The sequence below is a fragment of the Chryseobacterium turcicum genome (genome assembly GCF_021010565.1).
In the GTDB taxonomy this organism is placed as follows: Bacteria; Bacteroidota; Bacteroidia; order Flavobacteriales; family Weeksellaceae; genus Chryseobacterium; species Chryseobacterium turcicum.
The window spans coordinates 173,015-230,685 of record NZ_JAJNAY010000002.1; the positions used below are offsets into that span (position 1 = coordinate 173,015).

Genomic DNA, 57,671 nt, shown 5'->3' on the forward strand with positions numbered 1-57,671 from the left:
GATTTTATCAGTCAAACTATTGATAAAATTCTGAAGCGGTTTCTCAACCATCATTTTGATAAAAGGATTAAATTTTCCTTCAAAAAGCATCTGTACTTCAGTTTGAGTTTCGTTCAAAGGTTTTAAAGTTGCTGTAAGCGTAAAGTCTAAACTTGAGCTAGCCGATTTCAAAACAGCTTTCTCGTGAGTAACTTCATCTATTTTAAGAGCGATTTCAGGCATTCCCTGAAGTCCGAATTTGAAGCCATCTTCTCGTGTTTCAAACTTTTGAAGACCATCTGGCATAAATTCTTTATAATTTTCAGGAGATTTAAGCAACTCAGATAAATCTTTAGATGATTTATTGACAATAATTTTTCGTCCTTCTAAATTCATTTTTTTATTTTTGTATTTAAATTATTACAAATGTATAAAGTTTTTGTGAACGAAAAAAAATTATTGATATCTAAGAACCCGGAAAACTTAGAGAAAGTCTTAAATTACGAAAGTTTCACAACTTTAGAAATTGCCCTCGACCTTTTGCAGAATACATCGACTTCTGAGCTTAATGTATATGGTGAACAAATTGATGAGATTTGGAAAGAATTTAAAAAACTTTTCAGAATCATTGAAGCAGCTGGAGGAATTGTAAATAAGCCAAATGGAGATATACTTTTCATCAGAAGATTAGGAAAATGGGACCTTCCTAAAGGCAAAATGGAAAAAGGTGAATCTCGTGAAGAATCTGCGATAAGAGAAATTGAGGAAGAAACAAATCTTCAGAATGTAGAACTTAAAGACTTTATCAACACCACGTATCATATCTATATCGAAAGAAATGGTGACCGTGTTTTGAAACATACCCATTGGTTTGAGATGTTTTTTGACGGTGAAGATACTTCAAAACCCCAACTGGAAGAAGGAATTACTGAAGTTGCCTGGAAAAACACCACCCAGATTGAGAATGAGGTTTTTCCAAACACTTTTCAGAATATAAAATTGATTATTAATGAATTTTGGGATACAAAATCTAAATAAAATCGATTGCTTTTTCTAAAGAAATTCCTCGTGAGGCTTTAAGAAGAATATTTTCTGACTGAATTTTGTTGTCTTTTAAATATTGAATGAATTCATCTGTACTTTCAAAAGCCGCAGAATTTTTGTTGACGTTTTTAAATTGTTTTCCGACCGTGATAATTTCGTTAAAACCTAAGTTTTGAGCTAATCTAAGAATATCCTGATGCTCTTTTTTACTTTCATCGCCCAACTCAAGCATGTCGCCAATAACGATTGTTTTTGAGCCTTCAAAAGTGATGAAATTATGCAATGAAGCAGACATCGAACTTGGATTAGCATTGTAGGTATCTAAAACCAAAGTAATTGTACCCTTTTTCACAACCTGTGACCTCATATTAGTGGGAGTATATGATTCTAGGGCCGATTGTATTTCATCGAAATTCAACCCAAAATGAAGCCCAAAACTTGCTGCCGCACATAGATTGGTAAAATTATATTCTCCTGTAAGCTTTGATAAGGCTTTTTGATTTTGATACTGTACACCCACAAAATTATTTTCAGAAAAAGCTTCAAAATAATAGTCAGAGTTTACTTTTCCAAACGTTATTTTTGATTGATAATCCTGTGTTTTTTCTAATTGAATTAAATCATTTTCGTTAACTAAAATAGTTTGACTGGCATTGATAAGATAATTATACAACTCAGATTTACCTTTTATAACGCCTTCAAAACCTCCAAAACCTTCTAAGTGAGCTTTACCGAAGTTGGTGATGTATCCAAAGTTTGGTCTCGCAATACTACACAATAATTCTATTTCTTTCTGATGATTGGCTCCCATTTCGATAACAGCCATTTCGTGTTCTGGTTTAATCGAAAGTAGAGTTAACGGAACACCAATATGATTATTTAAATTTCCGAAAGTATACTGTACATTATATTTTTTTGATAACACAGCATGAATAAGCTCTTTGGTGGTCGTTTTACCATTGCTTCCGGTAAGACCAATAATAGGGATATTTAATTGATTTCTATGATGTACAGACAATTCCTGCAAAAACTTTAAAGTAGAAGAAACATAAAAAATATTTTTTTCTATATTTTCAAATTCTTTATTTTCAATAATAACAGCTAGAGCACCTTGATTAATCGCTTTTTCAGCTAAAGTTGCGGCATCAAAATTATCTCCCGAAAACGCAAAGAAAATATCATTCTTATCTATTTTTCGGCTATCAATCGTTACTTTTTCTGCCTTTAAAAAGATTGGGTAAAACTGTTCTGTATTCATGTGAAAATATATATTTTTTTCGAAAGTCGTATGCACCATAAAATCGATTTGTATTTTACGATTTTTAAGCTATACGATTTCAAGGTTCAAAAATAAAAAAACCTCCTGAAAGTACAGGAGGTTTTTTATAAGTATTTTGATAAATATTATCTTCTTGTTCTAGCTTTTTCGCTTTCTCTAGCATCTTGAGCAACACGGAAACCGATCCAACCATAACCAGCTGACTGATTTTTGTATCTTCTCTGTCCCGGATCCAACCAATATGCTGAATCTTGCCAAGAACCACCTTTTACAACTCTAATATCGTTAGTAATAGCTGTAGTTCTGTCTTTGGTGTCTTTTTGCAGAATAACTCTACCGTTAGTATCTACTACAAATTTCTTAGCAGGAGCATTATACATGTTATATGATGAAGCAGAATCGCTTGCGTTTCTATAATCTAATGAAGACTGTTTGTCACCATCCATATAGTTTCTGTAATCTGCAAGAGTTTCTCTTTCGAACTGACCAGGTAAGTTTTTGTAAACTAATCTTCCGTCTGCCAAAGTATCATATTTCATATTACCTTCTTCTACCATTTTGTAAGTTCCGTCACCGTTTCTTACGATAGCTTGAGGCATATTTCCTCTATAATAATTGAAGTCACTACCCGATTCGTCGATGATTGGTCTGTAAACATCTGCAGTCCATTCAGAAACGTTTCCAAACATACCATAGATACCGATATTGTTTGAAGGGAATTGTCTTACATCTGCCGTTTGAGCAGCACCGTCATTTTTCCAACCAGCAGGACCGGAGTAATCACCTCTTCCTTGCTTGAAGTTTTCAAGGATCATTCCTCTATTTTTACCTTTGGTACCTCTAAGAAGGTCTACCTGAGGTTTTTTCTCTAAGTAATTGTTGTACTCTCTGTTTTTTTCCATACCCAAAGCAGCAAATTCCCACTCTACTTCAGAAGGAAGTCTGAATTTGGTAACCATCGCTGCATTTGGAGCTCCGTTTGCAGCTTGAATTCTTTGGTTGGTCGTTTTCATACCAGTCCTTTGATTCAATCTTTGTTGGTTGATGTAACCTTGCATTTCAGGATCATTCGATTTGAATTTATCCATATTGAAAGCGGTTCCACCTTGGTTATTAGATTCGTTGATGTACAAATCTTTTGCAATAACACCTGCTTGCATCAAAGCTTTTTCGTTTGCTCTGTCTGTCAACCATTCGCAATATCTGTTTGCTTGAGTCCAAGAAACTCCTACTACTGGATAATAATCATAGTTTTGATCTCTGAAATAAGTTTCATTTAAATCATTTCTAGATAATTTATTATCCCATAACAAAGTATCCGGTAAAGCACCGTTGTAAATTTCTTTATAACTAGGATCACTTGGTGGGAATACATACTTCAACCATGTAAGGTATTCGCGGTATTCGTAGTTAGTAATCTCAGTTTCACCGATAAAGAACGAACTTACCTGCATTCTGCGAGGCGAGTTATTCCAATCGTGCATTACATCATCTTTCACTAATCCCATTGTAAAAGTTCCCCCTTCGACATATACCATTCCCGGCCAACCTTTTTGCTTCTGTTGCTTTCCTGCAAAGAACCAACCCTGTTTTTCGTTTGGTTTCCAACCTGTCTTGCTGACAAATTTTTTAGTACCCCCGCCTCCGGAAGTTCCTGAACCACCACAGCTGGTTAATGCAAGTGTAGAACTCAATGCTATTAATGAAAACAACTTTAGTTTTTTCATAGTCGATATAAATATTATTCAAAGTACAAAGAAAAAATAAATTATTCAATAAATCAAATAAAGATTTGATTTTTTTGAAATATCTTAACAAATTAATTTTATAGTATCACATATTAATTATAAAATTTTCATTTATTTTGTAATTTAGAAATTTCAAATATAAACATGAGACTTAAAATCACTCTTTTACTTATATTAACCTCTTTATCAACAGCTTGGGGTCAACGAGTAACCATTAATTGGGCTGGAGCCAAAATTCAAGATTATGGTGAAGCTAAACTTAATCTTCCTAGCTTTACAAATGAAGGCTTTTCTTATAGTCAAGATAATATTTTCATCATCAACAGCCAAAAAGCAGGAGAAAGACAACTTCAGGTTTCAAATTTTGTTTGGGAAGCCGTTTCTAAGAAAGATTTATACGAGTTAGATCCTAATTTCATTCACGAAAGTGACCGATCAGATATTGATTATTACTATCTTGAAGGTGAGCGTCATGCAAGTGTACGCGTTGGTTTATTTAAAAAAACAAAAGGTAAAATTGAAAGATTATCTTCATTTAGTATATCTGAAAGCAATGCACCTATGCCAATGAATGCAAGTAAAGTGGGTACAAGCCAAAATCCTCTATCAAGCGGAGCGTTTTATAAAATTAAAGTTGATAAATCTGGAGTTTTTAAAATAACGGCTCAGTTTTTAAGAGATAATGGTATGAATCCATCCAATATCAATCCTAAAAACTTCAGAATTTATGGAAATGGCGGAGTCATGCTTCCTGAGTTTAACCAAGACGTGAAGTATAGTGCTTTGCAAGAAAATGCAATTCAGGTGGTGGGAGAAGATGATAATGTATGGAATGATGGCGACTATGCTCTTTTTTATGCTCAAGGTCCCAATGGATACAATCTCTATAATGTAGCAAATGGAAATGGCGTTAAAAGAACAGATACCAGACAGGATACCAGTGAAAATCTAAAAAACATTTATGAAGATTTTTCTTACTATTACATCAATTTTGATAAAGGTGCAGGAAAAAGAGTTATGCCTGTTGATGTAAATTTACCTACATCCCAATTAATCACTAGATTTGACAATTATCAGGTGATCAATAATGACCAAAGAAACTTACTAAAGGTAGGTAGAACTTGGGTAGAAGATCAAGGGTTTTCTACAGATAAGGCAGTTACTTTTAATTTAGGTTCATCTGTTCAGGCAGGTGATGTCGTAAAATATCGAACTCAAGTTATTGGTTGGAGAGCACAACAAAATAGTATTTCTTTTAATATTAACAGCCAGAATCCTTTTCCTGCATCCATAGATCAAAATCCGCCGAATTACTCATATGATTTTTATCCAATAATTTATTCAGGAAGCACTACTGCTATTTCTGGCAACCAAATTACTGTCAATTACGCTCCCAATATTGCAATCAACCCCAATGGTGCTTTTTACCTTGACTATGCAGAAGTACAATATAAAGACGATTTGAAATTCAATGGCTCTCAGATAAATTTTAGAGATTTCTCTTTGGCTACCGGTACAAATACCAATTACGGCTTTAGTATTTCGAATGTAGGAAATCTGGAGCAGGTTTGGGACGTGACAGATATCACCAATGCTAACAGGCGAGTAAATAAAGCTGCCGGAAGTGGACTTTTCAATTTCGGCTACACAACTTCTGATCTTAATTTCAATAATGAATTTGTAGCTTTCAGAGCTGATGCTACTTTTTCTCCTCAATTCGTAGGAAGAATTGCCAACCAAAATCTTTCTGCATTGCAAAATGTAGACTATTTGATTATCACAACTCCTCAAATGATGGCACAAGCTCAACGAATTGCTAATTATCATCAGACGAAAAGCAATTTTAATGTTCAGATTGTCGACACCGATAAAATCTACAATGAGTTTGGAAGCGGAAGTAAAGACCTTACCGCAATAAGAGATTTTGTAACCAAGCTAAACACACCCTTAGGAAGTCTAAAATACGTGTTTATATTGGGAGATGCGTCTTATGATTATAAAAACAGAGTTCCAAATAATTCAAATATTGTTTCTAGCTATCAAAGTGAAGCTTCCAGAGAATTTGAAACTTCTTTCGTTACAGATGATTATATTGTAATGACTAAACCACAGACTTCTAAAGAAATAGCATACAGTCTTCCAGATTTACCAATAGGCCGTATACCTGCAGGCAATCCTACGGAAGCCGCCAATATGGTTGATAAAACTTTAGCCTACTACAATTCACTCCCAGGACAGTCTTCCCCTTTCGGAGAATGGAGAATGAAACTCGATTTTATAGTGGATGATAACGGTGAAGGAGGCGGCGCCTTTCACAATGTAATGAATAATACCTTAGTCAACACATTTGAAATCCCATCAGTCAACACATTAAAAGAGTATAACGTAAGAAAATTGTATTTAGATGCTTTTCAGGCACAAAGTACAGCAGGAGGTCAAAGGTATCCTCAGGTAAACCAGGCAATTTCTAATGATATTGGTAATAGTCTTTATTTGTTTTATTTCGGACATGGAGGTATCAACGGGTGGGCTCAAGAAAGAGTTTTAACCACAGATGAAATCAACAACTCAAATAATTTTACAAATGTTTATAGTAGATTCCCATTTGTATCAACAATTACTTGTGAATTTACCCTTTGGGATGAACCTTCTACTTTTTCGGCAGGAGAACAGTTTATTAAACTAAAACAAGGAGGTCCAGCGGCAATGATTACCTCTAGTAGAGCAGTTGGGGTAGACTATGGAAGAGCGTTCACGGATCTCTACACGAAAGAAATGTTTAAAATGATTAATGATGATTTTAACACAATTGGAAATGCCCACTTGAATGCAAAAAAATTAACATCTGCAAATACCAACCATGTAAAAGTAAACTTATTGGGAGATCCTGCGATGAAACTGAGCAGACCGCAGAGACTATTGGTCATAGATAATATAGAAACTCCCGTTCCTGGATTAATAAGAGGTTTAGATTTTGTGAAAGTGAAAGGTCATATTAATAATGCAAACGGAACGGTAAATACTACTTTTAACGGAAGAGTTGTAATTAATATTTTTGATAAAAAATTAAACAAAACGACTCTAAACAATGATAACGCTGGAAATTTAAACCCAGTTTTAAGCTATAAAGAAGAAGGAAGTGCTATTGTAAAAGCCTCAGGAACTGCAGTAAATGGAGTTTTCACGGTAGAGTTTTATGTACCGAAAGATATTAATTATGATGAAGGAGACGGTAGAATCTTAGGATATGCAGATAACAAATCGATTGACGTGTTTAATAATCAAACGGTAAGAGTAGGAAACATTAACCCTAACGGGGTTAACGATAATGAGCCACCAAAAATAAAGCTCTACATGAACAATACCAATTTTGCCAATGGAGGTATTACCAATCAAAGCCCTATGCTTTTGGCGTGCTTGAATGACGATACAGGTATAAACTCTACAGGGTCTGGAGTTGGTCACGATATCACAGTATATCTTGATGGGCAAATTATCAATACGGTTGTTTTAAATGATTTCTTTTCTTCAGGTGAAGGAAACGGATGTATTAATCCAGCTTTAGCAGACTACCAGAAAGGAAATGTAACCTATCCTTTTAGAAATTTAGCAATAGGGCAACATCAATTAACATTTAAAGTTTGGGATATCAACAATAATTCGACAACTGAAACGTTAAACTTTGAAGTTAAAGACGAGGCCGATCAACACTTAATTATCAACAGACCATTAAACTGGCCAAACCCTTTTACCAACAAAACATACGTTCAGTTTGAGCATAATTGTGATGATATTTTAGATGTAAACGTTCAAATTTATACGATTACAGGAAAAATGGTAAGAACTTTAACAAATGTTGTAGTCGCAGAACCCTTCCTACAGGGCTTTAGAACGCCACGTCAAGCAATTGAATGGGACGGAAAAGACGATTTTGGGGACACAGTAGCAAAAGGTACGTATATTTTTAAGATATTTGCAAAAAGCCAAAATCAAGAAAAATGCAAAGGAAGTGCTACAGCTGTAGAAAAAATGGTACTTTTGAAGTAAATAAATAATTAATCAAGAATATCAATAAAAAACTGATAATATATAAAAGACAACATATGAATTTAACTACTAAACTGCTTTTAGGGATTGGTTTGAGTGCTGGGTTTCTAGGCTATGCACAGGACCTGAGTCAGGTAAGACCTGTATTAACTGGAGCTCCTTTCCTTAGAATCGCACCAGATGCAAGATCAGGAGGTATGGGAGATCAGGGGGTGGTAACTTCTCCTGATGCGTTCTCTCAGTTCTGGAATGCGGCAAAATATCCTTTTAGCAGAACAAGTTCTTCTGTAGGTTTAAACTACACTCCATATATGGGAAAATTAACCAACGATGTATTTTTATTGTACGGTGCTTTCCATAAATTTTTAGGTCAGGAAGAAAGATCTACTATTTCTGCAAGTATCTATTACTTCAACATGGGGGAAGTAGAACTTACCGAACTTGGTGTAGATAATACAGTAACGTCTAATGGGGTTTCAAAACCAAACGAAATGTCGATTGACGTTGCCTATGCTTTGAAATTATCAGATTCGTACTCTATGGCGGTTACAGGTAGATTTATTCGTTCAGATTTATCTGGAGGATTCAACACTGATACTACCCTTAAGCCTGCAAACTCATTTGCAGTAGACGTTTCAGGTTACTATACATCTCCAAAGTTTTCTAGCTTCGGAAATATGGACGGTAAAATAAATGGAGGTTTCTCAGTAACAAACTTAGGTCCAAAATTAGACTATACTGGGGATGAGGCTTCTAGATCTTATCTTCCAACAATGGCTAGATTAGGTGTTGGTTACGACATGTATCTTGATGAAATGAACAGAGTAGGTCTTTCTGTAGAAGGATCTAAAATCTTGGTTCCGGGATCAGAATTTGTAGGAACAGACCCTAACACGAGACAGCCAATGTACCAAGTTCCAAACGTTGGGGTAATGGCAGGTATCGGTAAATCTTTCAAAAATACCAATTCAATTATGTATAGTGGTGCATTAGAATATTCTTATGACAATGCATTTGCAGTAAGAGGAGGTTATTTCCACGAAAGTGAAGAGCAAGGAGCAAGACAGTTTGCAACGGCAGGTATTGGTTTAAAATACCGTTCTTTTGGTCTTGATGTATCTTACTTAATCAATATGTCTAAAATTAATACAGCATTAGATAACACTATTCGTTTCGGTTTAACTTGGAACATTGGTGATGAAACTTCAAATGTAGATAATTAAAAAACTTAATATAAAAGTTTTGAAAAGTCTCATTTTTATGAGACTTTTTTTATTGAAAAATTTTCAATCTTTTTTTATCACTTCATTTTAATGAAAAATTAATTAAAAATTCACAAATCACCTTCAAAGTAAAATTGACAATTCACATTTAACCCCTATTTTTGTAGTATGAACTATTCTTCGGAGCTCAAAAAAATCGTAACCAGCCAATATGTATATTCTTCCATAAGAATTACACTGGCGACGGTAATTCCTTGTTTAGTTCTCTCCTATTTTGGCTTGCTCAAAGATTACTTTCTTTTTCCTTTAGGAACAAGCTTTGTTGCGCTTACCGACCAACCGGGCCCATTTATCAGACGTAGAAATTCATTAGCGTTTGCGATTTTCTGCTTTGTAGTCGTTGCATTAATAGCCAGCTTGGTGAAAGGAATTATTCCACTTGTACTTCTCGAAGTCATTGTTTTCGGGATGTTTTTCTCATTAATCGGAGTTTACGGACAAAGACTGGCGGCAGTGGGTTCTTTAGCATTAGTTGTTTTAGCTATTTTTATCGACGGTCATTTAACGGGAGCCAATATTCTGAAAAGTTTACTAATTTTTGCTGCGGGATGCATTTGGTTTTTATTGATTTTCCTTATCGTCACTACGATTCAGCCGTATAAACTGGCTAGTCAGATGATTGGTGAAAATTATCTTCAACTTGCAGAATTTCTTAAAATTAAAGCTAATTATTATCAGAAAAACCCTGATTTTGACAAGCTAAGTTTACAAGTTATTGCAAAACAAATCGGAATTAAAAATCTTCAGGAAGAAACCCGTGAAACCGTTTTTAAAACAAGAACCATCGTTAATGAATCCACCACTTTAAGCAGATTATTAATGCTGATGTTTTTGAATTCTATGGACCTTCATGAAAAACTGATGACCTCAGAAAGCGACTATAAAAAGCTTCAGGAAAGTTTTGAAGACACCGAAATTTTAGTCAAAATACACGATTACCTTAATATTCTCTCAGATGAAATCGCCAACATCGGAATTGCTCTACAAAGCAGTACCCGCGCAAGACCGATTTTCAACTTAGAAGCAAGCTTTCATGAGCTTAATGTGCATTATTTCGAGTTGAGAAATAAAGAGATGACTCCCGAGAACTTGGAAAATTTCATGATTTTACGCCAAATTATGATGCGTATCAATGAAATCACCAAAGAAATCAGTGAGATTTATAAAGTGTTTTCACAAAATGTAAGGTTGGCAAAAAGTCTTTCTACAGGTTTAGATTTAAAGAAATTTATGCCTAAAGAAGAGAAAATTAATTTTAAAGTTTTAAAAAGTAATATTTCGCTTACCTCATCGCATTTCAGGCATGCTATAAGAATTACCATTGCATTGTTGTTGGGATACTTAGTTTCTTTACTTCCATTTATAGAAATCGGCCACACGTATTGGATTTTAATTACCATCGTTGCCATTTTAAAACCGGCCTACTCTATCACCAAACAAAGAAATTTTCTGCGTTTTTGTGGAACCGTTGTCGGTGCAGTGATTGCTTATGGTTTACTGTATTTTATTCATATCAATGCTGTACTTTTCGGGATTCTTTTGTTGAGCATGATTTTATGTTTCAGTTTATTGAAAGGCAGATATTTTTGGGCAGTTTTGTTTATGACGATTTATGTTTTTATGAGTTTTAATTTTTTAAATCCTGGAAATGTAAATGTTATTTTTAAAGACAGAATTGTAGATACTTTTATTGCAGGAATTATTGCATTTCTCGTTTCATATATCGTACTTCCGGTTTGGGAACATACGCAGAATTTAGATTTAATGAAAAAATCTGCAGAATCTAATCTCACGTATTTTCACAGCGTGATGTCTAAATTTTTGAACGAAAATTTCGATATAGAAGACTATAAAGTAAAACGTAAAAACGCCATCATTTCATTAGCCAATCTTTCGGATAATTTCCAAAGAATGATTTCTGACCCTAAAAATCAGCAGAAAAAACTCGAAGTCGTGCATCAGTTTGTGGCAACTTCACATTTAATAACTGCTTACACCGCTTCATTGTCGCAATACGCCAAAAGCAATCAGCAATACCCAGAAATAGATTCTGAAAGCTGGAGTAAAAAAATAGAATCTGAAATGAATCAGGTATCAGCAATTCTTAATGGAGAAAAAATTCCAGAAGCCTTAAGAATGGACAGCCGTCTTGAGCCCGAAGATTCTTCGATTGAAGATATGCTTCACAAAAGAAAAACTGAACTTCTAGAAAAAGAGCATTTAGATACCAGAGACCCTAATAAAATCTCACATTTAACCGAGCTAAAAAACATTCATGATATTTTAGAACTTATTTATGATGTTGCCAAAGAACAACGTAAAGTAATCGAAAAGTACAGAAACGAAGAAAACACTACTCTTCCACAATCGTAAAGCAGTATTCGTCAAAAAATTCTACTCTTGCTTTAAGTTCGTCTGAAATCTGGTCATCATGCACTCTGCATTTTATAGAATGAAGATGTTTTAGTTCAAAAGGTCGTACTTCGTAATGTTTTTTCAGCGACCAGTGTTTAGAATGATGAATTTTATACATACTTTCTTTCACACTCCAAATAATTGTATAAAAAACAACTTCGGTATCAAAAGGGATAAAACCTCTTTCATCTTCGTATGTGAATTTGTCGATTACCCTTAAAATTTTAGGATTAAATTTTTCAATATCAATTCCTATTTTATTTTTTGAAATGGCAATCGCTGCAAAAGGATAAGAATGCGTGATAGAAATTTCGGCATCTTTCGGAGACAAAAACGGCTCTCTTTCTTTATAAAGAATTTTAGAATTAGGCTTTATACTTTTTAAAAGTTTTCTGACCATTAAAACCTCCAGCAATTTTTTAGGATGATAATCTTTTACTTTTTCAGCATTTTCAGGCTCTAAAAGTTCGTCAATATTGAGTTCGTCATTCTCGTCATATTTCCAAACAAGAATGGTTGCAGTATCATCAGAAAAATCTCGGTAAAGAGGCATGGGTTTGTTTATTGGGTAAAATTAGTGAAAAAATTTTGGTTGGAAGATCGAAGTTGGATGATGGAAGTTTTTACGACTAGCTGCTTTTTTATTTTTTTAACGCAAAGGATTATTAATTGTTACGCTAAATCTAAGGAGCAAAGAATAATCAATAAAATTGATTTTATGAGGCGCTCTTTTATTTTCAAGCTTCATAAGCGACATGTCGCAACCCTTTGCTCCTTTAAATAATACAGTCAGCAAAATAAATCTCTGCGTTTGATAAGAATTTTCACAAGATTTTCACACAGTTTGTCATGCTGGAAACATCTAGGCAATTTTTAAACAAACAATGTTGAGATGCTTCCAGCATGACAAATTGACCGCAGGAATTCAGATTAAAATTAAAATTTCAAACAAAAAATTCACTTAAATCCTAAGACTTAAGTGAATTTCAATATTACTTAAAAACCAGAACAACAAAGCGCAAAGTATTAAACTTCCCACTTCCATCATCCAGCTTCCATTTAAATCAAATTATTTAGACTGGTGATTCACCTCATTTCTGTGCTCCATAATTTCAAGATTTTCATCTACAAAATAAGCACTTCCGAAACCATTCACATAAGAACCTTTCACAGGGTGAAGACCAATTAAGATAAAATCTTTCATCTCAGCAATTACTTCTACTACTTTTCCGTGAGTTTCTTTTAACTGAGAAACAACAGTGTTCCAAGTTTCAGAATCTCTTTCAACCTGAGAAGTAGAAGCCTCAATCGTTAATCTTTCTCTTGCATAAATTTGTTTTGTAGCAGATTCATCTTCGATAAACATGATAGACGTTTTTCTTCCATCAGCAAGATTTTTAGTATGCTTTGCCATGAAAGATACCAAAATATAAAATGTATTTTCTACTTGCACAAAAGGAGCATAGCTAGAATTTGGTGTTCCTTCAGCATCTACAGTTGCCAAAATGATGCTTTTTGTTCTTTCTACTAATTCTTTTACTTTAGGCGCAAGAGGTTTTGCCTGTCTTTGAGATTCTTCCTGAGTATTTGTATGATTCATAATAAAGATTTATTTCCTGCAAAAATACACAATTTAGAATGAATAAAAATAGATTTTACAGTATGTATTATTTCATGCTAATCAGCAAGATGCTTGTTTTTGTATCTAAATTATATGTTGTAATTTTGCATCATATAATTAGAAATTAAATTATTCATTAGATATGAGTACAACAACACAATACGTTCCTTATAAAGTTAAGGATATTTCTCTTGCAGAATGGGGAAGAAAAGAAATTACTTTGGCTGAAGCAGAAATGCCAGGTTTGATGTCTATCCGTGAAGAGTACGGACCATCTCAACCATTGAAAGGAGCTAGAATCGCAGGATGTCTTCACATGACGATTCAAACTGCAGTTTTAATCGAAACTTTGGTTGCTCTTGGTGCTGATGTTACTTGGTCTTCTTGTAATATTTTCTCTACACAAGACCACGCTGCTGCTGCTATTGCTGCTGCTGGAATCCCAGTTTATGCTTGGAAAGGTCTTAACGAAGAAGATTTCGACTGGTGTATCGAGCAGACTTTATTCTTTGGTGAAGATAGAAAACCATTAAACATGATTTTGGATGATGGCGGAGATTTAACAAACATGGTTTTTGATAAATACCCAGAATTCACAAAAGATATCAAAGGACTTTCTGAAGAAACTACTACAGGTGTTCACAGATTGTACGAAAGAATGAAAAACGGAACTTTGGTAATGCCTGCGATCAACGTAAATGATTCAGTAACTAAATCAAAATTCGATAACAAATACGGTTGTAAAGAATCTGCAGTAGATGCTGTAAGAAGAGCGACAGACCTTATGTTGGCTGGAAAAAGAGTGGTAGTTTGCGGATACGGAGACGTAGGTAAAGGTACTGCTGCATCTTTCAGAGGAGCGGGTTCTATCGTTACGGTTACAGAAATCGACCCAATTTGTGCTTTACAAGCTGCAATGGACGGTTTCGAAGTAAAAAGATTAGATACTGTAGTGGATAACGCAGATATCGTAATCACAACTACTGGTAACTTCAACATCGTAAGAGGAGAGCATTTCCTTAAAATGAAAGATAAAGCGATTGTTTGTAACATCGGTCACTTCGATAACGAAATCGATATGGCTTGGTTGAACACTAACTACGGTCACACAAAATCTGAAGTGAAGCCTCAGGTTGATATCTATACTATCGAAGGTAAAGAAGTAATTATTCTTGCTGAAGGTCGTTTGGTAAACTTGGGTTGTGCTACAGGTCATCCATCTTTTGTAATGTCTAACTCTTTCTCTAACCAGACTTTGGCTCAAATCGAACTTTGGACTAATTCTGCAGCTTACGGAAACGAAGTATATATGTTACCTAAGCATTTAGATGAAAAAGTAGCAGCTCTTCACCTTAAGAAATTAAGCGTTGAATTGGAAGTTCTTTCTACTGAACAAGCTGATTACATCGGCGTTGACGTGAAAGGACCTTTCAAACCTGAGTATTACAGATACTAAGCATTAGCAATTAGCAATTAGCAATTAGCAATTAGCAAAAATAGAACGCTCTGGGAACTTTTTCCGGAGCGTTTTTTATTAATAATTTTTCAAACACTCAAACACATTCTACTCCTACCCTCAAACACACATACTCTCAAACTCTCAAACTCTATTTCAGGAGCTATTTCCCGCTATCCGCTATATCTTTTTTGTGGGCCATTGCTTATCCAAAACAAAAAAGGATGTCGCTTTTATCGGGGCTACTATTTTACGACTGATTTTAATAATTTTAAACTCCAATGAAATAATCGTTATCATTAATTTAAAAAATAATATATTTGAATTAATAATAAACAAAAATAACATTTAATGAAAAAACAAGGAGTTTCAAATGCATTCGTAGCGGCATCGTGGATTGCTTTAGGAGCAGGAATGATTGGCTTTATTGTCGGTTTGGTAAGAGCAGAAATGCTGCTTAACGAAAAAGGCTACTACTTTACCATCCTACTCTACGGTTTATTTGCCGTAATTTCTTTACAAAAAGCAGTTCGTGACCGATTAGAAAATATCAAAGTGACCGATATCTATTATGGAATTTGTTGGTTTGCTACAATATCATCTATTGTTCTGTTGACTATAGGATTATTCAATGCGACCATTTTACCGAGTGAAAAAGGATTTTATGCTTTTGCATTTTTGCTGGCTTTATTTGGCGCAATCGCCGTTCAGAAGAATACTAGAGACAACATGACTCAGGAATAAATAATTTAAACTCATCAAATTTGGTGAGTTTTTTTATTTTGCATATCTTTATTTCACAAAATATTGATATGTTAAAAAAACTTTTACCCTTGTTTTTCTTAGTCGTTTTTCATTTTCTGAAAGCTCAAAACGAATTTATTACCATCTGGAAGCCAAGCGGTGTAGACCCATCAATCACAACCTATACAACCGCTCCTACTCAATCATCTCCAAATCAAATTTGGTTTCCCGGGACAGGCTCAAACTACACCATTCAATGGGAAGAAATCAATTATCCACAACATAATGGTATTTTAACGAATGTAACATCAAACGGACAAATTTTAATCAATTTTGGAACTCCTTTAAATCCAGCTCCAAATCAGGCAACTTACAGCGTAAAAGTAAGTAATGGAAGTGGAGTTTTTAATAAGATACAATTTGCATCTTTCACTTTAAACCCAAACGGAGTTAAAATTTGGTCTCACCTTGGTAATTCAGATAAGATTCTTGCCATATCACAATGGGGAAACATACAATGGACTTCGATGTTTAATGCATTTTCACATTGCCAAAGTTTACAATTAACGGCTACAGATTCTCCGAATTTATCAAATGTTGAAAATGCTTCACACCTATTTTTTAACGCAAGCAGTTTCACAGGAAATTCTTCGATGGCCAACTGGAATACTTCACAAATAAAAGATTTCAGTTTTATGTTTGCCCATGAAAATATGTATTTACTTGCAGATACATTTAATCCACCCATTGGAAATTGGAATACCTCTGCGGCAACTAATTTTAAATCATTATTTGAAAACAGACAAGTTTTTAATCAAAACCTGAATTCTTGGAACACTTCGAATGTTACCAATATGAATTCTACATTTGCAATTTGTACAGCTTTCAATCAACCTCTGGTTAACTGGAATACTTCAAATGTTACCGATATGTCTTTTATGTTTCATTTTATTCCTAATTTTAATCAATCTCTAAACAGCTGGAACACATCAAAAGTGACCAATATGGCTTCTATGTTTGAAGGTTGTACTATTTTCAATCAACCTCTTCAGAATTGGAATACCTCAAATGTGACCAATATGAACTCCATGTTTGCCAACTGCAATGCATTCAATCAACCTCTTGATAATTGGAACACCTCAAATGTTACAGATATGTCTCTTATGTTTCATGTTATTCCTAATTTTAATCAACCTCTTAACAGTTGGGATACATCAAATGTTACCAATATATCTCATATGTTCCATAGCTGTACCGCATTTAATCAACCATTAGACAATTGGGACACAAGCAAGGTAACGAATATGAGTTTCTTTTTACAAAATGCAACTGCTTTTAATCAAACATTAGGAAATTGGAATCTTCCACTTCTTACCAACGCTGTGCTGGCAATTACTCAAACAGGAATAGATTGCGGTAATTACAGTGACACTCTTACGGGGTGGGCAGATAATCCTAATACCACAAACAATATTAATTTAGGACCTCTTATGAATCTTACCTATTCATCAACCATTATCAACAAAAGAAATATTCTTATTAATAAAGGCTGGACTTTTACCGGAGATGTTGCAGGGGAATGTGAAAAGCTTGCAGTGGGTGAAACTAAGCTAGAAAGCAGTCTTTCAATTTATCCTAATCCGGCATCTGATTTTATTTATTTAAATAATTCTAAAGATGCAAAAAGTTATATTATAACAGATATCAGCGGAAGAATTGTAATGAAAAATTCTCTGACTAAAGATTTTATAAATATTCAAAGTCTTAGTTCTGGAAATTATATTTTACAGATTTTAACAAGTAAAAATATTGAGAATCTTAAATTTATTAAAAAGTAATCTTTAAAAAATAAAAATATGCTTAAAAAAATATCAGCTTTTATCCTTTTTGTGTTTTTAGGACAATTTGCAAAAGCACAAAACGAATTTATCACCATCTGGAAGCCCACTACTGCTATCAATATGGATGAAATGGTTGCTGCACCACATCAGGTTTTAGCTAATCAAATATGGTTCCCTGGGGTAGGGCAAAATTATACAATAAGCTGGGAAGAAGTAGGCTACCCGCAACACAATGGAATAATGCCTAATGTAACTTCTACCACTCAGGTTTTAATTGATTTTGGAAATGCCTTAAACCCGGTGGCTGATGATGTAAAATACAGGGTAAAAGTAAGCAATGGGAACGGAAGTTTTAAACAAATTCGTTTTGGATTAATGTATCCTAATTCAGCATCAGACCAGATTCCTGTATTTGAAAATTTAGGAAGTATAGAAAGAATTCTTGAGGTCGAGCAATGGGGAAATATTCAATGGATATCGATGTACAGTGCATTTGTAAACTGCAAAAATTTAAAAGTTACCGCAGCAGATACTCCGAATTTCAATAGCGTCACCGATGCTTCTTATATGTTTTATAGAATCCCAGCGCTTACCATAAGCAACTCTATTGCTAATTGGAATGTTTCTACGATTAAAAACTTTCAAGGAATGTTTGGAGGTTCGGGTGACCCTACTATCGATACCTTTAATCCTCCGATAAATAATTGGAATATCTCATCCGCAGAAAACATTAGCAAAATGTTTCAAGGAAGACAGGCATTTAATCAAAATCTTAACGGTTGGAATACGTCGAACGTAAAAAATATGAGCTACTTATTTCAGTCAACTAAAGCTTTTAACCAGCCTTTAGATAATTGGAATACTTCAATGGTTACCGACATGTCTCATATGTTTACTAATTCCGTTTTTAACCAATCTATAAACAGCTGGAATGTTTCTAATGTCACCGATATTACCAGTATGTTTCATGATGCAGATTATTTTAACAAACCTTTATCATCTTGGAACACTAGTAATATTCAATATATGACCGGATTATTTGCGGGTGCAGACAGTTTTAACCAAAGCTTAGGAAGCTGGAATCTTTCCTCATTGATCAATGCTTCAGCAGCGCTTAGTGGAAATTCAATAGACTGTGTTAATTACAGCTACACTCTTGCAGGGTGGGCGCAAAACCCTAACACGCCCAACAATATTTCGATGTTGCCTTTACTGATGCTTTCTTATTCTCCGGATGTTGTGGTAGACAGAAACATACTCATCAGCAAAGGATGGACACTTTTCGGAGATACTTTAGGAACCTGTCAAATCAAAGAAAGTCTTTCGACTTCTGAAATAAACAACCTTAAAATTTCTATTTACCCTAACCCAGCGCAGGATATTATTTATTTAAAAAATATTTCTAATGTAAAAAGCTATGTTATAACAGACCTTAGTGGTAGAATGGTAATGAAAGACTCTTTAAACAAAGATTCTATCAACATTCAAAATCTTACTTCTGGAACCTATATTTTAGAGCTTATGTTTAAAGATAAAATACAGAGATTGAAGTTTATCAAAAAATAAATGAACGCTTACAGGTAAATTTATAGTGATTAAAATAAAAATATCGGTTATATGATAAAATTTTCATTAAAATAATCATGCAAAAAATAATTACATTCATCATATTATTCATGCTTTTTCAACAGATAAAAGCACAGGATGAATTTATCATGATTTGGAAACCATCTATTACCCAAACGTCTCCTTTAGTGAGCGGAGCACCTTCATCTTCTACACAGATTTGGCTTCCCGTAAGAGGAAATAATTTCACCATTTATTGGGAGGAAATCGGATATCCGCAAAATCAATCGACGTTAACAAATGTAAGTTCTGCCTACCAGGTTCTCATTAATTTTAGTGAACCTTTAAATCCTAATTCAGCAGATGCTACCTACCGATTAAAAATCACCAATGGAAACGGAAATTTTCACAGCATCAGATTTGCAGACTCCACTTTATACCCCAATGGGACAGGTCTTGTAGGTGACAGTGACAAATTGCTCACTATTGAACAATGGGGCACAACTCCTTGGTCTACGATGAAACAAGCTTTCTCAATGTGTAGAAATATGGATATTACTGCAACTGATATTCCTAATTTGTCTAATATTACCTCTCTTCAAAACACATTTGTAGCGTGTAATAATTTAGTAGGAAATTCAAGTATGGCTAATTGGGACATTTCTAATGTAACAGATCTAAGCTTAACTTTCTCTGCGTGTCTTCTTTTTAATCAGCCTATTGGAAGTTGGAATACCAGCAACGTTACCTTAATGTCATCCACTTTTTCAACTGCAACAACATTTAATCAACCCCTTTCAAACTGGAATACCTCGAAAGTTGAAGATACAGCAGCAATGTTTCTTAATGCTGTTGCCTTTAACCAACCTATCGGAAATTGGGATATGTCTAAAAACAAAAACATGGAGTTTATGTTTTACGGAACAAACTTCAATCTACCCTTAGCAAACTGGAATACTTCACAGGTTATCAAAATGTCTTACATGTTCAAAAATGCACCTTTATTTAATCAAAATATAGAAAACTGGAATACCAGTAATGTAGTGAATATCGAATTTATGTTTGAAAATGCAACAAATTTCAACCAAAATCTTGGAAATTGGCATTTAGCATCGCTTTCCACAGCGATGTTTATGCTTAATAATACAGGATTAGATTGTTTAAATTACAGCAGAACAATAAAAGGATGGTCATTAAACAGCATTACTCCAAATAATATTTATTTAGCGAATGTAAATCCATCAAAATATGCTTCAGATATAACGATTGATCGCAATAATCTTTTGGCAAAAGGATGGTTTTTTCAGGGAGACACTCTAGGATCATGTAGTGTTTTGAGTACATCTGAAGTTAATTCAAAAAATTTGCTTACAATTTATCCAAACCCGGTTACAGATTTCATTCATATTAAAAATTTAAAAAGCTCAAACTCTACATATAAAATCATTGATGCAAGCGGAAAAATTGTTTCGCAGGGAAAAGCAAGTGAAGACCAAATTGACATAAGAAATTTGGTAAAAGGAAATTACATTCTTCAGGTTAAAACACAGCAGGCAGTGAAAAATCTAAAATTTATCAAAAATTAAACCTACCAAAATCAAAAATATGAAAAAGACAATTTTTTTGTTTTCCTTTATTATCATTTCGTTTTTTGCTCAGGCTCAAAATGAGTTTATCACCATCTGGGAACCTGGTTTCACAACTAATCCGACAATAAACATCAATGCACCTTTTCAATCCAATTCCAACCAAATATGGTTTCCTGGTATAGGAGAAAATTATACTATCGAATGGGAGGAAGTCGGCTATCCGCAAAACAATGGCATCATGACCAATGTAACTTCTACCAGCCAAGTATTGATAGATTTCGGCCCTGTACGCGAAGGAAGTGCTCCTGCGACTCAGTACAGAGTAAAAGTATCCAACGGAAACGGAATTTTCAGACAGATACAATTTGCCACCCACTTGCCTTTTAATAATAATATTGAAACCAATGTTCCTAATATTCAGTTATATGGTAATTCAGAAAAGATCAGAGAGATTGAACAATGGGGGAACATTGTCTGGAGCACCATGAAATGTGCTTTTACCAACTGTCAAAAACTACAGCTTACGGCAACAGACAGCCCGAATTTAAGTATGGTCACAGATGCATCGCTTATGTTTTACAGAGCCTTTGAGTTTTTAGGAGCAAGCTCTATGCAGAATTGGGATACTTCGAACATTAAAAATTTCAGTTTTATGTTTGCAGCTCATTACAATGGGATTAATTTTGCAACACTTCCGCTATATTTCAATCCTCCGTATTTAGGTAATTGGAATATGTCTTCTGCAAACGATCTCAGCTATATGTTCACAGCAAGAGATTTATTTAACCAAAACCTCAACAACTGGAATGTTTCTAATGTCTCGAAGATGAACTGGATGTTTGCATTTTGTGAAAATTTTAATCAGCCTTTAAATAATTGGAATACTTCAAGTCTTACAGATATGCACTACATGTTTAGTAATAACGCCGCCTTTAATCAACCTCTGGATAACTGGGATGTTTCTAATGTTAAAAATATGAATATGGCTTTCGGTGGTTGCAGTTCCTTCAATCAACCTTTGAATGTTTGGAATGTAGCAAATGTCACAAAAATGAATAATCTATTTGCTGGAACTACAGTTTTTAATCAACCTCTCAATTCCTGGGATGTAGGAAACGTCACCACTATGAATGGAATGTTCAATTCTGCTGTGAACTTTAACCAACCGCTATCATCATGGAACGTCAGGAAAGTGACAGAAATGTCTAATATGTTTTCTGGCGCAAATAGTTTCAATCAATCATTAGAAAACTGGAATTTGAGCGCTTTGGTTTTAGCCCATAAAATGCTTTTCAATACAGGTCTGAACTGTATCAATTACAGTAAAACACTTTCAGGTTGGGCAGATAACCCCAGCGCTCCCAATAACATCAACTTATCATCTGTAGAACCTGCTGTATACGCGGCAAATATTTTACCTAAAAGAACTATTTTGATTAATAAAGGATGGACAATCACCAACGATGTTATTGGAACCTGTATACTGTCAACTTCAGAATATCCTGGTGTAAAAGAGTTTTCAATTTATCCAAACCCTGCGACAGATTTTATTTATTTGAAAAATAGTAATCAATCATTAGATTACAGCATCTTTGAGTTAAGCGGAAAAATAGTTTTACAAGGAGCGTTGAAAAATAACGAAATCAACATTAAAAATCTTAGCAAAGGCAACTACATTTTACAGGTCAAAACAAAAGATGGTATAGAAAATTTTAAATTCATCAAAAAATAAAAACAAAAGCCTCGCAAAATTGTGAGGCTTTGTTATATGTAAAGATGACAAGTCAATTATTGAGTGAAGTAAAATTCACTATTGACAATTTCTCAATCACAAATTAATTATCGTATTGATTAGGATGCTTTGCTTTAATATCATCTACCGTTCCCAAAACTTTATCTTTTAAAGTATCCTGGTAAACCTGTAGTTTTTCTGCAATTTCCTCATTTCCGCTTCCTAATATTTTCGCAGCTAAAATCCCCGCATTTAAGGCACCGTTTAGTGCAACAGTTGCCACCGGAATTCCACCCGGCATTTGTAAAATTGATAATACCGAATCCCAACCGTCAATAGAATTACTAGAAAGTATAGGAACTCCAATTACGGGTAAAGTAGTACAACTAGCCACCATTCCCGGAAGATGAGCAGCACCTCCGGCACCGGCAACAATTACTTTCAAACCTCTTTCTTTAGCTGTTTTTGCATAATCAAACATTCTTTCCGGAGTTCTGTGAGCAGAAACTACAGTCAGCTCGTAAGGAATGTCTAAACTTTTTAGAAAATTAGCTGCCAATTCCATAATCGGTAAGTCGCTCTGACTTCCCATAATAATTCCTACCATTTTTTCAATTTTATTAGACCTCAAAGATAAGGATTTTAAAAAAGTGAATTGCCAATTCTGTTACTTCTAAATTCAGTTATTCTGTACCCACATCTTCTGCTTCATTATCTTTATATTTGCAGACGATTCACCCTATTTTGAAAAATTACAAACTTACTTTCGCCATCCTCACTGTAGCCATTGTTTGGGGAACTACATTTTTATCCATTCGTGTAGCTGTAGAAACCATTCCTGCGTGGTTTGTGGCAGGAATTCGTCAGTTTTTAGCGGCGATAATAATGTTAATGATACTCTTGTATAGAAAAGACCTTAAATGGATTGGCTGGAAAAACCTCGGTTATCAAATTATTTTTTCAACCTTGATGCTCGTTATCGCCAACGGAATGACCACTGTTGCCGAAGAAACCGTAACGAGTAGTTTGGCTTCATTAATGAGTGCTTGCTCACCCATCGCAGTATTTTTAGGAAGTGTGGCTTTTGGATTACAAAAATTCAGCTTTCGGGCTTTACTGGGGATTATCATGTGTTTCAGCGGGATACTTTTTATATTTTGGGACGGGCTGAACGATTTATCAAACCCTGATTATCTAATGGGCATTATTTTCCTTTTTGCCGCCATTTTAGGATGGGCATCGGGAACTATTTTCACTAAAAAACTAAATCTTCAAAGTAAAAATATCACCCTAAATCTTTTTTATCAATTTCTTTTTGCCGGAGTTGTGCAACTTTGTTTTGCCTTCCTTTTCTCAGAATCTTATAATTTTGAAAACTGGAGTATAAAAAGTATTTCTGCGATGCTTTATCTTGCTGTTTTCGGTTCTGTGGCTGCTTTTTTCGCCTTTCATTATGCATTAACAAAAATTTCTCCGGTGCAGGTTTCCATTTTGGCTTATGTCAATACGATTATTTCTATTTTCTTAAGCTGGTTGATTTTAGATGAAAAAATTTCAGCTAAATTTATCATTGCAGCAGTATTAATTATTGCAGGTGTTTTTATAATTAATTATAATCCTGAACTTTTTAAAAAGAAAAAGATTGAGGAAAAAGCATAAAACATTACACAAAACTTACTTTTATGAATAAAATTATTACATTATTTATTTCACTTTTATCATTGAATCTATTCAGTCAAACTGATAAGAATGGAAATCCAGTTTTCAATTCCCTTACTTTATCTGAAGAAAAAGTAAATGATTATGTATTAAACTCTAACTATTATACTTTAGCCAATAATATCAGTAATAAAAACTCATCAGTCTTTATTACTGAACAACCATCTTTAGATGAGATAGAATTAGCTGCAACCAAACTTCCATCAGATTTTTTTCTTGTTGTTAAAAATTTATCTCCTGTAAAAATGATTATGTTGGCGGAAAAATCAGAGATGGTCTTTTTTGTAATAGACCCCGCAACTGGGGCTAACGAAGTATTTCCCGCAGATATAAAAGGAGATATAACAGAAAATCGAGCTAAAGAAATTATTGAACAAAAATTTGATAAAAGAGCAAAAATCGATGGTAATATCTTATTTTTCAATAATAAAAACTTATCTATTATAAGTACTAAGGAAATTAAAGCTAAAGTTAAAAAGCTTATTGCTAAAAAAAATCTTAATCAAGGAGAAGCTAATCAAACTAAATTTGACGATAAAGCACTTTTAAAAAAAATAGTCATTAAAGAAACCCATAATGGAGGAAAATTAGATTTTTTCACAGAAATAAAAGGTCATGAAAATGACGGAATTCAAGTAAAACCTGGCATCTTCTCTACAAAAATGGGAATTGCTCTTTACAAATGGGGACGAGGGAATTATGAAATAGGTGTAAATAACGTGGAAGATGCTTTAAATATTTGGGAAGAAATTAAAGAAAGAAAACCTAGCAAAAGAGAAATTGAGTATATAACAATGGGATTTAACAAACAATTGGAAAACTAAATTTCTCACCATTTTTTTTATTGAATCCTTTTCTAAAACCTAAATTTTTAATATCATGAAACACATATTCTCACTAAGCTTTATTTTAATATCAACATTATTTTTAGCTCAAATTACAAAATTTACTGATGCTGAAATCATAAAAAAGCTTGATTCCATAAAAACTGAAGGTAATCTTCTTTTTTCACTCGAAAGTTCGTCATGGCAATCTACAGATTTGGCGCAAGAAAATAAAAAAATAAAAGCCAATTTTGGAGGATATCTTACATACAAAATAAATGATACTGTAAAAACAGTGATTTTAAATAAAAAAAATAATTTGGTTATTGCAGAATATTCTTTTAAAAACGCTTCTAAAAAACCTATTAAAGAAAATCTATCTCAAAGAAATCTCACTTTAAACGAAAATAATTTAAAAAATATACGTTCAAAACTAATTTTACAATTATCAGATTCAAAATATGAAGTCACTGCTCCTAATGGTTATAGCCTGAATATAATTACGATTCCATTTGAAGAAAATTACAAAAATTATCTTATTACAGGCGCTTCAGAATCTAATATAATTCCTTTTGGAAATGATTATTTATTCATCACTGATAAGGAAGGAAATATTATATCAAATAAAAAATTTCACTCAAGATTAATACCTGCAATGACTTCAATGCCTGAAGGAGGCACAGTGACAATGTCAACTCACAGTCATTTAAAAACAAATCCGTTTATCTCAGCAACAGACATTTGTACTTTTAAGTTATATGCTCCGTTTACAAAACTTGAAGAATTTTCAGTTTATTCTCCTGCCTTAGGTAGTTATATGATTTATAATTATAAAAAAGATAGTCTTCTTATAAAATCAAAAGATATTAAATAATAAAAAAAACGCTCATCATTTCTATATCTCTCATCGTTTTAATAATGATATCATTTACAGTTTATTGGAATCTCCGCATAGAAATCACCCGAAAATCTGATATTAAAACCGGAAACGAAATTGTTGAGAACATTGAGAATTATCGGAAAAATAGCTACAAACTCCCTGAAGTCAACGATTGGCAGACTTTAGAGCAATTGGGATTACAAAAAGACAATCCTACAAAACCAATCTACAACAAAGATGAAACTGGAAATTACGAACTTATCTATGATGATGGTTTAGGTGGTCCTTATTTATTATGGAACTCGACAGAGAAAAAATGGGCGATTGATTTGCCGAAAATTCATTCAAAATAAGAAAGACTGCTTTTTAGCAGTCTTTTCCAATATATGTAAAGAAATATTTTAAGCAATCACTCTTACCATCGCTTTTACCTGAACCAATTTCTCCATCAGCTCTTCTCTCGAATCTGCCAAAACATTGATGTGTCCCATTTTTCTACCGGGCTTGGTTTCTGTTTTTCCGTAAAGATGAATGTAGGTTTCAGGTAGTTTTAAAACTTCTTCCATTCCTTCATAAATTACTTTTCCTGAAAATCCATCTGCACCGACTAAATTCAACATTCCGCTGTAAATAATTGCGTCTGTATCAGCTAAAGGAAGATTTTTTACCACACGATACATTTGTTCGAATTGAGAATTGGCATTTCCTTCCTGACTTTGATGACCGGAATTGTGCAATCTCGGCGCCGTTTCATTCACCCAAACTTTCCCTTCTTTATCTAAAAATAATTCAATGGCGAAAAGTCCTGGAGAATTAACTGCATTTAAAAATTTCTCTGTAATAGAATCAATCTGCTCTTCAATACTTTCCTCTAATAAAACCGGACAGATATTAAAATCAAGCAAATTCAGTTTTGGGTCTGCCACCATTTCCGTCACAGGAAAAATCTGTGTTTCTCCGTTTTCATTTTTAGCAACAATTACTGAAAGTTCTTTATCGATATCAACCAATTTTTCAAGAACAGAATCCTTAATCCAAAGGTTTTTCATGTCTTCATTAGTTCTGATAACCTGAACTCCTTTTCCGTCGTAACCACCGGTATTCATTTTTTGCACAAAAGGAAGTGGCATTTTTATTTCGTCTGAACTTCCATCCATAATTTCAAATTCAGGACTTGGAATATGGTGTTCTTCGTAAAACTTCTTCTGAAGAATTTTCTGCTGAATGATTTTAATGATTTGAGAATTCGGAACCACTTTTATCCCTTGATTTTCAAGTTCAGCCAAAGCATCCGCGTTTACATGTTCAATCTCAATCGTTACCACATCTTTATCTTTTCCGAAATCAAGGACCGTTTCATAATCATTGAAACTACCTTGCGTAAAATGCGAAATATTGTGACAAGGCGCATCTGAAGCTGGGTCTAACGTGTAAAACTCATCATCATACTTCAGCGCTTCCTGAATCAACATCCTTCCGAGCTGTCCGCCTCCTAAAATTCCTATTTTCATTTTTACTTTTATTTTTTCTATTAGATTTTAAACTTTTTATTGAATCTTATCAATTTTCAAATATCCCAATCCCATCGGATTTTCCTGATTTTCGACATCAGATTTCACTAAAACAATCGAGTATTTTTCTTTCATTTTTTCTGGGAGAATATCATTCACATTAAAAATATCATCGATATCAACCCCATGTTTATCGTCGATATGACTTACGGCACCTTCAAACCCCATTGTTTTATAAAATTCGGTTTGCTTGGCTTTTTTCACAATATCCGCCATTGAAGTTCCCACCATCAAGTGCTGCTCATGAAACTCTTCAAAGTATCCTTTTTTATATCCACCTAAATTGATAAAATACAATTGATTTTCTGAAGTCTCTTCGCCTTTTTCTACAATTTTCACTTCAAAACCATCCGCAAATTTCACTTCCTGATAACAGTCGAGATGAATTTTCCCATCGGCTTCTTCCCAGAAATCTTTCATATCCGGAACCAAATCTTTGAGGCTTTCTGCAATCCCAAAGAAAACATCATGTTGTTCTATATTTCTGCCTTTTGGCGTTGCACCGAGGATGATATAAAATAACTTCATTTTCACTTTTATTTTTGCAAAAATACGGCAAAAAATAATCTTGAGTTAATGTTTGCCTGAAAACCGCAATAGTTTTATATTTGTAGCATGTCGGAGATTATTATTCTTTTTCTTGGCGCTATCTCAGCCGGCCTTTTAGGCTCACTCACAGGTTTGGGAGGTGGAGTTATCATTATCCCTTTATTAACGCTTGGTTTCGGTGTTCCTATGCATTATGCAATTGGTGCTTCGTTAATTTCGGTAATCGGAACTTCTTCCGGAGCCGCCGTTGCTTTTGTGAAAGAAGGCTTTACCAATATGAGAATCGGGATGTTTCTCGAGATTGCCACCACGGCAGGAGCAATTGTGGGAGCTTTGGTTTCAGGAATGTTGAATCCTAATACCATCGGGATTATCTTCGCAAGTATTCTTTTGCTTACTGTTATTTTAAATCTTAAAGGAAAACCCGACCATCAGGAACCTTTGATAAAAGGAAGTCTGGAAGATAAACTCAAACTCTACGGAACTTTTCCTGATAAAGGTGTTTTGAAAAGCTATGCAGCAAGAAATACCATTCCGGGATTTTTTATGATGATGTTTGCAGGAGCAATGTCTGGACTTTTAGGTATCGGTTCTGGTGCTCTGAAAGTTTTGGCAATGGATAATATGATGAGACTGCCTTTCAAAGTTTCTACAACCACCAGTAACTTTATGATTGGTGTAACTGCAGTGGCAAGTTCATTAATCTATTTCCAGAGAGGAGAAATCATTCCTGTTATTGTAGCGCCCGTTTTGGTGGGTGTTGTGGTTGGAAGTTTTATAGGGTCTAAAACTTTAATGGTTTCAAAAACAAAAAAGCTAAAGACATTTTTCGCAATTGTGATTACAATTCTTTCAGTTTATATGATGTATAACGGTATTAGAAGCAATTTCTCATGAGAAAAGATTTTACAGATGTTGATCTTAACCGTTCTGTTGGGAATCTCCTTCGTTTGGGTGTTATCTTATCGGTTGTCACATCGCTGATTGGTTTTATTAAACTTTTCATGGAAGGTTTTGAAATGCCCAGAAAATATAAGCTTCTCGATATGGGAACGTCTTCAGATAAAGTCTGGAGCCATTTTTGGGAAACACTTTGCAAAGGTGAAGGCATGGCCATTATTCAACTAGGAATTTTGATGCTTATTTTCACGCCTTTGATGAGGATTATTTTTGCACTAATCGGTTACCTTAAAGAAAAAGATTACGTTTATGTGATCATCTCTTCAATTGTTTTGGCAATTATGGCGATTAGCTTCTTTGCGGGTTATGCGCACTAATTATAAGTGATAAGTGATAAGTGATAAGTGATAATCTACGAATTATATTAATTTTCATAAAATTCTAAAGGTAAATCATCAGGATCCTGTGTAAAGAAAAACTCTTTTCCGGTAAACTCATCAATTCGGATATCTTCACAGTTTAATCCTTTTTGAATTAATTCTTCCCGTTTTTCATTGACATTTTCTACAGAGAAAGCTAAATGTCTTAAACCACAAGATTCTGGTCTTGAAGGGCGTTTTGGAGGATTTGGAAAAGAAAATAATTCAATCACATAATGTTCACCGATGGCTAAATTAAGCTTATAAGATTGTCTTTCTTCACGATAAACTTCACGGATAATATTTAAATCTAAAATTTCTGTATAAAATTTTTTCGAAACTTCGTAATCTGAGCAGATGATGGCAATATGATGAATTTTCATTTTTTAATTATTTATTACAGTTCGTTCTTCTTGTATCGATTAAATATTGAATTTTCCAGGTATTATTTTGTTTTACCAGCTGAAAACTATTGGCTCCACAATGCGAAAATTTCCCTTTGTAATAAAACTCATACGGTGTAAAAACGCTCGCCAGATTACCATCGATATGAATGGCTTCAAATCTAATCTTTTCATCTACATCATTCTTTGATAGTTTAGAAAAAGAAGATAAGAAATTTTGCAGTTTTTCTGTTTTTACCAAGTCATTTTTTGTTATGGTTTGTAAAATAGCATCCTCTGCAAAAACAGATTTTATCATGATAGTATCCGCATTTTTCATGCCTGTAAAAAGCTTTTCTACGCATTCTTTTATGGCATCATTTTCCGATTTTTGAGCAAAGCAAAAAGAACCTAAAAACAATAGTACGATATATAATTTTCTCATAATATGAGTTTTTAAAGCTTAAAATTAACAAATATTTGGTTCAACATCACTGTTTACATTAAAACTGGCACGAAATTACCTGAAAATATCTTATTTTTATTTATACCTTAAGAAATATGTGGGAAACTTACCTTATTATAAGCGCTTTATTATTGATATTAACAGTTTTACCAAAAATCCCAAGTTCACATTGGGTTTTTCGGTTTCCCGATTTTGGTAAAATTCAGATTACTTATTTTACAATCATCACATTTGCATTAGGTTTTATCATCGTAAAAACAGAGTATTTCTGGTATCTGCAAGGTTTATTGCTCTCCATGATTATTTATCACGGGATTACTTTAATTAAATATACTCCACTTTATAAAGTCAAAAAACATCCGCAAACTAGCAAGTCTTCAAAAAAATATCATTTTATTTCTGCCAATGTGTATCAGTTTAATACCGATTTTGAGAAATTTATTAGTCTCATCAATAAAAATAAGCCTGAGATATTTTTAACAATGGAAAGCAATGGCGACTGGGAAAAAGCATTGCAGGTTTTAGAAAAAGAGTATCCGTATCAACATAAAGTTACCCTTGAAAACACTTATGGAATGCATTTTTATTCTAAAATGAAAATTGAAGATTCAAAGACGCATTACTTTGTAGCCGATGATATTCCTAGTATTGAAGCACATTTGAAGACTGAAGATGGTTTTGAATTTGTCTTTTTTGGGGTACATCCACCACCACCAAGTCCGACTGAAGAAGAAACGTCAAAAGAAAGAGACGGCGATATCCTCAGCGTTGCCAAAAGAGTGACCGAAATCAAAAAGCCGGTGATTGTGGTGGGAGATTTCAACAATGTTGCATGGTCTAAATCATCTATTCTTTTCAAAAAAATAAGTCATTTGATAGACCCCAGAGTCGGGCACGCTTTTGTGTCTACTTTTCATGCAAAATATAAGCTTTTCAGGTTTCCTATTGACCTGATGTTTCACAGTGAAGATATCTTTATTAAAGATTTAAAAACCTTAGAAAATTTTGGTTCAGATCATCTTCCTGTTTATTGTGAATTTTTCATCGACCATCACAATGATGATCAGGAAGAGCGTGTAGAACAGGCAGATTCTGAAGAAATTGCTGAAGCAGAAGAAATGATTGAAGAAGGAAAAAAAGAAGATGGAGAGCGTGATGCAGTCGTAACTGAAGATTGATAATTAATCTTAGATAATATGAAAATAATTTGTCTCGCGGATTTAGCGGATTAAAAGCAGAGATATTAATCTGCTAAATCAGCAAAATCTGCGAGAATTATATAGAAAACGATTAAAAAAATCAAAAAGCAATCATACAGAATTAAATTAATAAAAACTTATCACAGACTCTTACTGAATCTGCTTCTTTTTACTTCTAAGGTAAATACTTCCTGTCAACATCACAAAGAGAACTCCAACGATAAATCCACCAATCACATCTGTAAACCAATGTGCACCCAAATAAATACGTGAAACAGCTCCCAAAACAATCATTACCGCACAAATTATTGAGATTATTATTTTCATATATAATTTTAAGATGCTCGAAGAAATAGCAATCACCATCAATGTTCCGAAAAAAGCTGTATAAAATAAAACATGACCACTGGGAAAGCTTTGGTAGTGCGTTTCTTCAACAATTCTTACAAAATCTGTTGTTGGTCTCGGGCGGTCAATTAATGTTTTTAAAACATAACTCACGCCACCAGATAAAAGACATGACAAAACAAAAAAACCTTCTCTGATGTATTTAAAGACAAAGAAAATAATCGAAAACGCAATCACCATAATAGCAGCGACATAAACCGTTCCCAACCAACTGAAACTTTTCATCAACGTATCCAAAAGTGCAGTTGGGTCTTCCTGTAATTCCTGAGAAACGAGAAGATCCCAGGATTTTGGAGATGAATCTATCACAGAAAAACTCAATAACATAAAAACAATGATAAAAAAAATAGAAAAACACAAGAAAAGCGTTTTTCTTTTATCTTTGAGGTAGATTGAAAAAGTGCTCAGAAACGCAATATTTTTGAATTTCATATTGGTGATAAATTTGAATTGTTTACAATTGAATTATCATTTGCTTTGCAAAATTGATGCTAAATATTTTAAATGCAATAAATTAACGTGGATTCAAAAGCAATTATTTAATTTTTAAATTGTTAATTGTGAAAACTTAATAATATGTGTCTTAACCTTAAAAACAATAAATTTAAATTTTTAAACGCAAAGATTTAGATAATATACCTCTGATTTTAAGGAGTAAAGAATGAATCAATAAAATTGATTTTATGAAGCTAGCTTAATCAGCGAATTGTCGCAACTCTTTGCTCCTAAAAATCAAGATTATTTTATATAAAAAACTTTGCGTGAAAAAGTATTATCTTCTATAGCTGAAAATCAATAATATCTAGTTTAAGTTAAATTATTCATTTTTATTAAAATAAAGCAAGTACATTTGAAACAGGAATACCATGATTTTCAAATCGATATCATATTAAAACATAAATTGGTTCTGATGTAATATGAAAAAACAAATTGCAAAAATAATAGGTTCAGGTTTGCTTATCAGCTTTTTGGTAGGAAGTCTTTTTATGATTGGATTTTTAATCATAATTGATATTCAAACTCCGAATCATTATGAAGATGGCAGACCAAAAATGAATTGTTTTGGAGGATTACAATACGGAATTGCAATAGGAATTCAAATACTGATAGCATTCATCAATTTATTTGCATTTTTAATCTTATTCAAACAAATCAGAAAAAACAAATACCTAGTTTTTATAACATTTTTTGCAGGATATTTTCTTTACCTACTCTTAATTTTCGCAAGTCTTTCGGAATTTTCGAATGAGGAATATGTTATCATTATTCCTTGGGTTAATTTTTTAGTCTGGATTTTTTATTACTTTAAACTAATAAAATTGATTAACAAAAATCAATGAAACTTTGCATAGACAAAAAAAGCGAACCAAAAGTCCGCTCTTATATTTTAAAAAGGCCAAAGATTTCGCCAATCCCAACCCCAATTGATGCTTCTGTTTCTTCCCCAAGCTCCAACAACTAAACCTTTATTGTAATTTACATTAAGGTAGATAAGTAACAAGAAACTAATCAATAAGCAAATTAGTAAAAGTCTTTTTTTCTTTTTCATTCTAAAATTTCATCACATCCTTCACTACTCCATTTTTCTGAGTATGTTGTAATAAATCTGATTCAATAAATGATTTTATTCGTTCCTCAGAACCGTCATTCGGGAATAAAAGATGAACATTTGCACCTGCATCCAATGTAAAGAATAATGGTAAATCTGTTTCTCTTCTGAAATCCCAAATTTTATTGATAACTTCCAAAGTTCCTGTTTTCATTAGAATAAATGCAGGGTCGCTCATCATCATCATCGCATGAAGCGTCAATGCTTCGTGCTCTACTAGTTTTATAAAATGTTGCATATCTCCGCTTTTCAGAATTTCTTTCATCGGAGTAAAATTTTCTCTAGCTTCCTGAAACCTTCTTTCCGCATACGGATTGGTATTCATCAAACCATGTCCAACGGTTGAAGAAACACTTTTCACTCCTTCATGAATCAGCAAAACCCAATCGTTAAAATCTTTAAAAATATCGTGAATTTCTGTATTGGGATATTGTACCGCAAACAAATCTGAACTTCCATTCACCTCATCAGATTCGCCCCAAACAACCAATCCGTTGTACAAACTTCTGCAAGCGCTTCCGCTTCCTAATCTTGCTAAAAAAGAAGCTTTTGTTAATGATTCTTCATCAGAATTTTTCCCAGAAAAAGTTTTGTCTAATTTCATCAGACATTTTGCAATCGCTCCAAATCCTGATGCAGAACTTGCAATTCCTGAACTGTGAGGAAATGTATTTTCTGTCTTGATGGTGTATTTCCCTTTTAAAATCCAAGGTAAATACTGCTCGATATTTTTAAAATATTTTTCAATTTTTTCAGCAAATTTCACTTCTTCATTTCCAGCTAAAAAAGTTTGAACAGAAAATGGTTCATTGGCTAAAAACTCTATTTCAGTATTTGTTTTACAATGATTCAACGTATAACTAATACTTGGATTTGCTGGAATCTGGTCTTTATATTTCCCCCAATATTTAATCAAAGCAATGTTTGAAGGACAGCTTTCTGAAACTGTTTTATTTTGTATCGTAAAATTTTCTTTTCCTAAAAAGTAATTCATAATTATTTCTCGTGCTTTTTAATATATTGATTAAGTGAAAATTGAACATAAATTATTCCTATAAAAAATGTCCAAAAAGAATTGATATTTATTCCTTTCAATTTTTCTACAATTTGTTTTCGTAAAGAAAAAATACAAACCAGAAAACACGTAACATAACCAATTTGTCCTAGCCAATACAAAATCATCAATATCTCATTTGAGCGAGAGAAAGATTCAAATAGGCTAATTAGACTTACATGAATACATGAAAGAAAAAATATTAATAGAATAATCCACACACTAAGTTTCGCATTGAATTTAATATCTTTTTTAATAAACCAATATGGAACAAACAGCCCAAAACTTAAAATTGAGTACACAATAAGAAGAAAAATATTTTCTCTTTTTATATCATTTTTAAGAATTTCAAATTTCAGTAAATAGGTGATAATTCCGTAGAAAATAAGTTTATAGCCGAATCCACCAACCAAACTCATCACAGGATACCATTTTCTAATTCCTGAAGAAGAATTAGAAACACTATAATCTACTATTAAATATTTAGTTACATAATATTGTAAAACATGACTTATAATAATAAAAACAAGGCCTATAAGTAAATAATAATTCACTTTTTCTGTTGAAATCTTCTTTGAAAAGTAAAGATAAAAAACAATAATGATAAGACTTAAAACAGGAAAATAGTTTAATAAATCTGGAATAATTTTTTCCATTATAAATTTTTTGTTTAAATAATCATCAATAAAATCTAATACATTTTCTCAATAACATCTGCATATTTCTTGAGCACGACGTTTCTTTTCACCTTCAGCGTCGGAGTTATTTCTCCGCTGCCAATTTCAAATTCGGAAGGCATTAAAGTAAATTTCTTTACCTTTTCAAAATCTGAAAGATGCTGTTGTATTTCGTTTATTTTTTCCTTGTAGAAATCTATTATTTCTTTCTTTACTACAAGTTCTGTCCAATTGGTAAATGGAATATTCTTTTTAGTAAGATAATCTTTCAGAAACTCAAAATTAGGAACAATTAAAGCCGAAACAAACTGTTTTCCTTCTGCAATCAAAACAATCTGCTGGATGAAATTATTATTCGTCAACAAATTTTCAATCATTTGCGGAGCAATATATTTCCCATTGGATGTTTTCATTAAATCTTTGATTCTATCAGTAATAAATAAATTACCTTTTTCGTCAAACTTTCCTGCATCACCGGTTTTAAACCAACCATCCTGAGTAAAAACTTTTTCGGTTTCTTCAGGTTTGTTGTAATAGCCTTTCATAATTCCGTTTCCTTTTGCCTGAATTTCGTCTTGTTCTCCAATACGAATTTCAACACCTGGTAAAGGTTTTCCACAACTTCCATGCTCAAACTGCGTGAACGGAAATGCCGTTAAAGTCGCGGTGGTTTCCGTAAGTCCATAACCTACCGTAATATGAATGTTTACCGATTCGAAAAACTGAGTAACTTCCGGTGACAAAGAAGCGCCACCACAAGGCATAAACCAAAGTCTACCGCCCATTTTTTCTTTAATCTTACTGTAAACCAGCAATTCTGCGAAAGTTTCTTTTATTTTTAATCCGAAAGGAATCTGTTTTTCAGTTCTTCTTAACTCTCCGGTTTGTTTGCCTATTTCTAAAGCCCAGTTAAATATTTTCTTTTTTAGAGATGAGCCTTCTTCTGCTTTTTCTAAAACTCCGGCATACACTTTTTGGAAAAACCTTGGCACCGCACACATCATCGTTGGCTTCACTTCTTCCAAAGCTTTGGCGATATTTTTTGGGTCTTCTAAAAAGTAAACTCTTGCTCCACCATACAAACAAAGCAAACTCCAGCTTCTTTCGAAAACGTGAGTTAAAGGTAAAAATGCCAATGAAAGCTCTTCTTCAAAGTTTTTAAACTTGAAAAATTCAAAATGAGAATCAAATGCTTTGATAAAATTTCCGTGCGTCAACATCACACCTTTTGGTGTTCCTGTTGTTCCGGAAGTATAAATAAGTGTTGCTAAATCATCTTCATTTTTAGGAATAATATCAAGCTCTAATGAAGATTTAGCAATAAAATCTTCAAGATAAAAACTGCTAAATTCTTTTTTAATCCAGATTGCTTTTTTAGCAACGATGATTGTTTTAAGGTGATTATCGTCGCTTTCTTTTTTCAAAATTTCAAGACAGCCATCATATTGTACTTGGTCTCCTACCAAAACAACTTTTGCATCAGAATCTTTCAGTATAAACTCTGCCTGCTCTGCATTGTTGGTAGAATAAATAGGAACCGTAACTGCCCCGATTGCTAGCGCTGCTAAATCAAAAATCATCCATTCTGCAGAGTTATCAGCATAAATGGCCACTTTATCATTTTCCTCAACCCCTGAATCTTTCAGTGCATTGGCTGTTTTAAAAACTATTTCGCCAAATTTTTTCCAGCTTAATTCTTTCCAGCCTTCCTTTTTTTTGAAACCGATTGCCGATTTTAAAGGATGCTTTTCTATATTTTTTTTAATAATTGCCTCTGCAAGATTCATTATTTGTTCTTCAGCTTTTTGTCGTTAATATAATTGTTGAGATGAAAATCAATGCTTTCATTTACCGAAATAAATTTAAAATCTAAAGTATCCTTAATTTTCTGATTAGAAATCACATTAAGAGATGAAACCGCCTCAATATTTGACTTTGTAGCCATTTTCAATTGCGGAACAATCCATCCGAAAAGAAAGTTGGCAATTCTGCCGATTTCCAAAGTACTTTTTGAAAGAATTTTCGCTTCTTTTAATCCTAATTTTGTTCTAATCTGCTTTCCAAGGTCTGCGTATTTTTTGTTTTCGGATACGATGATAAAACGTTCTCCGAAAGTATTGTTTTCCATCAGCTTGATTGAGATTTCAGCCACATCTCTTACGTCAACATAACTTGTTCCGCCTGAGAAAGTAAAACTATTGCTTTCAAAAGTTGGAAAAATATCTCCGCTGCTTTTGCCCCAATTTCCGGTTCCGATAATCATTCCGGGATTGATGATAATCGTGTTTAAACCTTCCGCAGAAGCTCTCCAGATTTCCATTTCAGAAAGATGTTTTGAAATGGCATACGCCGAATGCTCTTCTTTAGGATTAAAATCTGAATTTTCATCAAGTTCTCCTTTTTCATTGAATAAATCGAGCACTGCGATAGAACTTACATGAAGAAATTTCTTTACGGTAGAATTTTCACAGGCAAAAAGAAGATTTTCGGTTGCTTTAATATTGGTGTGATACATCTCTTTCTCATCTTTCGGATGAAAACTTACTTTTGCAGCACAATGGTAAACTTCGGTAATATCTTTTAAGGCAGATTCAACAGCATTGATATCGTCGAAATCAACATCAACCCACTCTATTTTATTGAAAAAATCATCTGGATTTTCGGTATAAAACTGATAAGAATGTTTTACTTCATTGATGTTACTTGAAGGTCTTTTTGCGGCACGTACTTTTTTACCTTTTTTCAAAAGCTTTAAAACGATAACTCTGCCTAAAATTCCTGTTGCTCCTGTTACAAAAACCATGAATTTGATTCTAATTGATGACCTTCTAAATTTAGTCGATATTATTTTTATAAAAATTGATTTGCGTTAAATTTCAACAGAAAAACAATTTCTGCAAATTTGCAACTTTTTAAGTCAAAACTCATTAGATTTTCATAATTATTAAGGTTATCTAAAACCATAAAAAAAGGAAACCTACGTGCTAAGTTCCCTTTCTTATATAAATCTGTTAAATATGAATTCTTTGTTAAAAACCAATCATCAATTTAAACATCCACATCAAATTTGAAAATTAAACTAAAAAATAATCTATCATAAACAAATATATTTATTAATTTAACAAATCCAATATACAACAAAACAGTGTACAATATTCAAAAATAAAATAATTGGGAAAATTTTAACATTCACAAATAAACAAAACGTTTAATTATTGATGTTTAAAAAACCTTTTACTGCTATTGCAAAATCAACAGGATTATCTGCCTGCACCCAATGCGCTGCATTTTTAATTTTCACAAACTGAGCTTTTGGAAACTGCTGTTTGATTGAAAACTCATCCTGTGGTAAAATGTAATTTGATTTTTCTCCTGCAATGAATAATGTTTCACCTTGGAAAACGCCATACTTAATCGCATTAGAAACAAATTGATTGTATTTTTCTGAAAGTGTTTTCAAATTAAATCTCCAATTAAGTTTCTTTTTATCACCAACTTCTTCCCAATACAAATTTTTAGCTAAAAACTGAATTGTAGATTTTTCCGGAATATATTGAGTTAAAACTGCTTCAACATCATTTCTAGAACTTACCGTATTAAAATCTACTGTTTCAAGAGCTTTGATAATTCCCTGATGATGCGGAGGGTAAGCTTTAGGAGAAATATCCACAACGATTAATTTTTCTACTTTTTCAGGATAATTAATTGCAAACTGCATCACTGCCTTTCCTCCCAGAGAATGTCCCAAAACATGAGCTTTTTCGATGCCATAATGATTCATATAATTGGCAATATCATCTGCCAAATCATCATGCGACATCTCTTCAGAATGAAAGCTTCTGCCGTGATTTCTTAAATCAATTAAATGAACCTGTAAAAACTCACCTAATTCTTTCCCGAAACTCCCCCAATTATCAAGCATTCCAAATAAACCGTGAAATACTAAGAGAGGTGTTGACGACAAGTTTTCGCCAAATATTTTTGAATGTAAAATTTCCATATTTTTTTTTAAGATTTTAGAAGTTAGATATTAGAAACTAGTAAAACAGTCTGCAATACTAATTTCTAATATCTAACCTCTAGTTTCTAATTCTACCATTTTGCTAATCTCTTCAAATACGCCTGTACCGTATTTTCCATTCCCATATATAACGCTTCTGAAACCAAAGCATGACCTATAGAAACCTCTAAAAGATTGGGAATATTATCTGCAAAATATTTTAAATTTTCTAAACTTAAATCGTGACCCGCATTAATGCCTAAACCAAATTTCTCAGCTTCAACTGCCGTTTCAACATATAATTTAATGGCTTCTTCTTTATTTTCAGAATATTTTGAAGCGTAAGCTTCTGTGTACAGTTCAATTCTGTCGGCTCCGGTTTCCGCGGCAAATTTTACCATTTCAGGATTTGGGTCTAAGAAAATTGAAGTTCTGATTCCTGCATTTTTAAATTCTGCAATGACAGATTTCAGAAAATCCATATTTTTTTCGCAATCCCAACCGGCATTTGAAGTAATAGCATCATCAGCATCAGGAACTAAAGTTACCTGTTCCGGTTTTACTTCCAAAACCATATCAATAAACTCTCTGTGCGGATTTCCTTCAATATTAAATTCTGTATGAACGATAGGCTTTAAATCGTACACATCTTTTCTTGTAATATGTCTTTCGTCAGGTCTTGGGTGAATAGTAATCCCATGCGCACCAAACTCCTGGATTTTAATTGCCGCTTCCGTTACGCTTGGTGTTTCCGCACCTCTTGCGTTTCTGATAGTTGCAATTTTATTAATGTTTACACTTAGTTTTGTCATTGTATTATTGAAGTTTGAGGTTTTAAATCAGAGTTTCAAATAGATTAAATAAAACTCAAAATTTGAGTCCTTCATTAATTAAAGTACAAAAATAAAAAAACCACTCGAAAGTGGCTTTATAAATTTTTTTTTTAATTTCCTGTGAGTGCAAGTCTCAATACCAGAATAACGATGTTTACAGTATATTTTTTAATCGCAGCATGGTTATTATTAAGCCTAAAATTAACCTTAACAATGTTTAATTCCACATTCAAAATATTTATTTTGGCAATCCTAATTGCATAATCTGAAGATCAAATTCTTTTGAGGCAACCAGTAAATGATCAAAAACGTCTGCCTGAATCTGCTCAAAACGCTGCCAATTTGAATCGTTGGTAAAGCAATAAATTTCCATTGGAAGCCCTTGTGTTGTAATTTCCAACTGACGAACCATAATGGTGCTTTCTTTATCGATTTCAGGATCATTTTCAAGATACTTTTGAGCATAATATCTAAAAACTCCCACATTGGTAAGCTGTCTTCCGTTAATTATTTTGTCTTTATGCTGTATTGATTCTTTTTCCTGATTAATTTCAGAAATTTTATCATTCAGATAATCTGCTATAAGATTAATTTCTTTTAGACGTTCAATTTCTTCATTATTCAAAAATTTAAACGAATTGATATTAAAGAAAATAGATTTTTTAATTCTTCGGGTATTAGACTCAGACATTACCTGAAGATTTTTAATCTCAGTCGTCAACAAATCGTATGTTGGAATTGAAGAAATTGTTTTGTCGAAATTAGCAATTTTCGTGGTTAATAAGCTGATATCTAAAATATTTCCTTCAATATTATATTTAGGAATTCCGATCCAGTCGCCTACTTTCAAGCTTTTTGAGGTAGCAACGTGAATTCCGGTTACAAAACCTAAAATTGTATCTCTGAAAACTAAGACCAAAACTGCCGTTATTGCCCCTAAACTTCCAACAATTGTAGTTCCTTTAATCCCAAAAACCACACAGATACTTACAATGGTAAATATAAAAATCCCTAAAATCTTTACCGTTTCAGAAATCGCATTAATGGCCATTACCTTGTAAAAATCCTGTTGTATGGTAAAGTAGTTTCTGAATGCCGCCAAAGAGCGATATAACATTCCTGCAAGAATCATAACCAGTCCTAAATTTACTGATCTGATAATGAAAACCGTTGTCTGTTTTAAAGCTCCCACAAAAATAGATTCGTGCATAGAACCTACAATAACCAAAGCCGTAAAATGCGCTACCGAATTTGTTATTCTAGACTGATAAATTGATTTTAAAATAGGAAATCTATTTTCATTTCTAAAAAAACGGAATATATAATTGATGATGATTTTAAAAATAAAATCCAGCAATAAAAAAATTGCTACCAATAAACTCAATTTAACGATAAGATGAAACACCCAATCGAGCCCTGAAGGAGAAATTTTACTGATGTAAATGTAAAGTTGCTCACTTATGTCCTGAAAAAAACTCTTGGTATCTTTTATTTCGTCTTTCATTTATAACAAATTTAATAAAATTAAGATGTATTGCAACCCTAATCAAATAAGAGTTTTCAACAAAATTAATCAAACATAAATAATAATTACATAAAAATAAATCAATAATAAAATCAAATTAATAATAAAATTGTTAATTTAGTACTATAAACCATAAAAACTATATCTTATGAAAAACCTCAATTTATTATTGATTTTCATCATTCTCTTATCATTTGGATCGTGTCGATCAGATTCTGAAACCCCCACCGAAGTTAAAGTCGACAATACCGTAAAAACCGGTAAACTTTCAGGAAAAGTAATGTCCCAAAATGGTACCAAACCTATTGGAGGCGCATCAATTTTCACATTTGATGACAAATACAAGATTTATCACACCATTTCAGATTCTGATGGTAACTTTACCTTAGAAGCTCCCGTTGGAAACCAAACCATCCATATCCAAACTGGTAATGGTAGTAATTTCCGTACCGAAATTGCAACTACAGTAAAAAATAATGAAACCGTCAACCTGAACGCCAACCAAACAAAACTAAATCAGGTTGCCAAAATAGCGTATCTAAAAGGATCGTATGACAAAATTGAAGACATTATTCAGAATTTAGGTTATAATGCTACTTTAATTACCAATGCAGATCTTGCTAACATCAATACCATTGCTCAGTATGATATTATTTTTCTGAATTGTGGCTCTAGAAATTACAGCGCAAACCAATCACTTTATCCTGCAATTGACGCTAATTTGGCTATTTTTGTAGCAAATGGCGGAAGTATTTATGCTTCAGACTGGGATGTTTCCTATTTGGTAGGAGGAACAGATTACACAAGTAATTGTTCACCTGCGGGCGGATTTGTTCCCGATACAAAACTATGCTCAACAGACACAGGTTCTTCAGGAATTATTCCAGCAACGGTAAACAATGCAGGATTATCAACTGCTTTAGGATTTAATACTTTAAATATCGATTTTGATTTAGGTGCTTGGCAAAAAATCACCAACTACGATCCTGCTTATTGGGAAGTTTTGGTTAAAGAAACCTCATCAAACAGTCCTTTAATGATTAGAACCAATCATTTTACAGCAACCGGAATTCCGACAACTCCAATTGGAAATGCTCCGAATTCTACGTTTACTACCGTTTGTATTACTCTTCCGGGAAATATTCAAATCAGTATTTCTGTTCCTACGATTACAGTTCCTTACTTGGTCGCTTTAGGCGCAACAGTGGGACCTTGTTCCGGGCCAACAAACAGTGGATATATCTACTATACAAGTTTCCACAATCATGCTACAGGAAACATTGGTAATGCAGGAGTAATTTTACAGTACGTAATTTTAAATCTTTAAGAATCGGCTCAAAAATTGATACCTAAAAAGTGGCTGCAAAGTCACTTTTTTTATTGCAACAAATATGGATCATTCTTTAATTTCGTTTTTAAGTATTGTTTTACTTATCCTAGGAATCTTAGGAACTTTTTTACCGGTTTTACCTGGGCTTGTTTTAAGTCTTGCAGGATTATTAATTTATAAATACGGAACAGATTCTGACCTTTCAATTCTTTACATTTGGGCATTCGTTATTCTGACTCTTGCTTCGGCAGTTTTGAATTATGTAATACCAGCAAAAACCAACAGAAAATATGGCGGAACACGTTGGGGAAGCATAGGTTCAATTATAGGAACCATCGTAGGTTTATTTTTACCAATTCCTCTAGGATTTCTGGTAGGAATGTTTGCCGGAGTTTTCATTGGTGAACTTCTGCATGACAGAAAAGACATCAATAAAGCATTAAAATCAACAAAAGGTGCTTTTATAGGATTTATTTATGGAACAGGATTTAGTTTAGTGGTAGGAATTGCAATGCTTTTAGTTGTAATTTTGGATATTATTAATGTCATATAAAGAAATGTATAAAAATATAATCGTAGGTTTGAGCTTTATCAGCTTAATACACTGTAATGCGCAGAAAGAAACCACAAAACAAACGGCACCCAAGCAAGCAACGATTGTGAATGAAACACCACTAAAAAAAGAAGGCAATATTATCTATTTCCGTGAAGGCGAAAATAAATTTTTGCCAGAATTCCAAATGAATGTTACTTTCAAAGGTATTGCAGAAGACAGCCGTTGTCCTGAAGGAACTCAGTGCGTTTGGGCAGGAGTTGCCGTTGCGAATGTTGAATTCATGAGCACCACAAGCAGACCCATGATTTTACAATTATCAACCGCAGAAGTTAAAGGTAAAGATTACCACAAAACGCAATCTTTTAACGGGTATACTATTTCTTTAAAGGAAATCACCCCTTACCCAACATCACAAAAGGGTGCAAAACCTCTTTCGGGAATGTATAAAATAGGAATTGAAATAAGCAAAGAAAATAATTAAAAAAAATATTACCAAGAAATTAACTCCTTACCTTTCGAAGCCAGATATTCATTAATTTTCGAAAAAGGTTTACTTCCATAAAAACCTCGGTATACCGAAAAAGGTGATGGATGCGCAGATTTTAAAATAAAATGTTTAGCCGGATTGATTAATTCGGCTTTTTTTTGTGCAAAAGCTCCCCATAAAACGAAAACCACATTTTCTTTTTTATCAGAAATTTCTTTAATGATGAAATTTGTAAATTTTTCCCAACCTAAATCTTTATGAGAGTTTGGGGAATGCGCACGAACGGTCAACGTTGCATTCAACAATAAAACACCTTGCTTTGCCCAATCATCTAATTCTTTTGAAGCACGCTCTACTCCTACATCATCTTTTAATTCTGTAAAAATATTTTTAAGCGATGGCGGAGCTTTAACCTGCTCTGAAACAGAAAAACACAAACCATTTGCCTGAAAATCGTTATGATAAGGATCTTGCCCAATAATCACCACTTTTACATTTTCAAAAGCCGTTAAATCCAATGCTCTGAAAATTTGATTTTTTGGAGGAAAAACTTTTTCTGTTGCATATTCATGCTCTACTTTTCCCCAAAGTTTGGTAAAATATTCTGTGCTCTTTATAGATACTAAAGTTTCTTCCCAAGTTGACATATCCATACTGTATAATCCTTTTCAAAGATATTAAACTTCTACCTATTTCACTTAATAAATTAACGATTCAAGCTAAAACTGACAAGAAAATTTCACTGACTTTCATCACAAAAATATACCCAACATTTCACATGATTTATTTTTTTCACAAAGAAACGCCAATAATACTAACTAACATTCGTTAGGTTAATTTCATTCAAATAAAATTCATAATTATTATTTAAAACTATTGATTAATATTCAAGCATTCAAAAACACAAGATTATTATCATATCAAAATATTAGCAATAATTAAACAGTAATTCGACCTTTACAACACGAAAAACGATATACATTTAATAAAATAATCAATAATTTTTAAGAATATGAGAAATTTAAGAACATTCTTGAATGCAACAATTGTATGTGCAACTTTACTAATTTCACAATCAGCAATAGCTCAAAAAATAAATCAAAAATCGACATCGGTCATTATTAATGGAACCTCTTCACTTCATGATTGGGAAATGACCGGATCATCGGCTACTTTCTCAGGAACTGTAAATGGAACTGCCATTTCAAATGCAACTTTTAGCATTCCTGTAAAAAATCTGTCGAGCACAAAAGGTAAAATGATGAATAATAAAGCCTACGCTGCTCTAAAAGCTGACAAGGCTCCCAACATTACTTTTACAGCAACATCAATTCCGGTTGGGAAAAGCAATCTTAATGGAAAAATGACCATCGCAGGAGTTTCAAAAAATGTAACCTTTCCTGTAACGGTAGTAAAAAATGCAAACACGTACACCATCAACGGAACAGAAACCCTAAAACTGTCAGACTTCGGAATGGAAAGACCAGGATTTATGGGAGTAAAAACAGGAGATGTAGTCACCGTAAAAGTGAATATTGTAGCAGAATAATTTTAAATAAACTAAAAAAATAAACAGTATGAAATCAACGACTATAAAAATCGGTTTACTAAGCGCAATGATGCTTACAGGTACCGTCAATGCTCAGCAATTTCCACTAGATAATCTAAAACCAAGAGATCAGCGAGGAATGAATATGTTTGAAAATCCGAAAGATTCTATCACTACTTTTGAAAAACTAAAAGTAAGAGTAGGTGGAGCTTTTGCCTTACAATTTCAAGGTTTAAAACACGAAAGCGGAGCCGATCAAAATAATGCAGCAACACAATTGTACGATATTGGAAATAACTTTAACCTACCTACAGCCAACTTAGATTTAGATGTTGCTTTGTATGATGGTATTAATTTACATTTAAGAACCTTCCTGTCTTCAAGACACCATAATGAAACTTATGTAAAAGGCGGATATATTCAGATTGATAAATTAGATTTCATTCAGAAAGATTTTTTAAGTGATTTTATGAAGCATGCGACCATTAAATTCGGTCATGATGAGATTAATTACGGTGATGTACACTTCAGAAGAAGCGATAATGCTTATACCACACAAAACCCGTTTGTAGGAAATTATTTGATGGATGCTTATGCTACAATGATTTTCGCAGAATTATACTACCAAAGAGATGGTTTCATCGGAATGGGTGGGGTTACCAACGGAAGACTTAATCAGAATGCAACAGGAGGAACGAGCCCGTCAGTGTATGCTAAATTAGGATATGATAAACAACTTAATAATGATTTACGAGTTCGTTTAACAGGATCAGTTTACAATGCTGCAGACACGCAAAGACTTGATTTTTATGATGGCGATAGAGCCGGATCAAGATATTATTTTGTGATGGAAAATGCCGCAGCAACATCTTCTGGAAACTTCAGATCAGGGCAGGTGGTACCGGATTTTAAAAACAAAACAACTTCATTTATGATTAACCCTTTCGTGAGATATAAAGGTCTTGAGTTTTTTGGAACTTTTGAAAGCGCATCAGGAAGAAATTTTCTGGAAACAGAAAGAAGAACCTGGAATCAGTACGCTGCTGAAGTTTTATACAGATTCGGGAATGAAGATAATCTTTATTTTGGCGGAAGATACAACTTGGTAAAAGGTGAGTTGGCAACCGGAAACAAAGTAGATATTACACGATATAATATTGGCGGAGGCTGGTTTATGACTAAAAACATTCTTGCCAAAGCAGAATACGTCAACCAACAATACAACGGCTATCCTACAACAAGTATCTTAAATGATGGTGGTTTCAGCGGTTTTGTTTTGGAAGCAGCCATTTCATTCTAGATTTCATAACCAAAATTGGGGAAATGAATTGATGAATTATTTCCCTGATTTTAAAAACCAGAATTATGAAAACCCTACTCTATATGGTTCTGTTTTTTTTCGGAATTTTTATTTCAGCCCAAAGAAATTTCGTTCAGATTAACGGAAATACCAATATCAACAGCTTCAAATGTGTTAATAATTCTTTTAAAATATCAAATTTAGCAACCAATTTAAGCAATAAACAACTTCCAAATCTCAGTTTAAAGGTAGATGATTTTGATTGTCATCATAAAATGATGACCTCAGATTTTAAAAAGACGCTTTCTGCAGAAGAACATCCTTATTTAAATATAAAATTCTTGAATATTGATAAAAACAAAGACATTTACAATACTCAAATTGAAGTAAGAATGATGGACAGAACTAAAATCTACAACATCACTTTATGTCTCGACAAAGGCAAACTTACAGGAAAAAGAAATGTGAAATTCAGTGACTTCAATATAAAACCTCCAAAAAAAATGGGCGGAATGATTGTTGTAAAAGACGATCTGAATTTAATTTTCACACTAGATGCAAGTTAAAAAAAACATTCTATTACTATTTTTATACTTTCAATTAATTTAAATCGGTTAATATTGAGAAGGTCTGTTGCTTTTGCGACAGGCTTTTTGCTATTGAATCGTTTTTAATTTTAAGCAACTGTCTTTGCCAAAAGTTATATAATACAAACCTAAAAAAGGATTTCTTCCGCTCAGATTATAACGGCGAATTTCGTCTTTCCCAATTGTAAAATTAATTTTATTGGAACCGCACCAATCAATCTTAGCTCTTAATTCATATTCTCCGGGTTCAACTTCAAACTCTTTAGATTCCCCATCTCTTAGTGATCCAATTTTTTCATTTCCTAAATAAATCTCTATAGACCGTATTAAGTTTGAAAATTCCGTGGTACGGTTGATGATTATTTTTGCCATTCTATTAATTATTTCTTCAATTTAAAAATCAAATTCTCAGGAAAACCATCATCAATCCTCCCCTCTTCCAAAATAAAATGATGTTTTAAAAGAAGTGATTTTGAATTTTCATTAAACTTATTGGTAAACGCAAGAATTTCGTTTAAATTTAATTCATTAAAACCAAAATTTAAAACTGATTGTAGAGCTTCAGACATTATTCCTTTTCTATGATAATCAGGTAGTAATTCATAACCAACCTCAGCTCCCTTTCGGTCTTCAGAAAATCGGTATAAACAAATCGTTCCAATAAGATTTGTTTGATTTTTTAAAGAAATACCCCAATAATATGTTTCTTTGTTTTCTACTCTCTTTTTAATTGTCAAAATAAAATCCAGTGCATCATAATTTGTTTTTGGCGGAATTCTTTTTACAAACTGATTGGTAATTTTATTACCTCGAATTTTTAAAATATCATCAACGTTGTTTTCGTCAATAGATTTTAGAATTAATCTTTCGGTTTCTAGTTTCATATTTCAAATGTAATAAAACTTTCAACCACAAAAGTCACAAAAGTTTTAAGCGAAAATAAAGGGAAATAAAAAGTTCACAAAAAATAAAAATCAAACACATTTTCAAATTTCCAAATTAACTCATTTCCAAATTAATTACCTTTGCACTGTGTATATAAATAAAGAAGATTTAGACGAATTAGAGTTTCCGCAATTGCTCGCGGAAATTGCTCCTTTTGCATATTCTCCGAAAACGAGAGATAAAATACTTCAACTTCGTCCGATGAATATTGACGAGGCTGAAATTTCATTGAAAAAAAACTCAGAATATTTATCAAGTTTTGAAAGCTCAAACGCGATTCCGTTTAACGAATATGAAGATATTGAAACTGAACTAAAAGTAATGCTGATCGAGAATTATCGATTAGAAAATGTAGCTTTTATTAAAATAAAAACGCTAACGGAACAAATCGGAAAACTTCAAAAGTTTTTCCCCACAATGCCTGAAACGTTTCCCAATCTGATTCAGGATGTTTCGGCATTAGAATTTAGAAAAGAAATTATTGATAAAGTTGACAAAGTTTTTAACCGTTTTGGAGAAGTAAAAAGTGAAGCTTCCCCGATTTTGAAAGAGTTGAGAACAGAAATGCAACACGCTAAAAAAGCGATTACAGAAAATTTCAACAGAGCTTTATTCAATTACGGGCAAAGCGAATTTCTAGATGATATTCGCGAAACGATTATTGATGACCAAAGAGTTTTAGCGGTAAAATCTGCCTACAAAAAAAGAGTGGCAGGAAGAGTTTTAGGACTTTCAAAAACAGGTTCTATTACGTATATGCAGCCTGATTCTGTGGTAAAACATTACTTTAAGCTAAAAGAAAGTCAGGAAGAAGAGAAAAAGGAAATTGATAAAATCCTGAGAAAACTAACGGCAGAATTGGCAGAATTCCAACCGCAGCTTTGGAGATATCAAATGTATATTTTTGATCTTGATTTAACGAGAGCGAAAGCCAAATTTGCAGAATTAATCAATGGAATTCTACCGAAAATAAACCGTCACAGAACGTTGAAATTACGAGAAGCTTTCCACCCTTTGTTGTGGCTAAGAAATAAAGCTGAAAATAAAACTATTTTTTCTCAAACACTTTCTTTAACAGATCAAAACAGAATTATCTGTATTTCGGGACCGAATGCTGGAGGAAAATCAATTACGCTGAAAACCGTAGGATTACTTCAATTGATGATCCAGAGTGGAATTTTGGTTCCAACGCACCCAAAATCTGAGATGTTTTTCTTTGATAAAATCATGACTGACATTGGTGATAATCAATCGATTGAAAATCATCTTTCGACTTATTCGTCAAGATTAAAGAAAATGGGCGGAATCATTCGTGAAGCCGACGCCAATACGCTTTTACTGATTGACGAATTCGGAACTGGTTCTGATCCTGAATTGGGCGGTGCTTTGGCAGAAAGTTTCCTTGAATTTTTCTACGATAAAAAGAGTTTTGCAATTATTACAACGCATTACACCAATATCAAATTGGTTGTAGAGGAGCTTCCAAATGCTGAAAATGCGGCCATGCTGTTTAATGAAGAAACTTTGGAACCGATGTACAAACTGGAAGTCGGACAAGCCGGAAGTTCATTTACTTTTGAAGTTGCGGAGAAGAATAAAATTCCAAGATTTATCATTCATTCTGCCAAGAAAAAAGTGGAACATGATATTGTAAATTTAGATAAAACCATCGTTAAGCTTCAACAGGAAAAATACGAAGTTGAAAAACTGAAAACGGATCTTGCCGAAAGAAAAGAGTCTGTGGAAGATAAACGTGATAATTTGCAAAAACTGAATGAACAACTTCAGCAAAAGCTATTCAATTTTCAGAAATTGTATGAAGATGAACATCGTAAACTACAATTTGGAGCTAAAATCGAAGGGTTTATCGACAGCTATGTAAAAGGCAAATCGAGAAAAGATGTAGTGAAAGATTTCGTAAAGATTTTAGAACAGGAAAAGTTCAGAAAAATCGGAGCTGACAAAGATGAAAGCAAACGACTTCAAGTGGTAAAAAGAAAAATCACACAACAACTGAAGAAAGAAGATGTCATCGAAAAAATTACTGAAACCAACGAAAAAATCGAGGAAAAACGTAAAGAGGACCGCGCTGTATGGATGAAAGAAGGACAACGTGTAAGAATTACGGGAAGCACGAGTGTGGGGACGATTGAAAAAATTTCGAGAAATAAAGTGACCGTCAATTATGGTACTTTTAAGACCACGATTGATGCTGACCAATTAGAAAGAATTTAAAGAGAATGATGACAGTAAAAACTCATATCACATTTAAAGATTATCTGAATTTTAATATTAAAAATTCATTATCAAGGATTATTATTTTTTCTTCCATCTTATTGGTGTTTTTTGGCTTGAACTTATTTACTGTAGAATCTGATGCAAAAGAACTTCTAAAATCTGCATCGCTTTGGTTTGCTCTTGTGTTTGTTTTTCTTGTTGCAAGGGGATATTTTCGCTTGAAGAGAGCGTTTTATTCCAACAAAAAAATTCAGGAAGAGATTACTTATACTTTTACTGATGAAAAAATTCATACAAAAGGCGATACTTTCGATGGCGATTTTACATGGAATACCATTTACCGAGTAAAGGAAAATAAAGATTGGTTTTTCATCTATCAAAGCAAAATGACGATGAATATGGTTCCTAAAAAATATTTTACCAATCATCAGATTGTAGAACTTAGAAATTTCATTAAAAAAAATAATGTAAAAGCTAAACTGAGGAATGATTAAAAAATCATTTTAATATAAAAATAGAGCGCCGTAACTGGCGCTCTATTCTTTTTTATTTCTTAATAAATTTAAACCTTGAATTTTCTTTTTCCTTTAATACAATGAAATATACTCCTTTTACTAAATGAGCAACATTTACTGTTTTATTTTTAGTTTTTCCTTCGCTTAACTTCTGGCCTGCCGCATTATAGATTTCAAATTCTATATCAATTGAAATTCCTGAAATATTTAAAATATCTGAACTTGGATTGGGATAAATACTGATTTCCCTATTTTTATTAACTTCACTTACCGCAAGATTAGATTCTGTTGATAAATATACGTCATAATCTTCTACCTCACCATATCCAAAAGTACCACAACCATTTGTAACTGCAGTATTTGAAAAGATGACTCTCATCGTAACAGCACAACTTATATTTCCACCTACTGACGCTAAGGAAGGCACACTAAAAGTATTTGTACTAACTGCAGCCGAGCTTGAGGTAGAATTCATAATTATTTCACTAGCTTCAAAAGTTCCATTTGCATTAAAATCAATCCAAACCGTTACAAAAGCGGCATTAGGATTTACTGCTCCAGTTTTGGTTGCAGAAATAGTATTGTTTGCAGAACCCCAAGTTAAATAAACTTTACGAGTCGCATCCGGACGATAATCGGTGTATAAAGACGTAAGCGAATTACTTATCATTTGCGATAAACCAGTTGAGGAAGGAGTAACCGTAACATTCGAAAGATGCATAATACCCGAATTTACAGATTCTGACGTACAATAATTGAGTTTTGTATTAAAAACCACTACCGTTGACCATGTACCTGGAACATTATTGCAAAATTTAGCAACCTGAACTTCATACGCAGTACATGACATTAAACCATTAAAATTATAAAAATTTTGATTTGCGGGTACTGTCGGCGAACTCCAGGGAAAATTACCTACCGGTCTGAATCTTAAAATATAATCTGAAGTATTTGGGTCATTTGCCCAGCTCACTGTTGCTGCGGTATGTGTGATACTGGTCACAGTAACATTTGCCGGAGCTAATAAATCGCAGAAATAATCTAGTTTTGTTTTTTCGGAAATATTTTTCCCTTGATAAAATGTAGTTCCTACTAAAACGAGAAATAAATAGAATAGATTTTTAACCATATAATTAGTCTTTTAATTTTTTCTAAAAATAATGAAAATATTCTTTAATAAGTGATTAAACATTATTCTTATTTTTGAACATGGTAATGAATTTAAAAATATTATGGATCTTTTATAGAAAACTTCTGATCCCGGGAGTTTCATTTTCTCTTTTTTTATCCGGTACACTTGGTTTTACTTTTAAAAATTTCAGTTTGTGCTTTGTTTTATTATTTCCTTTGCTTCATTATTTTGTTTACGAATTGAGATTAAAAAATGAATATCTTTTTTATGCCAATTTGGGATTTTCTAGAACTTGTCTTTGGATAATTACAGTTAGTTTTGGTATTGGTTTAAAACTTTTTGCAAATTTTATATGAGTATACTTCACATCGACAATATTACAAAGTCTTTTGGTGAAAAAGATATTTTAAAAGACATTTATCTAAGCTGTGAAACAGGAAAAACATCAGGGATTCTGGGACGAAACGGTTGTGGAAAATCAACTTTGTTTCAAATTATTTTTGGAACAGTAAAAGGAAATACGCAATATATAAAATTCGACAATACCATTCTAAAAACTCAATTTGAAAGAAAAAATAAAATTGCTTATTTACCTCAACATTCATTTTTACCAAAGAATATAAAAATCAAGAATTTGATTAATTTATTTTGTGATAAAGAAAATAGCCGAAAAATTTCTGACTTAGCATTAATTCATCCTTTTTTTAATGAAACCCCAACAACACTTTCAGGTGGAGAACTCAGAATTGTAGAAGCGCTATTGATTATTTATTCTAAAGCTGAATTTATCTTATTGGATGAGCCTTTTCATAGTTTATCGCCGAAAATAATTAGTAAATTAAAAACAATTATTAAACAGCAAACTGAGCAAAAAGGATTTATCATTTCTGACCATCAATATCATGATGTTCTCGATATTTCTGATAACATTTTTCTTCTTTCAGAGGGTTATTTAAGACCCGTTAAAGATTTAACAGAATTAAAGAGATTTAATTATCTTCCTCAAAATATTTAATTTATATCTTTTAGCCCAATTATATCAACTATGAAACCTCTCAAAACCTTATTCTATATCATCATTTTCATTTCGCAGTCTTTAATTGCTCAGACAACTGATAAAAATAATTTGGAGAATTTCAGAAAGATGAAAACTCCACAAATTACATCTAATGATATTGTTGTACCAACCTATGAAAATTTAATGAATAATGTAAAAAAAGAACAACCTGTACATGGTTATTTCTACCGCACCACCTGTAAACCTACCCATTTAAGTTGTTTTTATTCTGTCGAAAATAAAGAGAAAAACGACGGAAAAATTTATGGTTTTGAAAATAAAAAGATTAATTATATTATTATTGTAAAAAAAGATAATCAAGTCTACAAAAGACCTACAGAAAACAAAGAATTTCCGCAAGAGTTTTCTAATGGTGTTTCTACCTATATTGATTTCTATAGTTCAGGAGCAATTCATACCATCAGACAATTTGGAAATAATGGAAAAGTAACCAATATACCGGTTGGAACTTGGTATGCATATTCTGAAAATGGTAAAATTCTTAATACAATGGAGCATGATCAACATTTTAAAATGAATTTTTATGATATTTTAAAAATTGCAGAAAGAAAAGATCTTCCAGACTTCCAAATTTCGAGAAAATTTAATGATCTCAATTCATTCTGGTATATTTATTTAGAACCTCACTATAAAGATAATATCACTAAAAGCCGACAGATCTTGGTGGATGATAAAAGCGGGAATATTATTTATGACATTGATAAAAACCAGGAAAAACAGCTACAAGAAAAGAACTACGAAAATCTTGGATTAACTGAAGAAAATTTGAAATGGCTAAAAAATAATGATCTTCACCAGATATCTGATAGGGAACTTTATGTACCTTTTGGAGGTCGTTTATAAAATTAAATAAATACAAAACCATTTTTACCATCAAAAAATATTTAATTTATATCTTTGAACTATAAATATTCATTTACAATGACTTTCATCTACAAAACAATCTATTTATCGATATTCAGTATTTTTTCTTGTACTTTAATTAATGCCCAAAATAAAGTTCCTTTTGGGGTGGTAAAAGCCGAAGAAGGATATGCAATGGTGCGTGTACACAAAGAAGATTACCGAAAAATCGTTGATAAAATAAGAATGAAAAGAGGCGATGTTTTTGTTTATGTAAAGCCGGCTCCCGGAGAAACAGAATGGATTTGGATAAAATATCCTGAGAAAGAAGAACTTCCAAAGCCTTTTGTAAGGTACGATAGCCTTAATAAAGAAGGAATGGTAAATAAAAGCCGTATTGCATTTATCGATCAGCTTCCAAAATTTACTCCCATATTATCTAAAAATGGAAGATCTATTACTTTCACCGATAATAACAACCAAAAGATACCAACCGCTCAAAGAACGAAAGTGGTGATTGACATCTATCCTTCGAGTGCAAAATTCAAAAAGCAGGAAAAAGATGCAGAAGGAAATATCATTAAAATCGACAAACAAAAACCTTGGGGTATCAGCAAAGAACTTCCTGAAGATTTAAAGGAAGTAAAATCGGTACGTGTACAACAACCGGGAAGAGGTTCTGTTTTTGTGAGAGAAGCCATCAAAAATATGTTTCAGCCTACGATGGATTTTGAAAACATGGGCGTAACTTCCATTGACGATGACCATATTTTTCTTTACATGATTAATGGTTCAGGAAAAGACCGATACACTACTTTTTGGACCATCAAAGAAGGAAGAGCCATCAGTCAGATTGTTTACGCCAATCCTGAATAAAAAACTTACTTAAACTTTTATTTAACCACAAAAGGCTCAAAAGATTTAGATATTTATATTCAAAATAAATGAGTATCTAGAAAAAAGTGCGCAAAAGTTTTTGAAAATCTTTGATTTTTTATTCTTTTGTGAACTTTAATAATCTAAATAATAGCATTACAATTATCTTTTGTCCCTTTTGCGGTTAAATCTAAAACTACTTTAAATAGGCTTAAAATTAAAAAATCTAGTTTATTATTCTTATTTTTGCACCCGAAAAGTATTTAGCTTTTGGTGAATAGCCTTTGCTTATTACTTTTCAAGAAACTGGTTCTGTTTAACCGCAGATTAAAAGGGAATCGTGTGAAAATCACGAGCTGTCGCGCAACTGTAAGTAACCGAAGTCTTTATAAAAAACCACTGTGCAAAAGCATGGGAAGGAATAAAGATGTTACAAGTCAGGAGACCTGCCTATTTCTTTAGACAAAAACTTTCGCGATTTGAAGTTTATTGATCTTATAGTCTTTTGGGAATTTCATGTTCCCGAATAATTCTGTGGGTTTAATACGATTTCATTTTCGCTTTAATTAATAATGAAATATGACTACAGAAGAAAGAATTCAATCATCGGAAACCCGAATTTTCAAAGCCGTTTTCCCTAACACGACCAATCATTACGATACCCTTTTCGGAGGAACAGCGATGCAATTGATGGATGAAGTAGCCTTTATTACTGCTACAAGATTCGCAAGAAAACGCGTGGTAACGGTAAGCAGCGATAAAATAGATTTTAAAAAACCAATTCCTGCAGGAACCATCGTAGAGCTTATCGGAAAAGTTTCCCACGTTGGAAAAACGAGTATGAAGGTGAATGTAGAAATCTACACCGAGCAAATGTATTCTTATGAAAGAGAGAAGGCAATTGTAGGAGATTTTACTTTTGTAGCGATTGATGAATTTAAGAAACCAATTCAAATACTATAGACAGAAAAATTTCGGCAACTTTTAGCTGCCGAAATCCATTTCTTTCCCCCAAGTTTTCGGTGGGTAAAACCTGCCGAAAACTTTTATTTATGTTCTAAATCTTCCCAAAATTGAAAGAATAATTTCATGAAAATTGAAAAACTATCTCAAGACTTTTCCGTTCTCTAAATTTAAGTTTAATAAAGTCTGAAAAGCCTCTCCCATTTCATCTGAAGCTCTGCTTATGGCATTTTCCAGCATATTTCTTATTTGCAGTTCGGTTACCTTGGCTTCAGTCCAGCTTTTTCCAGCGGTATAAGTGTTGAGAATAAAAGGCATTATTCTGTCGATAGCACACGCAAAAATAGCATCAGGAGTTTGTTCTTCTTCAAATTCAAGCCACAGATTGAAAAATTCTGAACGAATAGGCTCATCTAAAATACCAAAAATATTTTGTGCAGACAGCTTTTCTCTTTCAAACTTCCCTACCATTGCCGCTTCATCAAAAAGAAAAGTATCACCGGCTTCAATTTCTACTAAATCATGAATAGAAAGCATTCTTATTACTCTCAATAAATCGATATCGGCTCTGTTTTTCGCATAAGGAAAAAGAATTTGCGCCAAAATAATGATTTGCCAAGAATGTTCCGCGGTATTTTCTCTTCTAGAATCATCTGCATTATAATTTCTTCTCTGTACATTTTTCAGAGCATCTACGGCGATGATAAAATCAATCTCTTTCTGTATTTTCATTATTTTCTTCTTTAAAATATACCTCTCTAGGATAAATGGTAGTTGTTGTAAACCATTTGTAATCTATAAATTCTCTTTTTACGGTGGTTACTTCTTTAGAATCTTTGGTATCTTCTTCAAATTCTAAAACTTTCAAAAGTCCTCTTTCGGGAACGAAAAGGTATTCTGATCTAAGATTCCAGCAGCAGCCATTTTTTAAATAAGCAGTAATTCGTTTAAGATGAGAATCTACTGCAAACATTCCTGAATTTGACCGAACCAAATCGGTGAGTTCATCATTTAATACCAACTGTTGTGTAGAAGCATCGTTTAAATAAACTTCAAAAAAAGGATTTCCTTGATTATTATTTCCGTTTCTAATGGCAACATCTTCAGTTCCGTCAAAATTAAAATCATCAAAAACAACCGATTTTTTTAATGAATCTAAAGCCGGCTTTCGGTTTTCATTTAAATCTACATAAAAATTACCTGAAGATAAAGTCTGATATTTTTTCATCGAACTTTTATCATAAATATCAACAGTTGCTTTCCCATTGCATTGATTCTCAATACAATTTTCAATTGTAACAATAACATTAAATTTTTCTGAAACATTCGGTAACTCAAAAAAGTTTTGTGCACTACAAAGTCCACCTAAAAGAACCGATGTCATTAGAAATCTGGAGTAATTCATGGTTGGTTAGTTTTAAAATCAAAATTTCAGAAAGAAAATCCGAAAAACTTGATAACAAAGATAAAAATTTAAGACCAAAAACGAGTGTACTTATAATAATTAATGAGTAGGTAGAATTATTACATAAATTTATTAAATTGATTTACAATACTTTAAATGTATTTTATAAATAATTTCACTACTTTGCATTGCATATTACCATTTTAATTACATATCTTTGTAATGTAAAATAGGAATAGGTTCAACTAGCTAGGAACCGAAATCTAAAATTTATATAACTAATTAACAAAACCTATTAAAGATGAATACCGAAAATACCAAAGCGCAAATGCGAAAAGGGATTCTGGAATTCTGTATTTTAAGCCTCATCAACAACCGCGAAATGTATGTTTCTGATTTAATTGATGAACTGAAAAAAGGAAAACTGGATGTCGTGGAAGGAACACTCTACCCTCTTTTAACCCGATTAAAAAACGGAGAGTTTCTCTCTTACAGATGGGAAGAATC

General features: G+C 32.9%; 56 protein-coding genes and 1 riboswitch (2 of these 57 running past the window's edge). Of the genes, 31 read left to right on the forward strand and 25 right to left on the reverse strand.

Annotated features, from left to right (window positions below):
* Positions 1-375 carry the 5' portion of an SRPBCC family protein gene (locus tag LO744_RS15540; RefSeq protein ID WP_230670959.1) on the reverse strand. Its footprint begins 15 nt before the window's first position, so 375 of the gene's 390 nt are visible here — the first part of the coding sequence; its start codon is at positions 373-375; the stop codon falls past the left edge of the window.
* Positions 376-405: 30 nt separating this feature from the next.
* Here LO744_RS15540 and LO744_RS15545 point away from each other — a divergent pair, with 30 nt between their 5' ends.
* A complete protein-coding gene (locus LO744_RS15545) occupies positions 406-1,017 on the forward strand; it encodes an NUDIX hydrolase (protein ID WP_230670960.1) in 612 nt (203 codons plus the stop codon).
* Here LO744_RS15545 and LO744_RS15550 read toward each other — a convergent pair.
* Positions 1,010-2,281, reverse strand: coding sequence for a UDP-N-acetylmuramoyl-tripeptide--D-alanyl-D-alanine ligase (locus LO744_RS15550; protein WP_230670962.1), 1,272 nt, complete (start codon positions 2,279-2,281; stop codon positions 1,010-1,012). The genes LO744_RS15545 and LO744_RS15550 overlap by 8 nt on opposite strands.
* Positions 2,282-2,427: 146 nt before the next feature.
* The gene (gldJ, locus tag LO744_RS15555) at positions 2,428-4,029 is read right to left on the reverse strand and encodes a gliding motility lipoprotein GldJ (RefSeq protein WP_230670964.1); all 1,602 of its coding nucleotides are present in this window, start codon (positions 4,027-4,029) and stop codon (positions 2,428-2,430) included.
* Between the two features lie 165 nt (positions 4,030-4,194).
* Here gldJ and porU point away from each other — a divergent pair, with 165 nt between their 5' ends.
* The 3 genes from porU (at position 4,195) to LO744_RS15570 (ending at position 11,753) form a co-directional block, all read left to right on the forward strand.
* Complete coding sequence (porU, locus tag LO744_RS15560; protein ID WP_230670966.1) at positions 4,195-8,097, forward strand: type IX secretion system sortase PorU; 3,903 nt, start codon at positions 4,195-4,197, stop codon at positions 8,095-8,097.
* 56 nt (positions 8,098-8,153) lie between these two features.
* Positions 8,154-9,320: a type IX secretion system outer membrane channel protein PorV gene (porV, locus tag LO744_RS15565; RefSeq protein ID WP_230670968.1), complete on the forward strand. Its 1,167-nt coding sequence runs from the start codon at positions 8,154-8,156 to the stop codon at positions 9,318-9,320.
* A gap of 168 nt (positions 9,321-9,488) precedes the next feature.
* A complete protein-coding gene (locus LO744_RS15570) occupies positions 9,489-11,753 on the forward strand; it encodes an FUSC family protein (protein ID WP_230670970.1) in 2,265 nt (754 codons plus the stop codon).
* Here the strand turns inward: LO744_RS15570 and LO744_RS15575 are convergent.
* Complete coding sequence (locus tag LO744_RS15575; protein WP_230670972.1) at positions 11,734-12,348, reverse strand: 4'-phosphopantetheinyl transferase family protein; 615 nt, start codon at positions 12,346-12,348, stop codon at positions 11,734-11,736. The two genes, LO744_RS15570 and LO744_RS15575, sit on opposite strands and share 20 nt — an antisense overlap.
* Before the next feature lie 516 nt (positions 12,349-12,864).
* Positions 12,865-13,395 carry a HugZ family pyridoxamine 5'-phosphate oxidase gene (locus LO744_RS15580; RefSeq protein ID WP_230670974.1) on the reverse strand — a complete coding sequence of 177 codons (531 nt, stop codon included), beginning with the start codon at positions 13,393-13,395 and terminating at the stop codon, positions 12,865-12,867.
* Positions 13,396-13,558: 163 nt separating this feature from the next.
* Here LO744_RS15580 and ahcY point away from each other — a divergent pair, with 163 nt between their 5' ends.
* The 6 genes from ahcY (at position 13,559) to LO744_RS15610 (ending at position 22,344) form a co-directional block, all read left to right on the forward strand.
* On the forward strand, positions 13,559-14,872 hold the full coding sequence (ahcY, locus tag LO744_RS15585) for an adenosylhomocysteinase (protein WP_230670976.1): 1,314 nt from the start codon (positions 13,559-13,561) through the stop codon (positions 14,870-14,872).
* A gap of 351 nt (positions 14,873-15,223) precedes the next feature.
* On the forward strand, positions 15,224-15,616 hold the full coding sequence (gene yiaA / locus LO744_RS15590; RefSeq protein ID WP_230670978.1) for an inner membrane protein YiaA: 393 nt from the start codon (positions 15,224-15,226) through the stop codon (positions 15,614-15,616).
* A 68-nt stretch (positions 15,617-15,684) separates the two neighbouring features.
* Positions 15,685-17,454, forward strand: coding sequence for a BspA family leucine-rich repeat surface protein (locus LO744_RS15595; protein ID WP_230670980.1), 1,770 nt, complete (start codon positions 15,685-15,687; stop codon positions 17,452-17,454).
* An 18-nt stretch (positions 17,455-17,472) separates the two neighbouring features.
* Positions 17,473-19,023: a BspA family leucine-rich repeat surface protein gene (locus LO744_RS15600; RefSeq protein ID WP_230670982.1), complete on the forward strand. Its 1,551-nt coding sequence runs from the start codon at positions 17,473-17,475 to the stop codon at positions 19,021-19,023.
* A gap of 77 nt (positions 19,024-19,100) precedes the next feature.
* Entirely contained in the window at positions 19,101-20,609 is a 1,509-nt protein-coding gene (locus LO744_RS15605; RefSeq protein WP_230670983.1) for a BspA family leucine-rich repeat surface protein, read from the forward strand.
* A gap of 19 nt (positions 20,610-20,628) precedes the next feature.
* The gene (locus tag LO744_RS15610; RefSeq protein ID WP_230670984.1) at positions 20,629-22,344 is read left to right on the forward strand and encodes a BspA family leucine-rich repeat surface protein; all 1,716 of its coding nucleotides are present in this window, start codon (positions 20,629-20,631) and stop codon (positions 22,342-22,344) included.
* Positions 22,345-22,447: 103 nt separating this feature from the next.
* On the opposite strand, the gene purE is transcribed toward LO744_RS15610, so the two are convergent.
* Complete coding sequence (gene purE / locus LO744_RS15615) at positions 22,448-22,951, reverse strand: 5-(carboxyamino)imidazole ribonucleotide mutase (RefSeq protein ID WP_066676194.1); 504 nt, start codon at positions 22,949-22,951, stop codon at positions 22,448-22,450.
* 137 nt (positions 22,952-23,088) lie between these two features.
* Here purE and LO744_RS15620 point away from each other — a divergent pair, with 137 nt between their 5' ends.
* The 4 genes from LO744_RS15620 to LO744_RS15635 are packed head-to-tail and all read left to right on the forward strand — an operon-like array spanning position 23,089 to position 26,120.
* Positions 23,089-24,003 (forward strand): DMT family transporter, encoded by a 915-nt coding sequence (locus LO744_RS15620; protein WP_230670985.1) that lies wholly within the window; start codon positions 23,089-23,091, stop codon positions 24,001-24,003.
* A 23-nt stretch (positions 24,004-24,026) separates the two neighbouring features.
* Positions 24,027-24,887 (forward strand): hypothetical protein, encoded by an 861-nt coding sequence (locus tag LO744_RS15625; protein WP_230670986.1) that lies wholly within the window; start codon positions 24,027-24,029, stop codon positions 24,885-24,887.
* A gap of 55 nt (positions 24,888-24,942) precedes the next feature.
* On the forward strand, positions 24,943-25,761 hold the full coding sequence (locus LO744_RS15630) for a hypothetical protein (RefSeq protein ID WP_230670988.1): 819 nt from the start codon (positions 24,943-24,945) through the stop codon (positions 25,759-25,761).
* 44 nt (positions 25,762-25,805) lie between these two features.
* Positions 25,806-26,120, forward strand: coding sequence for a hypothetical protein (locus LO744_RS15635; RefSeq protein WP_230670989.1), 315 nt, complete (start codon positions 25,806-25,808; stop codon positions 26,118-26,120).
* A 48-nt stretch (positions 26,121-26,168) separates the two neighbouring features.
* Here LO744_RS15635 and LO744_RS15640 read toward each other — a convergent pair whose 3' ends face one another.
* Both LO744_RS15640 and LO744_RS15645 read right to left on the reverse strand, forming a co-directional pair.
* Complete coding sequence (locus LO744_RS15640; RefSeq protein ID WP_230670990.1) at positions 26,169-27,278, reverse strand: 5-(carboxyamino)imidazole ribonucleotide synthase; 1,110 nt, start codon at positions 27,276-27,278, stop codon at positions 26,169-26,171.
* 36 nt (positions 27,279-27,314) lie between these two features.
* A complete protein-coding gene (locus LO744_RS15645; protein WP_230670992.1) occupies positions 27,315-27,866 on the reverse strand; it encodes a DUF1543 domain-containing protein in 552 nt (183 codons plus the stop codon).
* Positions 27,867-27,953: 87 nt separating this feature from the next.
* Between LO744_RS15645 and LO744_RS15650 the strand changes: the two genes are divergently transcribed.
* Together LO744_RS15650 and LO744_RS15655 are read left to right on the forward strand one after the other, a co-directional pair.
* Positions 27,954-28,784: a sulfite exporter TauE/SafE family protein gene (locus LO744_RS15650; protein WP_230670993.1), complete on the forward strand. Its 831-nt coding sequence runs from the start codon at positions 27,954-27,956 to the stop codon at positions 28,782-28,784.
* On the forward strand, positions 28,781-29,164 hold the full coding sequence (locus LO744_RS15655) for a DUF1634 domain-containing protein (protein ID WP_230670994.1): 384 nt from the start codon (positions 28,781-28,783) through the stop codon (positions 29,162-29,164). The genes LO744_RS15650 and LO744_RS15655 overlap by 4 nt, the downstream gene beginning before the upstream one ends.
* Before the next feature lie 47 nt (positions 29,165-29,211).
* Here the strand turns inward: LO744_RS15655 and gloA2 are convergent, their stop codons facing one another.
* The gene (gloA2, locus tag LO744_RS15660) at positions 29,212-29,589 is read right to left on the reverse strand and encodes an SMU1112c/YaeR family gloxylase I-like metalloprotein (RefSeq protein ID WP_230670995.1); all 378 of its coding nucleotides are present in this window, start codon (positions 29,587-29,589) and stop codon (positions 29,212-29,214) included.
* A 7-nt stretch (positions 29,590-29,596) separates the two neighbouring features.
* Positions 29,597-30,034, reverse strand: coding sequence for a nuclear transport factor 2 family protein (locus tag LO744_RS15665; protein ID WP_230670996.1), 438 nt, complete (start codon positions 30,032-30,034; stop codon positions 29,597-29,599).
* A 116-nt stretch (positions 30,035-30,150) separates the two neighbouring features.
* Between LO744_RS15665 and LO744_RS15670 the strand changes: the two genes are divergently transcribed.
* Positions 30,151-31,233: an endonuclease/exonuclease/phosphatase family protein gene (locus LO744_RS15670; RefSeq protein WP_230670998.1), complete on the forward strand. Its 1,083-nt coding sequence runs from the start codon at positions 30,151-30,153 to the stop codon at positions 31,231-31,233.
* A 171-nt stretch (positions 31,234-31,404) separates the two neighbouring features.
* Here LO744_RS15670 and LO744_RS15675 read toward each other — a convergent pair whose 3' ends face one another.
* Complete coding sequence (locus LO744_RS15675) at positions 31,405-32,094, reverse strand: phosphatase PAP2 family protein (RefSeq protein WP_230671000.1); 690 nt, start codon at positions 32,092-32,094, stop codon at positions 31,405-31,407.
* 485 nt (positions 32,095-32,579) lie between these two features.
* On the opposite strand from LO744_RS15675, the gene LO744_RS15680 reads away from it, so the two are divergent.
* Positions 32,580-33,002, forward strand: a complete 423-nt coding sequence (locus LO744_RS15680; RefSeq protein ID WP_230671002.1) for a hypothetical protein — start codon at positions 32,580-32,582, stop codon at positions 33,000-33,002.
* Positions 33,003-33,049: 47 nt separating this feature from the next.
* Here the strand turns inward: LO744_RS15680 and LO744_RS15685 are convergent, their stop codons facing one another.
* The 8 genes from LO744_RS15685 to LO744_RS15720 form a co-directional block, all read right to left on the reverse strand.
* Entirely contained in the window at positions 33,050-33,211 is a 162-nt protein-coding gene (locus tag LO744_RS15685; RefSeq protein WP_230671004.1) for a hypothetical protein, read from the reverse strand.
* 1 nt (position 33,212) lies between these two features.
* Positions 33,213-34,268 (reverse strand): diphosphomevalonate/mevalonate 3,5-bisphosphate decarboxylase family protein, encoded by a 1,056-nt coding sequence (locus LO744_RS15690; protein WP_230672530.1) that lies wholly within the window; start codon positions 34,266-34,268, stop codon positions 33,213-33,215.
* Positions 34,268-34,981, reverse strand: coding sequence for a hypothetical protein (locus LO744_RS15695; RefSeq protein ID WP_230671006.1), 714 nt, complete (start codon positions 34,979-34,981; stop codon positions 34,268-34,270). Before LO744_RS15695 ends, LO744_RS15690 begins: the two co-directional genes overlap by 1 nt.
* 35 nt (positions 34,982-35,016) lie before the next feature.
* The gene (locus LO744_RS15700; RefSeq protein WP_230671007.1) at positions 35,017-36,789 is read right to left on the reverse strand and encodes an AMP-dependent synthetase/ligase; all 1,773 of its coding nucleotides are present in this window, start codon (positions 36,787-36,789) and stop codon (positions 35,017-35,019) included.
* Positions 36,789-37,805, reverse strand: a complete 1,017-nt coding sequence (locus LO744_RS15705) for an NAD-dependent epimerase/dehydratase family protein (protein ID WP_230671009.1) — start codon at positions 37,803-37,805, stop codon at positions 36,789-36,791. Before LO744_RS15705 ends, LO744_RS15700 begins: the two co-directional genes overlap by 1 nt.
* Positions 37,806-38,210: 405 nt before the next feature.
* The gene (locus tag LO744_RS15710; protein WP_230671011.1) at positions 38,211-39,002 is read right to left on the reverse strand and encodes an alpha/beta fold hydrolase; all 792 of its coding nucleotides are present in this window, start codon (positions 39,000-39,002) and stop codon (positions 38,211-38,213) included.
* A gap of 92 nt (positions 39,003-39,094) precedes the next feature.
* On the reverse strand, positions 39,095-39,814 hold the full coding sequence (locus LO744_RS15715) for a pyridoxine 5'-phosphate synthase (protein WP_230671013.1): 720 nt from the start codon (positions 39,812-39,814) through the stop codon (positions 39,095-39,097).
* Positions 39,815-40,073: 259 nt separating this feature from the next.
* Complete coding sequence (locus tag LO744_RS15720) at positions 40,074-41,339, reverse strand: mechanosensitive ion channel family protein (protein ID WP_230671015.1); 1,266 nt, start codon at positions 41,337-41,339, stop codon at positions 40,074-40,076.
* Between the two features lie 169 nt (positions 41,340-41,508).
* Between LO744_RS15720 and LO744_RS15725 the strand changes: the two genes are divergently transcribed.
* The 3 genes from LO744_RS15725 to LO744_RS15735 all read left to right on the forward strand — a co-directional run bounded on the left by LO744_RS15725 (position 41,509) and on the right by LO744_RS15735 (position 43,727).
* A complete protein-coding gene (locus tag LO744_RS15725) occupies positions 41,509-42,687 on the forward strand; it encodes a carboxypeptidase-like regulatory domain-containing protein (protein ID WP_230671016.1) in 1,179 nt (392 codons plus the stop codon).
* 64 nt (positions 42,688-42,751) lie between these two features.
* Positions 42,752-43,243, forward strand: a complete 492-nt coding sequence (locus LO744_RS15730) for a DUF456 domain-containing protein (RefSeq protein WP_230671017.1) — start codon at positions 42,752-42,754, stop codon at positions 43,241-43,243.
* A gap of 4 nt (positions 43,244-43,247) precedes the next feature.
* Positions 43,248-43,727, forward strand: coding sequence for a hypothetical protein (locus LO744_RS15735; RefSeq protein WP_230671018.1), 480 nt, complete (start codon positions 43,248-43,250; stop codon positions 43,725-43,727).
* An 8-nt stretch (positions 43,728-43,735) separates the two neighbouring features.
* On the opposite strand, the gene LO744_RS15740 is transcribed toward LO744_RS15735, so the two are convergent.
* Positions 43,736-44,386, reverse strand: coding sequence for a uracil-DNA glycosylase (locus LO744_RS15740; protein ID WP_230671019.1), 651 nt, complete (start codon positions 44,384-44,386; stop codon positions 43,736-43,738).
* A gap of 359 nt (positions 44,387-44,745) precedes the next feature.
* Between LO744_RS15740 and LO744_RS15745 the strand changes: the two genes are divergently transcribed.
* The 3 genes from LO744_RS15745 to LO744_RS15755 all read left to right on the forward strand — a co-directional run bounded on the left by LO744_RS15745 (position 44,746) and on the right by LO744_RS15755 (position 47,148).
* Positions 44,746-45,282, forward strand: coding sequence for a YceI family protein (locus LO744_RS15745; protein ID WP_230671020.1), 537 nt, complete (start codon positions 44,746-44,748; stop codon positions 45,280-45,282).
* A gap of 28 nt (positions 45,283-45,310) precedes the next feature.
* On the forward strand, positions 45,311-46,582 hold the full coding sequence (locus LO744_RS15750; RefSeq protein WP_230671021.1) for a hypothetical protein: 1,272 nt from the start codon (positions 45,311-45,313) through the stop codon (positions 46,580-46,582).
* Between the two features lie 65 nt (positions 46,583-46,647).
* Positions 46,648-47,148, forward strand: a complete 501-nt coding sequence (locus LO744_RS15755) for a hypothetical protein (protein WP_230671023.1) — start codon at positions 46,648-46,650, stop codon at positions 47,146-47,148.
* Positions 47,149-47,238: 90 nt separating this feature from the next.
* Here the strand turns inward: LO744_RS15755 and LO744_RS15760 are convergent, their stop codons facing one another.
* Both LO744_RS15760 and LO744_RS15765 read right to left on the reverse strand, forming a co-directional pair.
* Complete coding sequence (locus LO744_RS15760) at positions 47,239-47,541, reverse strand: hypothetical protein (RefSeq protein WP_230671025.1); 303 nt, start codon at positions 47,539-47,541, stop codon at positions 47,239-47,241.
* A gap of 8 nt (positions 47,542-47,549) precedes the next feature.
* Complete coding sequence (locus LO744_RS15765) at positions 47,550-48,053, reverse strand: GNAT family N-acetyltransferase (RefSeq protein WP_230671029.1); 504 nt, start codon at positions 48,051-48,053, stop codon at positions 47,550-47,552.
* Between the two features lie 148 nt (positions 48,054-48,201).
* On the opposite strand from LO744_RS15765, the gene LO744_RS15770 reads away from it, so the two are divergent.
* Together LO744_RS15770 and LO744_RS15775 are read left to right on the forward strand one after the other, a co-directional pair.
* Positions 48,202-50,349 carry an endonuclease MutS2 gene (locus LO744_RS15770; protein WP_230671032.1) on the forward strand — a complete coding sequence of 716 codons (2,148 nt, stop codon included), beginning with the start codon at positions 48,202-48,204 and terminating at the stop codon, positions 50,347-50,349.
* 5 nt (positions 50,350-50,354) lie between these two features.
* A complete protein-coding gene (locus LO744_RS15775; RefSeq protein ID WP_230671034.1) occupies positions 50,355-50,846 on the forward strand; it encodes a YcxB family protein in 492 nt (163 codons plus the stop codon).
* Positions 50,847-50,898: 52 nt separating this feature from the next.
* On the opposite strand, the gene LO744_RS15780 is transcribed toward LO744_RS15775, so the two are convergent.
* Positions 50,899-51,996: a GEVED domain-containing protein gene (locus tag LO744_RS15780; RefSeq protein WP_230671036.1), complete on the reverse strand. Its 1,098-nt coding sequence runs from the start codon at positions 51,994-51,996 to the stop codon at positions 50,899-50,901.
* A 355-nt stretch (positions 51,997-52,351) separates the two neighbouring features.
* On the opposite strand from LO744_RS15780, the gene LO744_RS15785 reads away from it, so the two are divergent.
* The 4 genes from LO744_RS15785 to LO744_RS15800 all read left to right on the forward strand — a co-directional run bounded on the left by LO744_RS15785 (position 52,352) and on the right by LO744_RS15800 (position 55,759).
* The gene (locus LO744_RS15785; RefSeq protein ID WP_230671039.1) at positions 52,352-53,014 is read left to right on the forward strand and encodes an ATP-binding cassette domain-containing protein; all 663 of its coding nucleotides are present in this window, start codon (positions 52,352-52,354) and stop codon (positions 53,012-53,014) included.
* A gap of 30 nt (positions 53,015-53,044) precedes the next feature.
* On the forward strand, positions 53,045-53,920 hold the full coding sequence (locus LO744_RS15790; RefSeq protein ID WP_230671041.1) for a hypothetical protein: 876 nt from the start codon (positions 53,045-53,047) through the stop codon (positions 53,918-53,920).
* A 78-nt stretch (positions 53,921-53,998) separates the two neighbouring features.
* Positions 53,999-54,796, forward strand: coding sequence for an SGNH/GDSL hydrolase family protein (locus LO744_RS15795; RefSeq protein WP_230671043.1), 798 nt, complete (start codon positions 53,999-54,001; stop codon positions 54,794-54,796).
* Positions 54,797-55,086: 290 nt separating this feature from the next.
* A riboswitch (cobalamin riboswitch) is annotated at positions 55,087-55,264 on the forward strand.
* A 111-nt stretch (positions 55,265-55,375) separates the two neighbouring features.
* The gene (locus LO744_RS15800) at positions 55,376-55,759 is read left to right on the forward strand and encodes an acyl-CoA thioesterase (protein WP_074229813.1); all 384 of its coding nucleotides are present in this window, start codon (positions 55,376-55,378) and stop codon (positions 55,757-55,759) included.
* Positions 55,760-55,900: 141 nt separating this feature from the next.
* Here the strand turns inward: LO744_RS15800 and LO744_RS15805 are convergent, their stop codons facing one another.
* Entirely contained in the window at positions 55,901-56,491 is a 591-nt protein-coding gene (locus LO744_RS15805; RefSeq protein WP_230671045.1) for an HD domain-containing protein, read from the reverse strand.
* Positions 56,469-57,164, reverse strand: a complete 696-nt coding sequence (locus LO744_RS15810; protein WP_230671047.1) for an XAC2610-related protein — start codon at positions 57,162-57,164, stop codon at positions 56,469-56,471. Before LO744_RS15810 ends, LO744_RS15805 begins: the two co-directional genes overlap by 23 nt.
* 301 nt (positions 57,165-57,465) lie before the next feature.
* Here LO744_RS15810 and LO744_RS15815 point away from each other — a divergent pair, with 301 nt between their 5' ends.
* Positions 57,466-57,671: the 5' portion of a PadR family transcriptional regulator gene (locus LO744_RS15815; protein ID WP_079464064.1), read on the forward strand. Its footprint extends 124 nt past the window's final position; 206 of the gene's 330 nt are visible here — the first part of the coding sequence; the start codon lies at positions 57,466-57,468; its stop codon lies off the right edge, out of view.

Coding starts and splice junctions, on each gene's coding strand:
- LO744_RS15665 (WP_230670996.1), bottom strand. CDS start 30,034: ATGAGAAAATTATATATCGTACTATTGTTTTTAGGTTCTTTTTGCTTT.
- LO744_RS15625 (WP_230670986.1), top strand. CDS start 24,027: ATGAATAAAATTATTACATTATTTATTTCACTTTTATCATTGAATCTA.
- LO744_RS15575 (WP_230670972.1), bottom strand. CDS start 12,348: ATGCCTCTTTACCGAGATTTTTCTGATGATACTGCAACCATTCTTGTT.
- LO744_RS15730 (WP_230671017.1), top strand. CDS start 42,752: ATGGATCATTCTTTAATTTCGTTTTTAAGTATTGTTTTACTTATCCTA.
- LO744_RS15580 (WP_230670974.1), bottom strand. CDS start 13,395: ATGAATCATACAAATACTCAGGAAGAATCTCAAAGACAGGCAAAACCT.
- LO744_RS15790 (WP_230671041.1), top strand. CDS start 53,045: ATGAAACCTCTCAAAACCTTATTCTATATCATCATTTTCATTTCGCAG.
- LO744_RS15700 (WP_230671007.1), bottom strand. CDS start 36,789: ATGAATCTTGCAGAGGCAATTATTAAAAAAAATATAGAAAAGCATCCT.
- gloA2 (WP_230670995.1), bottom strand. CDS start 29,589: ATGAAAATTCATCATATTGCCATCATCTGCTCAGATTACGAAGTTTCG.
- LO744_RS15750 (WP_230671021.1), top strand. CDS start 45,311: ATGAAATCAACGACTATAAAAATCGGTTTACTAAGCGCAATGATGCTT.
- LO744_RS15810 (WP_230671047.1), bottom strand. CDS start 57,164: ATGAATTACTCCAGATTTCTAATGACATCGGTTCTTTTAGGTGGACTT.
- ahcY (WP_230670976.1), top strand. CDS start 13,559: ATGAGTACAACAACACAATACGTTCCTTATAAAGTTAAGGATATTTCT.
- LO744_RS15655 (WP_230670994.1), top strand. CDS start 28,781: ATGAGAAAAGATTTTACAGATGTTGATCTTAACCGTTCTGTTGGGAAT.
- LO744_RS15735 (WP_230671018.1), top strand. CDS start 43,248: ATGTATAAAAATATAATCGTAGGTTTGAGCTTTATCAGCTTAATACAC.
- LO744_RS15760 (WP_230671025.1), bottom strand. CDS start 47,541: ATGGCAAAAATAATCATCAACCGTACCACGGAATTTTCAAACTTAATA.
- yiaA (WP_230670978.1), top strand. CDS start 15,224: ATGAAAAAACAAGGAGTTTCAAATGCATTCGTAGCGGCATCGTGGATT.
- porU (WP_230670966.1), top strand. CDS start 4,195: ATGAGACTTAAAATCACTCTTTTACTTATATTAACCTCTTTATCAACA.
- LO744_RS15805 (WP_230671045.1), bottom strand. CDS start 56,491: ATGAAAATACAGAAAGAGATTGATTTTATCATCGCCGTAGATGCTCTG.
- LO744_RS15685 (WP_230671004.1), bottom strand. CDS start 33,211: ATGAAAAAGAAAAAAAGACTTTTACTAATTTGCTTATTGATTAGTTTC.
- LO744_RS15695 (WP_230671006.1), bottom strand. CDS start 34,981: ATGGAAAAAATTATTCCAGATTTATTAAACTATTTTCCTGTTTTAAGT.
- LO744_RS15545 (WP_230670960.1), top strand. CDS start 406: ATGTATAAAGTTTTTGTGAACGAAAAAAAATTATTGATATCTAAGAAC.
- LO744_RS15570 (WP_230670970.1), top strand. CDS start 9,489: ATGAACTATTCTTCGGAGCTCAAAAAAATCGTAACCAGCCAATATGTA.
- LO744_RS15600 (WP_230670982.1), top strand. CDS start 17,473: ATGCTTAAAAAAATATCAGCTTTTATCCTTTTTGTGTTTTTAGGACAA.
- LO744_RS15630 (WP_230670988.1), top strand. CDS start 24,943: ATGAAACACATATTCTCACTAAGCTTTATTTTAATATCAACATTATTT.
- LO744_RS15795 (WP_230671043.1), top strand. CDS start 53,999: ATGACTTTCATCTACAAAACAATCTATTTATCGATATTCAGTATTTTT.
- LO744_RS15550 (WP_230670962.1), bottom strand. CDS start 2,281: ATGAATACAGAACAGTTTTACCCAATCTTTTTAAAGGCAGAAAAAGTA.
- porV (WP_230670968.1), top strand. CDS start 8,154: ATGAATTTAACTACTAAACTGCTTTTAGGGATTGGTTTGAGTGCTGGG.
- LO744_RS15640 (WP_230670990.1), bottom strand. CDS start 27,278: ATGAAAATAGGAATTTTAGGAGGCGGACAGCTCGGAAGGATGTTGATT.
- LO744_RS15800 (WP_074229813.1), top strand. CDS start 55,376: ATGACTACAGAAGAAAGAATTCAATCATCGGAAACCCGAATTTTCAAA.
- LO744_RS15765 (WP_230671029.1), bottom strand. CDS start 48,053: ATGAAACTAGAAACCGAAAGATTAATTCTAAAATCTATTGACGAAAAC.
- LO744_RS15785 (WP_230671039.1), top strand. CDS start 52,352: ATGAGTATACTTCACATCGACAATATTACAAAGTCTTTTGGTGAAAAA.
- LO744_RS15725 (WP_230671016.1), top strand. CDS start 41,509: ATGAAAAACCTCAATTTATTATTGATTTTCATCATTCTCTTATCATTT.
- LO744_RS15755 (WP_230671023.1), top strand. CDS start 46,648: ATGAAAACCCTACTCTATATGGTTCTGTTTTTTTTCGGAATTTTTATT.
- LO744_RS15745 (WP_230671020.1), top strand. CDS start 44,746: ATGAGAAATTTAAGAACATTCTTGAATGCAACAATTGTATGTGCAACT.
- LO744_RS15715 (WP_230671013.1), bottom strand. CDS start 39,814: ATGACAAAACTAAGTGTAAACATTAATAAAATTGCAACTATCAGAAAC.
- LO744_RS15780 (WP_230671036.1), bottom strand. CDS start 51,996: ATGGTTAAAAATCTATTCTATTTATTTCTCGTTTTAGTAGGAACTACA.
- LO744_RS15705 (WP_230671009.1), bottom strand. CDS start 37,805: ATGGTTTTTGTAACAGGAGCAACAGGAATTTTAGGCAGAGTTATCGTT.
- LO744_RS15605 (WP_230670983.1), top strand. CDS start 19,101: ATGCAAAAAATAATTACATTCATCATATTATTCATGCTTTTTCAACAG.
- LO744_RS15635 (WP_230670989.1), top strand. CDS start 25,806: ATGATATCATTTACAGTTTATTGGAATCTCCGCATAGAAATCACCCGA.
- purE (WP_066676194.1), bottom strand. CDS start 22,951: ATGGTAGGAATTATTATGGGAAGTCAGAGCGACTTACCGATTATGGAA.
- LO744_RS15710 (WP_230671011.1), bottom strand. CDS start 39,002: ATGGAAATTTTACATTCAAAAATATTTGGCGAAAACTTGTCGTCAACA.
- LO744_RS15675 (WP_230671000.1), bottom strand. CDS start 32,094: ATGAAATTCAAAAATATTGCGTTTCTGAGCACTTTTTCAATCTACCTC.
- LO744_RS15720 (WP_230671015.1), bottom strand. CDS start 41,339: ATGAAAGACGAAATAAAAGATACCAAGAGTTTTTTTCAGGACATAAGT.
- LO744_RS15670 (WP_230670998.1), top strand. CDS start 30,151: ATGTGGGAAACTTACCTTATTATAAGCGCTTTATTATTGATATTAACA.
- LO744_RS15645 (WP_230670992.1), bottom strand. CDS start 27,866: ATGAAGTTATTTTATATCATCCTCGGTGCAACGCCAAAAGGCAGAAAT.
- LO744_RS15650 (WP_230670993.1), top strand. CDS start 27,954: ATGTCGGAGATTATTATTCTTTTTCTTGGCGCTATCTCAGCCGGCCTT.
- LO744_RS15775 (WP_230671034.1), top strand. CDS start 50,355: ATGATGACAGTAAAAACTCATATCACATTTAAAGATTATCTGAATTTT.
- LO744_RS15610 (WP_230670984.1), top strand. CDS start 20,629: ATGAAAAAGACAATTTTTTTGTTTTCCTTTATTATCATTTCGTTTTTT.
- LO744_RS15740 (WP_230671019.1), bottom strand. CDS start 44,386: ATGGATATGTCAACTTGGGAAGAAACTTTAGTATCTATAAAGAGCACA.
- gldJ (WP_230670964.1), bottom strand. CDS start 4,029: ATGAAAAAACTAAAGTTGTTTTCATTAATAGCATTGAGTTCTACACTT.
- LO744_RS15595 (WP_230670980.1), top strand. CDS start 15,685: ATGTTAAAAAAACTTTTACCCTTGTTTTTCTTAGTCGTTTTTCATTTT.
- LO744_RS15680 (WP_230671002.1), top strand. CDS start 32,580: ATGAAAAAACAAATTGCAAAAATAATAGGTTCAGGTTTGCTTATCAGC.